Source organism: Nocardia sp. PLKS1-43 (assembly GCF_059510335.1).
Map to the genome: position 1 here is coordinate 565,429 of NZ_JCAJZQ010000004.1, position 56,560 is coordinate 621,988.

53 protein-coding genes and 2 pseudogenes (1 of these 55 cut by a window edge) are annotated in these 56,560 nt (G+C 68.0%); 29 read left to right on the forward strand and 26 right to left on the reverse strand.

The window, feature by feature from the left end:
- Positions 1 to 432: 432 nt before the first annotated feature.
- A complete protein-coding gene (locus tag AC5WS7_RS18270; RefSeq protein ID WP_495955690.1) occupies positions 433 to 1,815 on the reverse strand; it encodes an MFS transporter in 1,383 nt (460 codons plus the stop codon).
- A 40-nt stretch (positions 1,816 to 1,855) separates the two neighbouring features.
- Positions 1,856 to 2,788 (reverse strand): amidohydrolase family protein, encoded by a 933-nt coding sequence (locus tag AC5WS7_RS18275; protein WP_495955691.1) that lies wholly within the window; start codon positions 2,786 to 2,788, stop codon positions 1,856 to 1,858.
- Positions 2,789 to 2,986: 198 nt separating this feature from the next.
- Between AC5WS7_RS18275 and AC5WS7_RS18280 the strand changes: the two genes are divergently transcribed.
- A complete protein-coding gene (locus tag AC5WS7_RS18280; protein WP_495955692.1) occupies positions 2,987 to 3,265 on the forward strand; it encodes a hypothetical protein in 279 nt (92 codons plus the stop codon).
- Between the two features lie 8 nt (positions 3,266 to 3,273).
- Complete coding sequence (locus AC5WS7_RS18285) at positions 3,274 to 3,660, forward strand: type II toxin-antitoxin system VapC family toxin (protein ID WP_495955693.1); 387 nt, start codon at positions 3,274 to 3,276, stop codon at positions 3,658 to 3,660.
- Between the two features lie 4 nt (positions 3,661 to 3,664).
- Here AC5WS7_RS18285 and AC5WS7_RS18290 read toward each other — a convergent pair whose 3' ends face one another.
- From AC5WS7_RS18290 to AC5WS7_RS18310, 5 genes are all read right to left on the reverse strand, one after another.
- Positions 3,665 to 6,124, reverse strand: coding sequence for a CaiB/BaiF CoA-transferase family protein (locus tag AC5WS7_RS18290; protein WP_495955694.1), 2,460 nt, complete (start codon positions 6,122 to 6,124; stop codon positions 3,665 to 3,667).
- A gap of 36 nt (positions 6,125 to 6,160) precedes the next feature.
- A complete protein-coding gene (locus AC5WS7_RS18295) occupies positions 6,161 to 7,135 on the reverse strand; it encodes an enoyl-CoA hydratase/isomerase family protein (protein ID WP_495955695.1) in 975 nt (324 codons plus the stop codon).
- A 63-nt stretch (positions 7,136 to 7,198) separates the two neighbouring features.
- Positions 7,199 to 8,311, reverse strand: coding sequence for a M24 family metallopeptidase (locus AC5WS7_RS18300; protein ID WP_495955696.1), 1,113 nt, complete (start codon positions 8,309 to 8,311; stop codon positions 7,199 to 7,201).
- Positions 8,301 to 9,533 (reverse strand): M24 family metallopeptidase, encoded by a 1,233-nt coding sequence (locus tag AC5WS7_RS18305; protein WP_495955697.1) that lies wholly within the window; start codon positions 9,531 to 9,533, stop codon positions 8,301 to 8,303. Before AC5WS7_RS18305 ends, AC5WS7_RS18300 begins: the two co-directional genes overlap by 11 nt.
- Before the next feature lie 2 nt (positions 9,534 to 9,535).
- A complete protein-coding gene (locus AC5WS7_RS18310; RefSeq protein ID WP_495955698.1) occupies positions 9,536 to 10,705 on the reverse strand; it encodes an amidohydrolase family protein in 1,170 nt (389 codons plus the stop codon).
- Positions 10,706 to 11,121: 416 nt separating this feature from the next.
- On the opposite strand from AC5WS7_RS18310, the gene AC5WS7_RS18315 reads away from it, so the two are divergent.
- Positions 11,122 to 11,730 carry a TetR/AcrR family transcriptional regulator gene (locus AC5WS7_RS18315; protein WP_495955699.1) on the forward strand — a complete coding sequence of 203 codons (609 nt, stop codon included), beginning with the start codon at positions 11,122 to 11,124 and terminating at the stop codon, positions 11,728 to 11,730.
- Positions 11,731 to 11,765: 35 nt separating this feature from the next.
- Entirely contained in the window at positions 11,766 to 12,272 is a 507-nt protein-coding gene (locus AC5WS7_RS18320; RefSeq protein WP_495955700.1) for a hypothetical protein, read from the forward strand.
- A gap of 63 nt (positions 12,273 to 12,335) precedes the next feature.
- Here the strand turns inward: AC5WS7_RS18320 and AC5WS7_RS18325 are convergent, their stop codons facing one another.
- Genes AC5WS7_RS18325 through AC5WS7_RS18335 form a run of 3 tightly spaced genes read right to left on the reverse strand, consistent with a single transcriptional unit; the run spans position 12,336 to position 13,825 of the window.
- Entirely contained in the window at positions 12,336 to 12,581 is a 246-nt protein-coding gene (locus tag AC5WS7_RS18325; RefSeq protein ID WP_495955701.1) for a hypothetical protein, read from the reverse strand.
- A gap of 28 nt (positions 12,582 to 12,609) precedes the next feature.
- Entirely contained in the window at positions 12,610 to 13,302 is a 693-nt protein-coding gene (locus AC5WS7_RS18330; protein WP_495955702.1) for an SRPBCC family protein, read from the reverse strand.
- 19 nt (positions 13,303 to 13,321) lie between these two features.
- Complete coding sequence (locus AC5WS7_RS18335; RefSeq protein WP_495955703.1) at positions 13,322 to 13,825, reverse strand: (2Fe-2S)-binding protein; 504 nt, start codon at positions 13,823 to 13,825, stop codon at positions 13,322 to 13,324.
- 97 nt (positions 13,826 to 13,922) lie between these two features.
- Between AC5WS7_RS18335 and AC5WS7_RS18340 the strand changes: the two genes are divergently transcribed.
- Both AC5WS7_RS18340 and AC5WS7_RS18345 read left to right on the forward strand, forming a co-directional pair.
- The gene (locus AC5WS7_RS18340) at positions 13,923 to 14,120 is read left to right on the forward strand and encodes a hypothetical protein (protein ID WP_495955704.1); all 198 of its coding nucleotides are present in this window, start codon (positions 13,923 to 13,925) and stop codon (positions 14,118 to 14,120) included.
- 379 nt (positions 14,121 to 14,499) lie between these two features.
- Positions 14,500 to 14,568 (forward strand): annotated as a pseudogene (locus tag AC5WS7_RS18345) (hypothetical protein); the annotation flags it as partial.
- 158 nt (positions 14,569 to 14,726) lie between these two features.
- Here AC5WS7_RS18345 and AC5WS7_RS18350 read toward each other — a convergent pair.
- Positions 14,727 to 15,614: an FAD binding domain-containing protein gene (locus tag AC5WS7_RS18350; protein WP_495955705.1), complete on the reverse strand. Its 888-nt coding sequence runs from the start codon at positions 15,612 to 15,614 to the stop codon at positions 14,727 to 14,729.
- Positions 15,611 to 17,965: a xanthine dehydrogenase family protein molybdopterin-binding subunit gene (locus AC5WS7_RS18355; RefSeq protein WP_495955706.1), complete on the reverse strand. Its 2,355-nt coding sequence runs from the start codon at positions 17,963 to 17,965 to the stop codon at positions 15,611 to 15,613. The genes AC5WS7_RS18350 and AC5WS7_RS18355 overlap by 4 nt, the downstream gene beginning before the upstream one ends.
- Positions 17,966 to 18,226: 261 nt before the next feature.
- Here AC5WS7_RS18355 and AC5WS7_RS18360 point away from each other — a divergent pair, with 261 nt between their 5' ends.
- Complete coding sequence (locus AC5WS7_RS18360; protein ID WP_495955707.1) at positions 18,227 to 19,303, forward strand: XdhC family protein; 1,077 nt, start codon at positions 18,227 to 18,229, stop codon at positions 19,301 to 19,303.
- A 54-nt stretch (positions 19,304 to 19,357) separates the two neighbouring features.
- On the opposite strand, the gene AC5WS7_RS18365 is transcribed toward AC5WS7_RS18360, so the two are convergent.
- A complete protein-coding gene (locus AC5WS7_RS18365; protein WP_495955708.1) occupies positions 19,358 to 20,017 on the reverse strand; it encodes a TetR/AcrR family transcriptional regulator in 660 nt (219 codons plus the stop codon).
- A gap of 387 nt (positions 20,018 to 20,404) precedes the next feature.
- Here AC5WS7_RS18365 and AC5WS7_RS18370 point away from each other — a divergent pair, with 387 nt between their 5' ends.
- From AC5WS7_RS18370 to AC5WS7_RS18380, 3 genes are all read left to right on the forward strand, one after another.
- Positions 20,405 to 21,682: a cytochrome P450 gene (locus AC5WS7_RS18370; protein WP_495955709.1), complete on the forward strand. Its 1,278-nt coding sequence runs from the start codon at positions 20,405 to 20,407 to the stop codon at positions 21,680 to 21,682.
- A 74-nt stretch (positions 21,683 to 21,756) separates the two neighbouring features.
- The gene (locus tag AC5WS7_RS18375; protein ID WP_495955710.1) at positions 21,757 to 22,596 is read left to right on the forward strand and encodes a mycofactocin-coupled SDR family oxidoreductase; all 840 of its coding nucleotides are present in this window, start codon (positions 21,757 to 21,759) and stop codon (positions 22,594 to 22,596) included.
- A gap of 246 nt (positions 22,597 to 22,842) precedes the next feature.
- The gene (locus AC5WS7_RS18380) at positions 22,843 to 23,262 is read left to right on the forward strand and encodes a winged helix DNA-binding protein (RefSeq protein WP_495955711.1); all 420 of its coding nucleotides are present in this window, start codon (positions 22,843 to 22,845) and stop codon (positions 23,260 to 23,262) included.
- A gap of 37 nt (positions 23,263 to 23,299) precedes the next feature.
- Here AC5WS7_RS18380 and AC5WS7_RS18385 read toward each other — a convergent pair whose 3' ends face one another.
- From AC5WS7_RS18385 to AC5WS7_RS18400, 4 genes are read right to left on the reverse strand one after another with little or no spacing between them, the layout of a single operon-like run.
- Positions 23,300 to 24,766, reverse strand: coding sequence for an aldehyde dehydrogenase family protein (locus AC5WS7_RS18385; protein WP_495955712.1), 1,467 nt, complete (start codon positions 24,764 to 24,766; stop codon positions 23,300 to 23,302).
- Positions 24,767 to 24,774: 8 nt separating this feature from the next.
- Complete coding sequence (locus tag AC5WS7_RS18390) at positions 24,775 to 25,608, reverse strand: carboxymuconolactone decarboxylase family protein (protein ID WP_495955713.1); 834 nt, start codon at positions 25,606 to 25,608, stop codon at positions 24,775 to 24,777.
- Positions 25,609 to 25,665: 57 nt separating this feature from the next.
- A complete protein-coding gene (locus AC5WS7_RS18395; RefSeq protein WP_495955714.1) occupies positions 25,666 to 26,484 on the reverse strand; it encodes a mycofactocin-coupled SDR family oxidoreductase in 819 nt (272 codons plus the stop codon).
- Positions 26,485 to 26,495: 11 nt separating this feature from the next.
- The gene (locus AC5WS7_RS18400; RefSeq protein ID WP_495955715.1) at positions 26,496 to 27,326 is read right to left on the reverse strand and encodes a mycofactocin-coupled SDR family oxidoreductase; all 831 of its coding nucleotides are present in this window, start codon (positions 27,324 to 27,326) and stop codon (positions 26,496 to 26,498) included.
- A gap of 157 nt (positions 27,327 to 27,483) precedes the next feature.
- Here AC5WS7_RS18400 and AC5WS7_RS18405 point away from each other — a divergent pair, with 157 nt between their 5' ends.
- Positions 27,484 to 28,098, forward strand: coding sequence for a TetR family transcriptional regulator (locus AC5WS7_RS18405; RefSeq protein ID WP_495955716.1), 615 nt, complete (start codon positions 27,484 to 27,486; stop codon positions 28,096 to 28,098).
- A 26-nt stretch (positions 28,099 to 28,124) separates the two neighbouring features.
- Here AC5WS7_RS18405 and AC5WS7_RS18410 read toward each other — a convergent pair whose 3' ends face one another.
- Positions 28,125 to 28,964, reverse strand: a complete 840-nt coding sequence (locus tag AC5WS7_RS18410) for a mycofactocin-coupled SDR family oxidoreductase (protein WP_495955717.1) — start codon at positions 28,962 to 28,964, stop codon at positions 28,125 to 28,127.
- A gap of 124 nt (positions 28,965 to 29,088) precedes the next feature.
- Positions 29,089 to 29,652 carry a TetR/AcrR family transcriptional regulator gene (locus AC5WS7_RS18415; protein WP_495955946.1) on the reverse strand — a complete coding sequence of 188 codons (564 nt, stop codon included), beginning with the start codon at positions 29,650 to 29,652 and terminating at the stop codon, positions 29,089 to 29,091.
- Positions 29,653 to 29,896: 244 nt separating this feature from the next.
- Here AC5WS7_RS18415 and AC5WS7_RS18420 point away from each other — a divergent pair, with 244 nt between their 5' ends.
- The 10 genes and pseudogenes from AC5WS7_RS18420 to AC5WS7_RS18465 all read left to right on the forward strand — a co-directional run bounded on the left by AC5WS7_RS18420 (position 29,897) and on the right by AC5WS7_RS18465 (position 39,749).
- Positions 29,897 to 31,183, forward strand: coding sequence for a cytochrome P450 (locus AC5WS7_RS18420; RefSeq protein WP_495955718.1), 1,287 nt, complete (start codon positions 29,897 to 29,899; stop codon positions 31,181 to 31,183).
- A 550-nt stretch (positions 31,184 to 31,733) separates the two neighbouring features.
- Positions 31,734 to 32,645, forward strand: a complete 912-nt coding sequence (locus AC5WS7_RS18425; protein ID WP_495955719.1) for an SAM-dependent methyltransferase — start codon at positions 31,734 to 31,736, stop codon at positions 32,643 to 32,645.
- Positions 32,646 to 32,744: 99 nt separating this feature from the next.
- Complete coding sequence (locus tag AC5WS7_RS18430) at positions 32,745 to 33,785, forward strand: Lrp/AsnC family transcriptional regulator (protein WP_495955720.1); 1,041 nt, start codon at positions 32,745 to 32,747, stop codon at positions 33,783 to 33,785.
- 173 nt (positions 33,786 to 33,958) lie between these two features.
- Complete coding sequence (gene recA, locus AC5WS7_RS18435; protein WP_067668692.1) at positions 33,959 to 35,002, forward strand: recombinase RecA; 1,044 nt, start codon at positions 33,959 to 33,961, stop codon at positions 35,000 to 35,002.
- A gap of 873 nt (positions 35,003 to 35,875) precedes the next feature.
- A pseudogene (recX, locus tag AC5WS7_RS18440) lies at positions 35,876 to 36,409 on the forward strand (recombination regulator RecX); the annotation flags it as partial.
- Positions 36,392 to 36,805, forward strand: a complete 414-nt coding sequence (locus AC5WS7_RS18445) for a hypothetical protein (RefSeq protein WP_495955947.1) — start codon at positions 36,392 to 36,394, stop codon at positions 36,803 to 36,805. The pseudogene recX and the gene AC5WS7_RS18445, both read left to right, overlap by 18 nt.
- Before the next feature lie 49 nt (positions 36,806 to 36,854).
- Complete coding sequence (locus AC5WS7_RS18450) at positions 36,855 to 37,229, forward strand: hypothetical protein (protein ID WP_495955721.1); 375 nt, start codon at positions 36,855 to 36,857, stop codon at positions 37,227 to 37,229.
- Positions 37,230 to 37,255: 26 nt separating this feature from the next.
- Positions 37,256 to 37,741 carry an OsmC family protein gene (locus AC5WS7_RS18455; protein ID WP_495955722.1) on the forward strand — a complete coding sequence of 162 codons (486 nt, stop codon included), beginning with the start codon at positions 37,256 to 37,258 and terminating at the stop codon, positions 37,739 to 37,741.
- Positions 37,742 to 38,181: 440 nt separating this feature from the next.
- Positions 38,182 to 38,343, forward strand: coding sequence for a hypothetical protein (locus AC5WS7_RS18460; protein ID WP_495955723.1), 162 nt, complete (start codon positions 38,182 to 38,184; stop codon positions 38,341 to 38,343).
- Positions 38,344 to 38,351: 8 nt separating this feature from the next.
- On the forward strand, positions 38,352 to 39,749 hold the full coding sequence (locus AC5WS7_RS18465) for an MFS transporter (protein ID WP_495955724.1): 1,398 nt from the start codon (positions 38,352 to 38,354) through the stop codon (positions 39,747 to 39,749).
- Positions 39,750 to 39,985: 236 nt separating this feature from the next.
- Here AC5WS7_RS18465 and AC5WS7_RS18470 read toward each other — a convergent pair whose 3' ends face one another.
- A complete protein-coding gene (locus AC5WS7_RS18470; RefSeq protein ID WP_495955725.1) occupies positions 39,986 to 40,957 on the reverse strand; it encodes an MBL fold metallo-hydrolase in 972 nt (323 codons plus the stop codon).
- 42 nt (positions 40,958 to 40,999) lie between these two features.
- Positions 41,000 to 41,923, reverse strand: coding sequence for a class A beta-lactamase (gene bla / locus AC5WS7_RS18475; RefSeq protein ID WP_495955726.1), 924 nt, complete (start codon positions 41,921 to 41,923; stop codon positions 41,000 to 41,002).
- A 136-nt stretch (positions 41,924 to 42,059) separates the two neighbouring features.
- On the opposite strand from bla, the gene AC5WS7_RS18480 reads away from it, so the two are divergent.
- Both AC5WS7_RS18480 and AC5WS7_RS18485 read left to right on the forward strand, forming a co-directional pair.
- Entirely contained in the window at positions 42,060 to 42,953 is an 894-nt protein-coding gene (locus tag AC5WS7_RS18480; protein WP_495955948.1) for a LysR family transcriptional regulator, read from the forward strand.
- Between the two features lie 388 nt (positions 42,954 to 43,341).
- Positions 43,342 to 44,247 (forward strand): serine hydrolase, encoded by a 906-nt coding sequence (locus AC5WS7_RS18485; RefSeq protein WP_495955727.1) that lies wholly within the window; start codon positions 43,342 to 43,344, stop codon positions 44,245 to 44,247.
- On the opposite strand, the gene AC5WS7_RS18490 is transcribed toward AC5WS7_RS18485, so the two are convergent.
- The 3 genes from AC5WS7_RS18490 to AC5WS7_RS18500 form a co-directional block, all read right to left on the reverse strand.
- Complete coding sequence (locus AC5WS7_RS18490) at positions 44,244 to 45,500, reverse strand: serine hydrolase (RefSeq protein ID WP_495955728.1); 1,257 nt, start codon at positions 45,498 to 45,500, stop codon at positions 44,244 to 44,246. The two genes, AC5WS7_RS18485 and AC5WS7_RS18490, sit on opposite strands and share 4 nt — an antisense overlap.
- Before the next feature lie 91 nt (positions 45,501 to 45,591).
- Positions 45,592 to 46,935, reverse strand: coding sequence for a bifunctional o-acetylhomoserine/o-acetylserine sulfhydrylase (locus AC5WS7_RS18495; protein WP_495955729.1), 1,344 nt, complete (start codon positions 46,933 to 46,935; stop codon positions 45,592 to 45,594).
- A 114-nt stretch (positions 46,936 to 47,049) separates the two neighbouring features.
- Positions 47,050 to 47,904 (reverse strand): glutamate ABC transporter substrate-binding protein, encoded by an 855-nt coding sequence (locus AC5WS7_RS18500; protein WP_495955730.1) that lies wholly within the window; start codon positions 47,902 to 47,904, stop codon positions 47,050 to 47,052.
- A 153-nt stretch (positions 47,905 to 48,057) separates the two neighbouring features.
- Here AC5WS7_RS18500 and miaB point away from each other — a divergent pair, with 153 nt between their 5' ends.
- Positions 48,058 to 49,608, forward strand: coding sequence for a tRNA (N6-isopentenyl adenosine(37)-C2)-methylthiotransferase MiaB (gene miaB / locus AC5WS7_RS18505; RefSeq protein ID WP_495955949.1), 1,551 nt, complete (start codon positions 48,058 to 48,060; stop codon positions 49,606 to 49,608).
- A 326-nt stretch (positions 49,609 to 49,934) separates the two neighbouring features.
- Positions 49,935 to 50,528: an Rv2732c family membrane protein gene (locus AC5WS7_RS18510; protein ID WP_495955950.1), complete on the forward strand. Its 594-nt coding sequence runs from the start codon at positions 49,935 to 49,937 to the stop codon at positions 50,526 to 50,528.
- 12 nt (positions 50,529 to 50,540) lie between these two features.
- On the opposite strand, the gene AC5WS7_RS18515 is transcribed toward AC5WS7_RS18510, so the two are convergent.
- Positions 50,541 to 51,164, reverse strand: a complete 624-nt coding sequence (locus AC5WS7_RS18515) for a flavin reductase family protein (protein ID WP_495955731.1) — start codon at positions 51,162 to 51,164, stop codon at positions 50,541 to 50,543.
- A gap of 89 nt (positions 51,165 to 51,253) precedes the next feature.
- A complete protein-coding gene (locus tag AC5WS7_RS18520; protein WP_495955732.1) occupies positions 51,254 to 52,759 on the reverse strand; it encodes a DUF349 domain-containing protein in 1,506 nt (501 codons plus the stop codon).
- Between the two features lie 269 nt (positions 52,760 to 53,028).
- Here AC5WS7_RS18520 and AC5WS7_RS18525 point away from each other — a divergent pair, with 269 nt between their 5' ends.
- From AC5WS7_RS18525 to hflX, 4 genes are all read left to right on the forward strand, one after another.
- On the forward strand, positions 53,029 to 53,874 hold the full coding sequence (locus AC5WS7_RS18525) for a class III extradiol ring-cleavage dioxygenase family protein (protein ID WP_495955733.1): 846 nt from the start codon (positions 53,029 to 53,031) through the stop codon (positions 53,872 to 53,874).
- The gene (miaA, locus tag AC5WS7_RS18530; RefSeq protein ID WP_495955734.1) at positions 53,871 to 54,809 is read left to right on the forward strand and encodes a tRNA (adenosine(37)-N6)-dimethylallyltransferase MiaA; all 939 of its coding nucleotides are present in this window, start codon (positions 53,871 to 53,873) and stop codon (positions 54,807 to 54,809) included. The genes AC5WS7_RS18525 and miaA overlap by 4 nt, the downstream gene beginning before the upstream one ends.
- A gap of 428 nt (positions 54,810 to 55,237) precedes the next feature.
- On the forward strand, positions 55,238 to 56,131 hold the full coding sequence (gene dapF, locus AC5WS7_RS18535; protein WP_495955951.1) for a diaminopimelate epimerase: 894 nt from the start codon (positions 55,238 to 55,240) through the stop codon (positions 56,129 to 56,131).
- A 102-nt stretch (positions 56,132 to 56,233) separates the two neighbouring features.
- Positions 56,234 to 56,560, forward strand: partial view of a GTPase HflX gene (gene hflX, locus AC5WS7_RS18540; RefSeq protein WP_495955735.1) — the 5' end (the start) only. Its footprint extends 1,194 nt past the window's final position; only the first 327 of its 1,521 coding nucleotides appear in the window; its start codon is at positions 56,234 to 56,236; its stop codon lies beyond the right edge, outside the window.

Consider the following 56,560-nt stretch of genomic DNA (forward strand, 5'->3'; position numbering starts at 1 on the left):
CCGGCGTCAGAAGCTGCCCCAGCCACCCCATCCGGGTATGTTCCACCAGCCGGGATTCCATCCCCAGCCGCCGCCGTGACCCCAGCCACCCCCGTGACCCCAGCCGCCGCCGTGGCCCCAGCCGCCGTGCCCCCAGCCTCCGCCGTGACCCCAGCCTCCGCCGTGCCCCCAACCGGGGCCGCTGACGAATTGGCTTGCGGAAGCAGGTGTCGCCGCCTGTGCGCTGGACGCTTGCCCTGCGGCTGCGACAACCGGAACAGCTGCGATTGCGGCGATACCGGCGGCTGCCGCGAACCTGATGAACTTCCTGTGTGAATTCTTTCTCTCGATCATGATAGGGCTCCAGATACTGTCCCGACCTGCCCGAATTCTACGCGGATCCGCCAAGAGCCCGGAAATTTTCGCGTTAAGCCCGCTATAATGCGCGCCGCCTCAGATGGGCTGCGGACGGCGCCGACCTTGCCCCGTGTCCTCGGCACTCGCGGGTGCGCTGGAGTCGGTGCGGCCTCGGGTGCGGGGGCCGAACGCGGCGAGCACGATCGCGCCGACCATCCAGGTGGCGGCGATGAAGAAGAACACCGACCGGTAACCGCTCCAGGTGTAGAGGTGGGCGATGATCAGCGGCCCGGCGGCGTTGGACAATCGGCCCAGTCCGTAGGAGACGCCGGTGCCCAGCGAGCGGGTGCGCGTGTCGAACAGTTCCGGGGAGTAGGCGTAACCCAGTGCGGTGTAACCACGTTCGAACAGGTTCACCAGGAAGCCGAAGGTGACGATCATCAAGGGGGTGAAGGTGAGCCCGTACAGCAGGCCGCAGACGGCGATGACGGTGCCGAAGGCCACCAGGCACCACTTGCGTTCGAACCGGTCGGTGACCAGCGCGGCGAGATACGACCCGAGCGGCGCGCCGACCGTGGACAGCGCCACGTACAGCGTGGAACTCTGCACGCTGAACCCCTCCTTCGCCAGCAGCGAAGGCGCCCAGGTGGAATAGCCGAAGAAGCCGATCGACTGGGTCACCCACAGCACGGTCAGCAACAGGGTGGGCAGCAGATACTTCCGCCGCAGCAGCAGCGACAGCGGGGCCCGCGTGGCCGGCACCGCATCGACGGGCGGCGCGGGTTCGGGAAGCGGACCGTGCTGTGCGCTCACCCGAGCCTCGATATCGCGCAGCACCGCGTCCGCGGCGGCGTGGTCGCCCCGATTCTCCTGCCACACCGGCGATTCGGTGAGATACCGGGCGAGGAACAGCACGACCAGCCCGAGCGCCCCCCACAAATACACCAGCCGCCACGACCAGTGCGTGAGGCCGACCACCCCGCTGGCGATGAAATTGGTGACCGGTGTGCCGCAGATGCCGATAACGATGGCGTACGCCTGGTACTTGCCGCGCACGGCGGCCGGGAAGATCTCGCTGACGTAGATGACCGCGACCACGGTCATCGCCGAGAGTCCCGCCGAGGTCAGCACTCGAAATACGCCGAGCGACACGATATCCCACGAGAATACCGCGGCCAGGGAGAACACCGAGAAGGCCAGTGTCGTCCACAGCAGCGCTTTCTTGCGGCCCCAGCGGTCGGCGATCCAGCCGGCTGCCAGCGACCCGATGAACATGCCCACGAAGGACAGCGAGGTGACGTAGGCGATCTCGTTGACGCTCACCTTCCACAGTTTGATCAGCCGCGGTGCGGTGATCGAGAAGCTGTTGATGTCAGCGAATTCGAAGAAGTAGGCGATCGCGACCGCGGCCAGGGTGAGGTAGTGGAACCGGGAGATCGGAAGCCGGTCCAGCCGGTTGGACGCATTGCAGCGCTGCATGGTCGATCCTTGTCGGGCAGGTGATGAAATCGGTTGTGATTCAGGGCTTTTCGTCGGGCCAGTACAACCGCATCGGATTGCCGACGAGCAGCTTGCGCTGCAGTTCGGCCGTGGTGGCGATATGCGGGATGTGATCCACCAGCAACCCGTCGTCGGGCATGTGATCGGTGAGGTTCGGATGCGGCCAGTCGGTGCCCCACAGCACCTGGTCGCCGAATTCCTCGACGACCCGGCGCGCGAACGGCACCACGTCGGCGTACGCGTTGCGCTCGCCGTCGAGGGCGACCGGGCCGGTCACCGAAAGCCGTTCGGGGCAGCTGACTTTCACCCACGCTCCGGTGCGCTCGGTGAAGCGCAGGAAGCGCGAGAACTCCGGTCCGCCCACCGGCCGGCCGACATCCGGGCGGCCCATGTGATCGACCACCAGCGTGGTGGGCAGCGTGGCGAAGAAGTCCTCCAGCTCGGGCAGATCCGCGGCCTCGAAGTAGATCACGATGTGCCAGCCCAGCGGGGCGATCTTCGCGGCGATCGCGGCGAGATCGTCCTTGGGGGCCGCGTCGGCGAGGCGTTTGAGGAAGTTGAACCGCACTCCGCGCACCCCGGCCTCGTGCAGCGCTCGCAGTTCGGCATCGGTCACGTCGGGACGTACGGTGGCGATGCCGCGCGCCCGGCCGCCGGCGGCGCGCACCGCATGGACCATCGCCCGGTTGTCGGCGCCGTGGCAGGTCGCCTGAACGATGACGTTGCGAGCCACGCCGAGGTGGTCACGCAGTGCGAACAGCTGTTCCTCGGACGCGTCGCACGGGGTGTACTTGCGTTCCGGGGCGTACGGGAAGCGGTCACCGGGCCCGAAGACGTGGCAGTGCGCGTCGACCGAGCCCTCCGGCAGCCGGAAGGTCGGTGCGGTGGGGTTCGGATACCAGTCCAGCCAGCCCGGGGACTTGGTGAATCGGGTGTGTGTGTCAGCAGTCACCAAGCAAACATAATCGTTGACAAGATTGTTGACAATAATTTCGGAGATCTTTGTCTTCGCGCCATCACCGAGCATCAAGCGGCGCTGTCGCGTTTCGAGTGGTCGACAGGGAAGGGTGCCTTCGTTCGTGGTCTCCTACGGACCTGCCCCTGATGCTTACCGATTTTCTAATGCTATTTGATATGCTATAAGTGGTTCATGGCAGATTCGGCTGAGTACGCACTCGGTGCAGGGCCGACGAGTGGCATTTCCGTCAGTCTCTCGGCCGGAACTTTGCAGGCGATCAGGGACAGGGTCGGTAAGCGGGGTGTGTCCGCTTACCTGGAGATGGCGGCCCAGCGACAGATCGAGCGGGACAACCTTGCCGAACTACTCGCAGAATTCGCGGCCGCCAATGGCAAGCCCGACCCTGAAGCGGTGGCGGAGAAGGTTTCCCGTCTCACCCGCGGTAAGCCTAACGCGGGGCACGCTGCGTGAGTGGGGCTTTGGTTCTCGACAGCGAAGGACTGGCCAAAGCGGTTCAGCGCGACTCTGAGGTTCAGGAGTGGCTCGCCGCGGCTTTGCGGTCGGACCTTCCAGTCGTTACTTCTGCCGCCATTCTGGTCGAGGTCGTTCACCCCAGGATCAACCGCGCAGCGCTGAAATGGACATTGTCTCGGCTGCGGATCGAACCGGTGACTCGCGTTGTGGCCGAGGCGGCGGCGGATCTGTTGCAGCGAGCCGGCCTGCACGGTCACGAGTACGCGATCGACGCCATGCTCTGCGCCACCGCCATCCAATACTCGGGTGACGTTACGATCCTCACCTCTGATGTCGACGATATCGGCATGCTCACCTCGGAGTCTGCGCGCGTCGTGGCCGAGAAGATCTGACGGGTCAGTCGGATTTCGCCGGTGCGCGGACGACTGCCGGCGAGCCGCCGGTGATGCCCTCGGCTTCGAGTTCACTGATCTCTGTGTCGGTGAGGCCCAGGGCGGTGAAGACCTCGGCGGTGTGCTGGCCCAGCAGCGGCGCGGGGGAGCGGTGGAATCGGCCGGGTCCGGCGGAGAAGCGGACGGGGACGGTGCTGTGCCGGGCCGTGCGGGCGACCGGGTGCGAAACCGGCTCGAAGAACTGCCGTGCTTGCAGCTGAGGCAGTTCGGCCTGACGGTGCGGCTGCATCACCTTGGCGACGGGAACGCCCGCGTCCCAGAGGGTTCGGACTATCTCGTCGCTGTCGCGGGTCGCGCACCACTCGGCGAGGTGGGCATCGATCGCATCGTGTTCGCGTCGTCGTCCGGCGGCCGAGGACAGCTCGGGGGATCGGGTCCAGGACGGATCGCCGAGCGCCTTGGACAGGGCGCGCCACTGGTCGTCGGTGCCGACGGCGATGGCGACCCAGCAGTCCTGGCGGCCGAATTCGTCCGCGCCCGAGGCCTTGTAGAGGTTCTGCGGGGCGGCTTCGGGGCCTCGGTTGCCGTCGCGTTCCAGAAGTGTGCCGTAGGCGGAGTATTCGATGACCTGTTCGGCGGCGACGTTGAGCGCGGCGTCCACCATGGCGGCCTCCACGAGCATGCCGTTTCCGGTGCGGCGGCGATGTTCCAGCGCCAGCAGCAGGGCGTTGAGGGCGTGCACCCCGGCATTTGGGTCGCCGATCGAATAGGGCTCCAACGGATTTCGGTCCGGGTGGCCGGTGAGCCAGGTCAGCCCGGAGGTGTCCTCGATGACGTACGCGAAGGCGGGATTGTCACGCCATGGGCCGTCCAGGCCGAAGCCGGGCATGCGCACCATGATCGTGTCCGGTCGAAGTTGTCGTACCGCAGGGTAATCCAGCCCGATCTGGTCCAGCACCCGCGGCGTGTAGTTCTCCACGATCACATCGCAGGTGGCGGCCAGGCGGGATAGCAGCGCACGCCCGCGGTCGGAGCGGAAATCCAGGGTGATGCTCTTCTTGTTGGTGTTCAGCCCGGAGAAGATCGGCGAGTACTCCCACCATTGATCCTGTGTCGCAGGAACTCCCGCGATCAAACGCGTGCCGTCGGGGCGGGTGGCGGATTCGACGTGGATCACCTCCGCGCCGAGCATGGCCAGATAGTGGGTGCAGGACGGGCCCGCCCAGTAGGTGGTCAGGTCCAGCACTCGAAGTTCCTGGAAGGGAAGGGGATTCAGAGTCGCAGCGGGACGCGCGTCGTGACGTTCCGGGCGGGCCGCGCGATATCGGGCGGTGTGCTCACCCAGTCGCGGCGCGGGCAGCGGGTCGCCCAACCAGGTCGGCTGCGGCCGATACGGCGGACGCGGCTGAACGAACCCGTCGCGCGGATTCACCGTGAAACTCGCCCGGGCGATGTGATGATCCATCGCGGTGGCGTTGGCCCCGTTGACCACCGGCCCGTTCGGAATTCGGAACGCGGAGGCCAGATCTCGGATCACCTCGGTCGGCTGCTCGGCCAGCCAGGCGAAGATCTCCGGTGCGTTCTTACCGGCCCGTTCGGTGATCGACAGGTCCGTGTCCTCGTCGATCCACTCCGGATGCCCGACCATCGCACACAGATCGAACCACTGCTGCGAGGTGCCGCACCCCAGGGCGACCATCCCGTCGGCCGCGGTCGCCACACCGGGCACACTCAACCGGCGCTGCGTGCGGAACGGCCGGTCCAAAGCCTCGTAGAAGGACACCGGGAAGTAGGTGAGTCCGAGGATCTGCGTCTCGAGGATGGACAGATCGACCAGCTCACCCGTCCCGGATCCCAGGGTGCGCAGCCGGGAGGTCATGGTGGCGGCTGAGGCGTACGCCCCGGCGAACCATTCGCCCACCCGGCCGCCGACGTGCACCGGGGCCTGTTCGGGTGCGCCGCGTCCCAGCCCGACGATGCCCCCGGACCACGCCTGCAACGTGAATTCCGTTGCCGCGCGGTTACTCCAGGGCCCTTCGAGCCCGAACGGGGTGATCGCGGTGACCACCAGATGCCGGTGCGCGCGACGTATCGCGGAGATGCTCAGCCGGGGGTGCTCGGTCAGCCGCGAACCCCAGGACCAGACCACGATGTCGGCCGAGTCCAGCAGGGTGTCGACCAGATCCAGATCCCCGGTGCGATCCGGATCCGCGCTCACGCTCTCCTTGCCGCCGGCCAGGAAGCTGAACAGCGCCCCGTCGCAACCTTTTTCGATGACAGCGCCCGAAGCCGACCAGGAGCGCAGCCAATCACCCTCGGGCGGTTCGACCTTGATCACCTGGGCGCCGCCGTCGCGGAGCATTTTCGTGCAGTACCCGCCCGCGATCCCGCTGGACAGATCGACCACCATACAGCCGCGCAGCGGCGGCTCGACCGACGCGCGGGTGGATTGCCTGGATGACATTCTCGCTCACCGACTTTCGCCGCGCGCTGGCCGCGGCTACGCCTTCTTGTTCCGGCCCGACCTGCTCAGCCGGAAATCCGGCGGGAACTGCGCGTCGTTGTCCTTGACCGAGTTGTTCAGCCCGTTGTCGAACGCGTTGTCCAGCATGAGTTCGTCGTCGTCGGCGCGGATGTGCCCGCCCATCGATTCGAAGAATCCGCTCAGCAGGCTGCCCATGTACTCGCCCTGCTGCTGCTTCATGATCTCGAAGAACACCTTCTGCATGAAGACGGTGTCGGTGGGGCGGTTGCGCGAGCAGGCCAGCGCGTACTTCTCGGTCTCGGCCTCGAGCCCGGCGCGGGGGACCACCTTGTTCAGGAAGTTGCACTCGTACATCTCCTGCGCGGTGAAGGCGCGCCCGGTGAACACCATTTCCTGAAAACGCCGCAGCCCCATGGTCTGCGCCCAGGTCCACATCCGCGGTCCCCAGCCGTAGTAGCGGAACGACGGGTGCCCGAACAGCGCGTCGTCCGACGAGATCACCAGATCGGCGTCCGCGGCCTGGTAGAAGTGCCAGCCGTAGCAGTAGCCCTTGGTCTCCACGATGCTGATCTTCTTGAATTCCTGCAGGCTGCGGCATCCGGCCGAGGCGTTGGCGTACCACTGGCTGATGGTCGCGCCGTGCCGGAAGGAATCCTTCGGCGGATACCGCACCTCGTCCTCGCCGATCCGGTACTCGGCAAGTCGCCGCTTCTGGGACGGGTCGTTCTGGATGTCCATGAACTCCGGCAGATCCGCGCCGGTGCCGAAATCATCGCCCGCGCCACGGACGACGAGCACCTTGACCTCGTCGTCCACGCTGGCCCGATGCAGCAGATCCGCATAGCGCAGCCGCGCGGCGACGGTGGGCGCGTTGAGCTGATCGGGCCGGTCGAAGGTGATCGTCGCGATCCTGGTCTTCGTATCCTTCTCGTAGCGGATGATCTCCTCGGCCGAGGGCTGGTCCGTCGAGGGGTGCCCGGATTCGGACATGCTCGCCTCCGTTCATGAAAGTAGTTGGGGAACAACAGGACCCGGAATGCCGTCCCGGACCGCTCAGTGTTCCCGATGGGGTGCGGAGGTGAGCACCTCGCAGCTGTCGTCGGTGATCAGCACCGCGTCCCGGCCGAACACCGCGCCCAGGCCGGGTTCCCAGACGTAGCCGGTGACCGACAACACCATGCCCGGTTCGAGCCGTTCGGCCTCGGCCGTGGCGCGCAGATGCGGTGAGACGACGGGCGGATCGAACCCCATCCCGAGCCCTCGCGCGACCGGCATCGCGGGCAGCGGCTCGCTCGCGAGGTCGTACGCGGCGAGCAGGCCCGAGGCCGACGCGCCCGGTCGGCAGGCCTCGAACAGCCTGGCCTGCAACGCATCCCAGCGCCGGTACAGCTTGCTCGCCCGGTCGCCGACCGGATAGGTCCGGCCGACCTCGCCGATGTATCCGTCACCCAGGACACCGGCCGAGAACGCCACCAGATCGCCCTCGTGTGCCCGCCGGTCCGCACCGGCCCGCCGCCACGGATGCTCCTTGGAGGTGACCCAGACCGAATCCTGCGAGGCGGGGGTACTGATCCCGCCCGCCGTCATCGCCTCGAGCAGCACACCGGTGAGGTTCTGCTCACCGCTGCCGGGCGCGAGTTCGGCTGCGGCCGCGGCCAGTCCCGCCTCGGCGACCCGCAACGTGCCGCGCAGTACCTCGATTTCCTCGGCGGTCTTGATCCGCCGGGCCGTACGCATCGCCAGTTCGCCATCGACGAACTCGGCCTTCGGAAACGCCAGCGGCAGCAGCTTCGCGAAATTCGGTGAGATCGCATCGGTCCCGACCCGCAGCGCGGTCGATGCGCCTGGGATATCTCGCAGTGCCGCAATGGTATTCATCGGATTCCACATCATCCCGTACAGATGATCGTGCGGAATGTCCTCCGGCACGCCCTCGTCCCAGGTACTCAGCAGATGGACCGCGCCGGTCTCGCGCACCACCGTGGCCACCGGCCCGAACGGGCGGGTTCCGGCGACCCACAGCTGTGGTGCGCCCGCGACGTAGCGGGCGTTGGCCTGCCGACCGAGTACGAGGACGTCCAGGTCATGGGCTTTCATCTGTGCCAGTGCGCGATCGCGCCGCCCGTGCCGCAGGGCGCGATCGTCCGGCATCACCTCAGTGCCCATAGGGCGCATACGGGTAGTCGGTCAGGGCGATCGAGCCCTCTTCGGTGATCACGATGATTTCCTCGCTTCGGTAGCCGCCGGTGCCGTCCTCCCAGACGACCGGTTCCAGGACCAGCACCATGTTCGGTTCGAAGATGAAGTTCTCGTCGAACTCCGCGCCGAGATCCGTTCCGATCATGGGTGTTTCGGCCGCGCTGACCCCGATCCCGTGACCGAGGTAGAAATGCGGCAGCCAAGGTTCGACTCCGTCGTTGGCGGCCGTGGCCGCGCGCGCGAGATCCGCGGCGCTCGCCCCGGCTTTCGTGACCTCGAGTACCGCGGTCAAGATCTCGTGCCAGCGCTCGAACTGCTTGTGCTGCCGCGCATTCGGCTCCGTGCCGACGGTCCAGGTCCGGCCGAAATCGGAGCAGTAGCCGCCGTAGGTGATGCTCACGTCGGTCCACAGCACGTCACCGGCGGCGAGTTCGCGTTCGGTGGTGAGCAGCGGCAGCGCCAGATCGCCGTGTGTGGTCCACACGCCCTGGGCCTTGGTGTCCGGCATGACCTGCCAGATCGCGTCGAGCATGGTGGCGGTCGCGCCTAATTCGAAGGCCCGGCGCACGAAGCGCGCGGACAGATCGATCTGGCGGCGTCCGGGGGCCAGCGCCGCCTGCACGTCGACCATGGCCTGATCGGTGATGCGTGCCGCGGTGCGGATGCAGGCGATCTCGTCGGGGGTCTTGATCAGTTTGGCCGGGCCGACGACCAATGATGCGTCGGTCGGCGCCCCGCCGGGGAACAGCTCTGTGTGCGCCCGCAGCATCGCCCCGGTGGACTCGTCGACCGCGACGGCCGACCCGGACGGGATCAGGTCCGCGAGGATCTTCGCGAATTCCGTGACGCCCTCGTCGAATTCGAGATAGACCGGACCGTGCAGATGGTCCGCGGGCAGGTCGGCCTCGGCCGAGGTTCCCTCCCGGAACGGCAGGAACAGGTGCGGCCACGGATCACCCGCGACCACGACCGCGACCGGTCGCTCGACATGCGACAGACCCGCATCGCCCAGGGGCCAGTTGGCCCCGGTGGCGTAGACGACATTGCTGTTGTTCAGCAGAACCAGCGCGTCGACTCCCTGAGCGGCCATGGCCGAGCGCAGCCGCGCGCCGGTCTCGCGGCGCATCCGCGCGCGGTCGGGCACCTCGGGGATCACGAGCGCCGGCGTGCCGGTGGTGGACGATGTCATGGCTACAGGCCCAGGAATTCGGTGATGTTGCCACTGACGATCTTGGCCGCGTCCTGCGGCCCGACCGCCTGGACCACGCCGGCCAGCGACTTTTCCGAGTAGCCCCAGGTGCTCTCGTTGTGCGGGTAGTCCGAGGACCACATCACCCGGTCGCGCCCGATGTGATCGATCAGCGACAGGCCCAGCGGATCCACCATGAACGACGCCCGCATGTGGTTGTCCCAGTAGTAGCGCACCTCGTGGTCGATCGGCCGGTTGTACATGTGCTTGTAGGAGGCGTTCATGTGCTCGGCGTCCTGGATGGCCGAGGGCACCCAGTTGATGCCGCCTTCGAACCAGCCGATGCTCAGGCCCGGATGCCGGTCGATGATGCCGCTGAACACGTACTTGGAGAACAACTCCCGGAACGGCGCGACATTGTGCATCATGCCGACCACCACGCTGTTGACCTCGCACGGCGCGGACAGCGGGGATTCGCCGATGTGATGGGAGACCGGCACGCCGGACTCCTCGATCGCGTCCCACACCGGGATCATCGCGGTGCTGCCGTAGTCGATGACGTTGCCGTCGTCGTCCTTGCCGGCCGACAGCGGCAGCAGGAATGTCTTGAGTCCCAACGATTTCAGCTCGTCGAGGGTGCGCCGGGCGCCAGCCGGATCCCACCAGTTGATCAGTCCGACGCCGTAGAAGCTGCCGCCCGAGCGTTCCTGCAGATCGGCGATGTACTCGTTGTACACCCGGAACGCCAGCTCCCGGACCTCCTTGTCCGGGTAGAACAGCAAGGCCAGCAACGCGTTCGGGAAGGCGAGCTCCTTGGCGATGCCGTCCGCGCGCAGATCCGCGGCGCGCGCCTCGAAATTCGCGCTGCCCGAACCGTCCAGCGGGTCGTACTGCATCAGCACACTGCTGAAATCACCGGGCAGGAAGGACTTCCCCTTGCGGCCGATCTGGAATGCGCCGTCCTCATACCAGATCCGCGGCGCGCGGTCCTTCATGTTCTCCGGGAACCGCTCGTAGAAGATGTCGTCGGCCAGGGAGATGTGGTTGTCGGCCGAGAAGACCTCGGTGCCCTCGGGGAGGCCCACCGAACCGCGCGCGTGGCCGCGACGATCCTTCGGTGGCCCGAATCCGCCGGGCGGGTACAACGAAGCACTGCTGGTGGGAACCGACATCTTGACCCTCCAAGGGAGTTCTCGTTTCGCGGGATCGGTGCCTGGTCGACGGTCGGCCGGGGCTGGTTCGGGCGCGGCCCCGTGGTGCTCGCGCGGCTCTCCGGCGGCGCCGTGCACGCGCGGGCCGCGGGTGCCGTCCCGATGACCGTGAATCCCGGTGGGAATGAAGTTATCACAAAGTGAGAGGCTGACGCAGCATACTCGACTGTCCATGGCTATGTTTACGCAGCTCAGCAGGCGAGAATGAGATTATCGTCAACTGTCGCCGCTCGAACGGCTGAAAGGAAATCGGCGGGGCCCGGGGGCAAGTGGGCTGGTCGCGGCGGGTGCGCCGGACTTGCTCGGCTGAGACCCTTGTCACATCGCGTCAACCAACCTACTGTGTGTTCACTAGGTTTCATGGAAGAGAGCTTCTCGTGACCGATCCTCGTCCCTATGCCTCGCTGCGTGCCAAGGGCGAAGACCGCCGCCAGCGCATCCTCGAGGTCGCCCAGCGACTTCTCACCCGGAACGGTTGGCGCAGTACGACTTTGGCGCAGATCGCCGGTGAGGCCGGCGTGAGTCCGGCCGGGCTGCTGCATCACTTCCAGTCCAAGGACCAGCTGCTGCACGCGGTGCTGGACGCCCGCGACGCCGACGACGCCGCCGATACCGACCTCAGCGGTGATCTGGTCGTGGAGATCCGCAAGGTCGCCGACCGCATGGAACGCTCACCCGATCTGGTGGGCACCTTCGTCGTGCTGCTCGTGGAGAACCTGGTGCCCGAGGCTCCGCTGCACGACCGCATGCTCGACCGATGGAAAGTGGCGGTCGGCATCGTCGCCGACATCATCCGTCGCAATCAGGAGACCGGACGGTATCGGGCCGACGTCGATCCCGACATCCGAGCTATGGAAATCGTCGCTTTCATCAATGGAATGGAGATGTCATGGCTGCTCGATCACTCGATCCCGCTGCCCGAAGTGTTCGCCGAGTACACGAAATCACTGGCTCGCGATCTGGCTCCGGACGTTCCGGTGAACTGACCGACGCCGATCGGTCCGGTGACCAGCGGGGCACCATGCGATACCGGCTCGACGTCGTGGCGACCAGTGTCGCCGATGTCGTCGAACACGCCGGAGGCTGGCTGTTCGACCGCTCGATCGCGGGCTGGGAGGTCACCGTTCTGGTGGCCGATCCCTCGGACCCGCGTCCGTTGCGCATACTCGGCGCGGACGCGATCGCGCTGGAGGAGGTGCTCGCCTCGCACGGGCAGGGCCGTAGGCCGCATGCGCTGGCGGTGGCTTGCGATGTGTGCCAAGGGGATCCGCGTGCGCGCCGCGGTCTGCTCAAGGCGCTGGGGGACGGCGGGATCGAGGTCGTGGTCTGGGGCGAGGGCTGGCCGGCGCCGCCCGAGCACCGGGTCGACCCGGTACTGCACCGGTTGAGTGTCGCCGCACAGGCGTTCAAGGCTCAGGCCCTGACCGCGGCCGCGCGGCCGGTGGCCTCGGTCGGTACCACCGAGGTTTTCCGCAGCGGGCTGTCGTCCTTCCCGCCGGTGGGTGCGGATCTCAGTCCGGTCGGCTGAGCGAGAGTTCGCCGGACCGCGTGCCGCGCCCGGACCGGACGCGGCGACTGGGCATGGACGAGGTCAGTCCCACAGGCCCGCACAGGGCAGGGAGGGCAGCTCCGGCCGGACGTCGTCGTCGACCGTGACGGTGATCCCGGCGTTCGTGCGTAATTCCGCGACTATGTCCGCGATCTGCTCGGCACATGCCTGGTAGTCCGCCGAGACCGCACCGGCCTCGATCCGGATGTGCCTGATGCGACGGGGCGGCGTCTGCACCGCCGTACCGCCGAGGGGCCCTTGGAGCGTGACGTCATCGTCACGTGACAACACTTTCTTCCCTCCGGATGAGGCGGTCTCAATCGGCCGCGCGCGTAGATCGCCTGCGTTTGAGCAGGGCGAATAGCAAACCGGCGACCACCAGTAGTGCGATCCCGCCATATCGCGCCGTCGAACTCGCGCCCGCGGTGGCGAGTAGATCGATCGGCTCGGCGGGCGGACGGGCCGACGGGGTCGCCGCCGCGGCGGGTGCGGGAGTGTGCTCCGATGCGTTCGGTGCGGTGCCCACGGCGGACGGGGATGGGGCGTCCGCCGCGGGTTCCTGCGCCGCGGCGGTGATCTCCGCGGCGAGATTGGTGGCGAACTGGCCGATCAGGGTGCCCGCCACATCAGCGAGCGCGCCGCGCCCGAACTGGGCCGGCTTCCCGGTGATCGACAGTTCGGTATCGACGAAAACGTCTGTGGCGCCGTCGGATTCGACCAGACGGCAGGTGATGGTCGCCTTGGCCGTGCCGTTGCCGCGCACTTCCCGCCCGCGTCCCTCGAGCACGGCGATACCGGCGGACTCGTCCTGCGAGACCACGGTGATGACGCCGCTGTAGCTCAGCCCCACCGGACCCAGTTTGACCTTGATCCGTCCGTGGAAATCGTCGCCGTCGCGCGAGGTGATGGTCGCGCCCGGAACGCAGGGGGCGATTCGTTCCAGATCCAGCAGGACGGGCCAGGCCTGCGCGGCCGGAACCGGGATACTGAAGGTGTTGTCGAGTTTCATCGCCAGATCCTTTACGTGCTCACGCCTGCTGCGCGGTGGGCGCGGCGGCGGTGTGGTTCGAGTCGGCGGCGGCGCGGACCGCGCGGACGATGCCCTGATATCCGGTGCAGCGGCACAGGTTTCCGGATATCGCCTCGCGAATCTCGGCGTCGGTCGGGTTCGGGTTCTCGGCCAGGAAGGCAGTGACCGTGACGATGAAGCCGGGAGTGCAGAAGCCGCACTGCAGACCGTGCTCGTCCCGGAAGGCCGCCTGCACCGGCGACAGCTCACCGTCCGGTTCGGCGACACCCTCGACGGTGGTGACCTCCGAACCATCGGCCTGCACGGCGAACATCAGGCACGAGCGCACGGCGGCGCCGTCCACCAGCACCGTGCACGCGCCGCAGACGCCGTGTTCACAGCCCAGATGAGTACCGGTCAGCCCGCACCGCTCACGCAGGTAGTCGGCGAGGGTCAGCCGCGCCGGCACCCGATCGCGGTGCCGCGCGCCGTTGACGCGGACCTCGATATCCAGCTCAGTCATCAGGGCTCCACCCTGGAGACGCCGTGATGCGTGGCGGAGAGGAAGAGGTGGGAGTGTCGGATTGGTCGCATGACAATCTTTTCGATAGTATGTTCGAATGGATGAGGTGGTGCGGTCCACCTACCGGCTGCGGCCCGGGCGCACCGCCGAGACGGCGCTGCTGGCTGAGTGGGGCCGCTGCCGGTGGTTGTGGAATGAGGCGGTGCACCAGCAGAAAACCGGGCAGAAACCGACGTTCGCGCGGGCTCGGGAAGCTGCTCACCGGAGCGCGCGCGAGATTGCGGTGGTTGCGTGAGGGGTCTCAGGTCGCTCAACAGCAGATGCTTCGCAATTATGCCCAAGCGTTGGACCACTCGTTCAACGTGACCAAGCACGGTCGCCCGAAGGTGAAGTCTCGCAAGACTTCCTTGCCGTCGTTGGAGTACACGACGCGTGGGTTCTCGGTCCGTGATGGGCACTTGGTGTTGCCGAAGGGCGTCACGGTCCCGGTGGTGTGGTCGCGAGATCTGCCGTCGCCGCCGACGTCGGTTCGCGTCTATCGCGACAGCCTCGGATACTGGTATGCCTCGTTCGTCGTGCGCCGAGAAGTCGAGTCCTATCCGCGTGGTCGAGGCGGTATTGGCATCGACTGGGGTGTGTCCACCACAGCGGCCACTACCGATCCTTATACGACCATGACGTGCAGTCGGTGTTTCGCGAGAACCAAGCAACTCGAACTGCACGAGAGAGACTTCCGGTGCACAGACTGCGGCCACGCCGACAGTCGAGACCGGAACGCCGCCAGAGTGATTCTGGCCGTGGCAGAACGGGGTCACGTCAGTGTCGATGATGTAAGACAATCGGATCACCTCCTCCGGGCGGGTGGTTCGGTTGCGGTCCGAGCTGGAAAATCTCCCGTCTTTCAGACGGGAGAACCGTTAACGCTCGCCTCCTGTACGGCGCGTGGCCACGCCCGCGCCACCATGGCCGCTCCGAGTCGGCGGCGATACCCGGCCGAACCGTGCACATCGGCCGGAATGGCATTCAGCCCCGCCGTCGCGCTCGCGCCGACCTCCTCGGCTGCCACCTCGGCGACCGGCCGGCCGAGTAGTTCGGCCTCGGTCGCGCGCGCCCGGACCGGGGTCGGGGCCAAGCCGAACAATCCGATGGCGCAGTGCGAGATTCGCGAGTCCGCGTCCAGCTGGACCGCCAGGGTCGCGCCCGCCATCGCGAAATCGCCGGTGCGGCGGGCGAACTCGTCGATGGCGAAACCGGATCGGCCGTGCCGCACCGGGAACCGGATCGCGGTGACGATCTCGTCCGGTTCCAGCGCGGTACTCCACATCCCGGTGAAGAACTCCGCGGCGGCGATCGTGCGCGGCCCGCGCGGAGACAGCGCCTCGATATCGGCATCGAGAGTCGCTGCGACAGCGGGATATTCGCCCGCCGCGTCGGCGTGGGCGATCGCGCCGCCGATCGTGCCGCGATTGCGGATCTGGAAATGCCCGATCAGCGGGGTGGCCCGGGACAACAGCGGCACCGTCCGGCGGATGTCGGCCGATGCGCCGACGGCCGCGTGCGTCGTGCCCGCGCCGATCCGCACCGAATCCGGCCCGATCTCGATCCCGCGCAGCTCGCCCGGACGGCGCAGATCCACCAGATGGTCGAACACGGCCAGTCGCAACGCGAGCATCGGCACCAGGCTCTGCCCGCCCGCGATGATCTTGGCGTCCTCACCGAGTTCGGCCAGCAGCGTGACGGCCTCGGCGGCAGTGGCGGGCGAATGATATTCGAAGGCAGCCGGTTTCATCGTTCCGCCTCCTGGCCGCCGCGTGCCCGGTCGAGCAGTTCGACGATCCGGCCGGGGGACAGCGGCAGATCGCGGATCTGGACGCCGAACGGGGAGAGCGCGTCGGCGACCGCATTGAGCACCGCGGGGGCCGAACCGATCGCGCCGCCCTCGCCGACGCCCTTGAAACTGCCGGGTCCCGGACTGGGCGTCAGCACGTGCCCGACCTCGATCGTGGGCACCTCGGTCGCGGTCGGCAGCAGATAGTCCAGGAAGGTCGTGGCGATGGGATTGCCGTCCTCGTCGTAGGGCAGATGTTCGTACAGCGCGCCGCCGATGCCCTGCACGGTTCCGCCGTAGATCTGGCCCTCGACCACATTGGGATTGATCATCGGGCCGCAGTCCTCACTGACGATGTAGCGCAGCAGCGTGACCTCACCGGTCTCGATATCGACCTCGCAGGTGCACGCGTGCGTCGCGTTGGCCCAGATCGCGATCTGTGGTGTCTTGTGCCGCCCGCTGGCCTCGAGTCCCGGCGTCGTGCCCGGCGGCAGGGTGTCCGGTTGGAAGTAGGCGATATCGGCGATCTCGCGCAGGCTCAGGCCGGCGTCGGGATTCCCCCGCACGGTGGCGCGGCTGGCGGCGAGGTCGATCTGTTCGGGCGTGGTGTTCAGCCGATGCGCCGCGATCGCCCGGATCTTCTCCCGCAGCACCGCCGCGGTCTGTTCGATCGCGCCCGCGGTCATCGAACCCGAGCGGCTGCCGCCGGTGCCGCCGCCGAACGGGGTGATCGCGGTGTCGCCCTGAATGGTTCGCACATCGGCCAGCGTCGCGCCCAGGGCGTCGGCGGTGAGCTGGACCACGGTCGTCTCCAGGCTGTTGCCGGCCGACCCGCCCGCGACGTAGACGTTGACCTTTCCGCTGGGTTCGATCCGGATGGTCGCGCCCTCGGTGGCCAGGAACGGGGTGGCGCCCGTGGTCGGCTCCACATAGGTGCAGGTGCCGACGCCGAGGTAGCGGCCCCGGGCGCGAGCCTGGCGCTGGTCGCGGCGGAAGCCCTCGTAGTCCAGCATCTCCACGGCCTGCTCCAGCGTTTCCAGCGGGGAGATGTTGTCGTAGGTCATGCCGTTCGGATTCGCCCACGGTAATTCGTCGCGGCGCAGCATATTTCGCCGGCGCAGCTCGATCGGATCGATACCGATCCGGCGCGCCGCGTGATCGAGCAGCACCTCGCGCGCGACCGATTCGAACTGCCAGGGCCCGCGATAGGCCACGCGGCCAACGGTATTGGAATACCGGAACTTCGCGCTGAAGGAGGCGTCGGTGATTCGATACGGGCCGGGGAACAGGATGCCGACGGGAATGCCGCCGGTGATCGGCGAGGGCGTCGGATACGCCCCGACGTTCTGCACATGCGCTATCGATGCCGCCAGGATCCGGCCCTCGGCATCGAAAGCCATTGCGGCTTCGGCATGTTCGTGCCGCGACATGCCCGAGGCCATCAGATTCTCCTGGCGGTCCTCGATCCATTTCACCGCGCGGCCCAGATCCCGCGCGGCGAGCAGGACGCAGGTCTCCTCGCGCAGCGGCAGCTGCTTGAGTCCGAAACCGCCGCCGGTGTCGCGGGCGATCACCCGGACCTGGTGTTCGTCCGCGCCGACCAGTCGCGCGCAGAAGGCGCGCACCTCGTGCGGGGACTGGGTGGAGATCCACACCGTCATCTCCGCCATCGGTGCGGACCATTCCGCGACCAACCCTCGGGTCTCCATCGGGACCGGCAGATACGCCTGCTGAAAGATGCTCTGGCGCACCACATGTGCGGCCGAGTCGAAGATCGGCTCCAGGTCGGCGGCGGGCCGCCCGCCCATCTCCCCGGCGGAATTGCCCGCGAATCCGGCGTGCACCAGATTCGGGGACGTGTCGGCGGTGACGTAGTCGACCACCGGGTCCAGCGGGTCGTAGTCGACGATCACCAGTTCGGCGGCGTCCTCGGCGATGTATCGATCCACCGCGATCACCAGGGCGACCGGATCCCCGACGAACCGCACCTCCTCCTCGGCCAGCGGCGGGCGCGGCACCGGCGGCATACCGACCATGTCCAGGTCGTAGGAGATCTCGTGTGCGGTGGGGTTGAGATCCGCGGCGGTGTAGACGGCCAGGACGCCGTCGAGTCGCCGCGCCGCGGAGACGTCGACCTCGCCGATGCGGGCGCGGGCGAGCGGGCTGCGCACGAAGCAGGCGTGCACCATGCCGGGACGGGTGACGTCATCGACGAAGGTGCCCGCACCGGTGACCAGTCGCGCGTCCTCGAGGCGCGGTATCCGGGCGCCGACGGCCCTGGTGATCCCGGTGGCGGTTTGCGCGCCGGTCATCGCCGGGCTCGATCCGGGGGCCGCGTCGCGCGGCGGAACCGCCTGGTAGCGATCATCGGGCCGCTCCTTCGCTCACGGCGGGTCCCGAGCAGCTGTCTGCCATGACGGTGCACGCCCCTCCGATGTCGTATATGCCAATAATGAGTATGACATTATAGTGCTACGAGAATGACAGTCTCGTCCACTTGTGAAGCGCCGCCGATTCGGTGGCGGGCGCGGCGGGCCGGCTCGGCCCGCAGCCGACGATCGCCGGAGGTCAACGTGCGCGAACTCGGCACGCAACTGCTGCGATGGCACGCCGCGGACACCGTTTACGCCCTCGCGACCGTGGTCGGCGTGCGCGGCAGCGCGCCGCTGCCGCTGGGAGCCACCATGGCGGTGGACGAGTCGGGAATCGTGCGGGGGAGCGTGTCGGGTGGTTGTGTCGAGGGCGCGGTTCACGACCTGTGCCGGGAGGTGATCGCGACCGGTGCGCCGGTGCGCCGCCGATTCGGCTTCAGCGATTCCGACGCCTTCGCGGCCGGCCTGACCTGCGGCGGTGAACTGGACATCTTCGTGCACCGGATCGGCGCGGCCGAGCGTGCGGCGGTCGAGGCCGCACTGGATCCGGCCGCGGCGGTCGCGGTGGTGCGAGATCTGGAGTCGGGTGCGATGGCGACGGTCGGTTCCGATGAGGTGGCGGGGCCGGAATTGGATCCGGCGATCGTTCGCCTGGCGCGGGCGATGCTCGATACCGGGGCCAGTGGGGTGCGCGTGGTCGGCTGCGCCGACCGCGAGCGGACGGTGTTCGTGACCTCTTTCACCACGCCGCCGCGCATGATCATCTGTGGCGCAACGGATTTCAGTGCCGCGCTGGCGCGGCTCGGCCGGTTGCTCGGCTATCGGGTGACCGTCGTCGAGGCGCGTCCGGCCTTCGCGGACTCGGCCCGGATTCCCGATGCGCAGGAGGTGGTGCGGGCATGGCCGGATCGTTATCTGCGCTCGACGCCGGTCGACGCGCGCACGGTGATCTGCGTGCTGACCCACGACCCGAAGTTCGACATCCCGGTGCTCGTGACGGCGTTGCGGCTCCCGGTGGCCTATGTCGGCGCGATGGGCTCGCGGCGCGCGGACCGCGATCGGCGTCGCCGGTTGCGGGAGGCCGGGCTCACCGAGACCGAAATGCGTTGTCTGCGTTCACCGATCGGCCTGGAACTGGGCGGGCAGACGCCCGAGGAGACGGCGGTGGCGATCGGTGCGGAGATCGTCGCGGTCCGGCGCGGCGGCTCCGCGCTCGCGCTCTCGGCGACCGACCGGCCGATCCACCCCGCGACGACCGACCGGCGCGCCGCCGGGTGAGCACCGATGCCGCGAGCGAATCCGCGAAACCGTGAAGAGTGCTGCCGCGGAAAGTTATTCGTCCCGGCGGACGAATCCGCGGGCGCAGAAGTCCCACGCCTCGTCGGCGGTGATCGGCTGCTGGCCCTCGTCCCCGGACGTTCCGGCGGCCTGTGCGATGAACATCAGGGTCTGCATGAGCATGGCCGCGGTCCGCCGCGAGGTGACCTCCGAACGCAACTGCCCGGCCTCCCGGGCCACATCCATCAGTTCGGTGAACAGCGTGAGCATCGGCTCGTGCGCGGTCTTCACGTGACCGGGATGCGAGATCAGCAGCTGGGGTGCGAAATCGGTGAACAGCGGACGCGCGGTGTCCGGATCGGGCCGGCACAGTTCGAACAGCAACACCGCTGCGGTGCGCAACTTGTCCAGCGGCTGTGTGCGGCCGTCGGCCGCGGCGCGCAACTGATCGGCGGTGCGGCTGAGCGCATCCTCGAACAGGGCGAGCAGAAGTTCGTGCTTACCGTCGAACTGCATGTAGAAGCTGCGCAGTGACTGGCGGGAGCGGTCGACGACCTCCTGAACGGTGAAGTCCGTCGTGCCCTTCTCGGTGATGATCACTTGGGCGGCGTCCAGGAACCGCTGTACCCGCTGCTCGGCACGCAGTTTGGCGGTGTGCAGCGACCGTTCGACGGCGCGCTGCTTCCAGGCTGGTTTCTCGCTCGGGCTGGTCACCGGCGCCTCGTTCCCTGGTCATCTGATGAGAACATGGATGTACTATATAGGAGAATGAGATATTATTCTGACGATGACAGCATTCTCCTATCATCTGACCGCCAATAGGCTCCCGGGTAGTGAGAATGTCATTCTCGAATCTGTCATGCGCGAGCTGAAGCCGGGGGTCCTCCGGGCAGTGTGAGCGTTCCCGGGCGGCCGCGCCCGACGAACTCGCCGATCTCGCGTCGCCCCGCTCGCCGAAGTGCGGAACCTCTGATTTCGCGATCATTTCGCCGAGGCGACCCACTCGTCCAGGCCGGTTGGACCGTGCGAGAATGCCATTCGCAGCAGAGAGTAACTGTGTTACCATCCGTATGTTGCCCAGCTCACTCAGGAGTTCTCCGGATGGTTGATTTCGATTCGGTCGATTACTTCACCGACCCGTCACTGGTGCCCGACCCGCACCCGTACTTCGATCACATGCGGGCCAAATGCCCGGTGTCGCAGGAGTCGCATCACGGCGTGTACGCGGTCACCGGATACGAGGAAGCGGCCGAGGTGTTCAAGGATCCGGACCTGTTCTCCTCGGTGATCTCGGTCGGTGGCCCCTTCCCGCCGCTGCCGTTCGAGATCGAGGGCGATGACATCGGCGCGCTGATCGAGCAGCACCGCGCCGGGATGCCGATGTCCGAGCACATGGTCACGATGGATCCGCCGCAGCACACGTACGCGCGCTCCCTGCTCAACCGCCTGCTCACCCCGGCGCGGTTGAAGGAGAACGAGGACTTCATGTGGCGGCTGGCGGACCGCCAGCTGGACGAGTTCGTGCGCAACGGCAGTTGTGAATTCCTCGCCGAGTACTCCAAACCCTTTGCGCTGCTTGTGGTTGCCGATGTGCTGGGTGTGCCGGAGGAGGATCACCAGCAGTTCCGCATCGTGCTCGGCGCCGAGCGTCCGGGTACCCGGGTCGGCGCGCTGGACGACGACATCGTCGTCGGCAATCCGCTCGAATGGCTGGACGAGAAGTTCAGCGCCTACATCAGCGAGCGGCGCGAGAATCCGCGCGACGACGTGCTGACCCAGCTGGCACAGGCGAAGTATCCGGACGGGTCAACCCCCGAGGTGATCGACGTCGTGCGGTCCGCGACCTTCCTGTTCGGCGCGGGTCAGGAGACCACGGCCAAACTGCTCGGCTCCGCGCTGCGAATCCTGGGCGAGCGGCCCGACATCCAGGACGCGCTGCGCGCGGACCGCAGCAGGATCCCGGTGTTCATCGAGGAGTCGCTGCGGTTGGATGCGCCGGTCAAGAGCGGATTCCGGCTGGCCAAGCGGGCCACGACCGTGGGCGGTGTCGAGTTGCCCGTCGGCGCCACGGTGATGGTCTGCCCCGGTGCGGCCAACCGCGACCCGCGCCGCTTCGAGAACCCGCACGAATTCCGATTGGACCGCAAGAACTTTCGCGAGCACATGGCGTTCGGCCGAGGTAATCACACCTGCCCGGGCTCACCGCTGGCGCGCGCCGAGGGGCGCATCTCCATCGAGCGGATCCTCGACCGGATGCTGGACATCCGCATCGATCCCGAATACCACGGCCCCGAGGGTGATCGGCACTTCGACTACGAGCCGACCTACATCCTGCGCGGCCTGTCCAACCTGCACATCACCTTCACTCCGAATCTCTGAAGCGCGGATTCCCCTGCACGCCAGGCCCTTCCCTGGGACGGGCCAGTTCGACAGCACAACGAATCGAGGAAGAAATGACCGGACGGGTCGAGGGCAAGGTCGCCTTCATCACGGGTGCGGCACGAGGTCAGGGCCGCAGTCACGCGGTGCGGCTGGCCCAGGAGGGCGCGGACATCATCGCCGTGGATGTCTGCAAGCCGGTGAGCGGCAGCGATGCCATCGCGGCGTCCACGCCGGCCGATCTGGCCGAAACCGCCGACCTGGTCAAGGGTTTGGGGCGCCGGATCGTCACGGCCGAGGTCGACGTGCGTGACTTCGACGCGTTGCAGGCCGCGGTCGACAGCGGCGTCGAGCAACTGGGCCGGCTGGACATCATCGTCGCGAACGCCGGTATCGGCAACGGCGGCGACACGCTGGACAAGACCAGCGAGCAGGACTGGGACACCATGATCGGGATCAACCTCTCGGGTGTCTGGAAGACGGCGAAAGCCGGTATCCCGCATGTGCTTTCGGGCGGTCGTGGCGGCTCGATCATTCTGACCAGCTCGGTGGGCGGGCTCAAGGCGTACCCGAACACCGGTCACTACATCGCCGCCAAGCACGGCGTGGTCGGCCTGATGCGGGCCTTCGCGGTGGAGCTGGGCCAGCATTCGATCCGGGTGAACTCGGTGCATCCGACCAACGTCAACACTCCGATGTTCATGAACGACGCCACCATGAAGCTGTTCCGCCCGGACCTGGAGAACCCGACCAAGGAGGATTTCGCTCCGGTCGCGCAGTTCATGCACGTCCTCCCGGTCGGCTGGGTCGAACCGGTGGACATCAGCAACGCGGTGCTGTTCCTGGCCTCCGACGAGTCGCGGTACATCACCGGCCTGCCGATGACGGTCGACGCGGGCAGCACGCTGAAGTAACTCCCGCCGAAACCCGTTGTCCGCGTGGGCACCTGTTCGCCCACGCGGACAACGGGTCTGTTCTCACACGTCGTTCGCGGGCTGGGTGAACACGGTCCAGCCGCGGGACTCGCCCGATCATCCCGGCCGGCGGGCTCGAATCACGTCGCCCATGGAACACCTATCTTACGTAATAATATCGGTGCCGATGTATTCGGCCAATTACATCGATACCAATGCATGTGCTCTGCTCTAACCTGTGTCGGTATGGATGGAAGACGGCTGCACCGGCTGGGCAGGCATCTGATCGAGCTGGCTCGGAAGCTGAGTCTCGAGTCCGGTGTGGAGCGGCCCCCGGAGGGGGAGATCGCGGTGCTCACCGATGTGCTGGACAATCCCGGCAGCTCCGTCCGGGAGATCACCCAGCGGACCGGCTTCTCCCAGCCACACATCTCCGAATGCATCACCCGGCTGGTCGAGGACGCGATGCTGGCCACCGACGCCGATCCGCGAGACCGCCGCCGCACCCTCGTCTACCCGACCGACGCCCTCTTCCGGGCCATCGCCCGCCGCACCACCCCGCACCTGGACGACACCTTGACCGCCGCCCTCGGCGACCCCGCCAAGGCGCGGCGCGCCCGGGAACTGCTCACCGAGCTGGCGGATCTGCTGCTCCCGGACCAGTGAGCCAGCCACCGCGAAACATGCTGTTACCGTGGGTATCTCAGCTCATCCCGATGCGGATGTTCTTCACCTGGAGGAATTCGTACAGTCCGTCGAGTCCGCCGGTCCGGCCGAATCCGCTCTGCTTGTAGCCGCCGTACGGGCCCTGCGGTGAGATGTCGCTGATCTGGTTGACCCACACCGAACCGGCCTGCAACTGTCGCGAAACCCGGTGTGCCCGAGTCAGATCCCTCGTCTGAACGAAGGCGTTCAAGCCGTACTCGGTGTCGTTCGCCAGAGTGATCGCGTGCGCCTCGTCGCGGAAGGGGATCACCGAGACCACTGGGCCGAAGGTTTCGGTCCGCGCCAGTTCCGATCGGTTGTCCACACCGCCGAATACCGTGGGCTGTAGATAATATCCGTCGGCCAGCGCACCGCCGATCCGGCGGCCGCCGGTGAGCAGCTCCCCGGATCCGTCGGCGATCGTCCGCTCGATCACCCCGAGGATGCGCTCGGCAGCGCTCTCGCTGACGACCGGACCGAACACGACCGTGGGATCGAACGGATCGCCCACGGTCGCGGCCTCTATAGCCGCGACGAACTTCTCCGTGAACGCGCCGTGGACGGATTCGTGCACCAGCACCCGGCTCGCACTCGCACAGCTCTGTCCGGATTGCATGATCGGTCCCTGGTGGGCGGCGAGTTGCGCGGCCGCGTCGAGATCGGCGTCGGGGAACACGAGATTGGCCGATTTACCACCCAATTCGGCGACCACCGGGGTGAGGTTCACCGCCGCACCGGTCAGCACCCGGCGTGCGGTGTCCGCCCCGCCGGTGAAGTGGATCTTGCGGATTCCCGGATTCCGCACCAGCGCTTCACTACCGTGTGTGGCCGCCGGCACGACATTGACCAGCCCGGCGGGAAGCCCTGCCTCGGTGCATAATTCGCCGAGCCGCAGCGCCGCGAACGGGGCCAGCAGCGAGGGCTTCAGGACGACCGCGTTCCCCGCGGCCAGCGCCGGTGCGACACAGGAACCGGCCACCACCATCGAACCGTTCCACGGTGCGATCACGCCGACGACGCCGTAGGGCTCCCGCTCGACGAGATTCACGTCCGACGATCCGGTGACCGGCGTGCTCAGGCCGTGCGGCTTGTCGGCGTATCCCGCGAAGTACCGCAGAAAGCGTTCCAGCAGAATGGCATTGACCGCGAGTGATACCGGCACCGCGTAGTCGTGCACGTTGAGCCGGGTGAATTCGGGCATGGCTTCGTGCACGGCATCGGCCAGGTCGATCAGCAGGTCGCGGCGGCGGTCGGTCGGGTAGGCCGCCCACTCCCGCTGCGCGTCCCGGGCCGAGGCGACCGCCTGATCGATCTCGGCAGGTCCGGCCACGTGGACCGTGCCGTTGGTCCGGCCGGTCGCGGGATAGATGTGCTCATACGTCCCCTCGGACGTCCGGGTGACCCGATCCCCGCCGATCAGTGGTCCGCCCAGCAATGGCGGTGCGTTGTCGATATCGGTGGACATGCGTGCTCCTACGACGTCTCTGCCTCGTCCGCGCGCCACTCGTCGAGGACGCGGACCTTCTGCTCGGCGATCACCCGGTCCAGGTACGAGGCCTTCGGCCAGCCGGAATACGCGGCGAAATGCAGTGCGAATTCATCCATTTCGGTGAAGGACAGATCTCGGCTCTTCAGTGCCGCGTAGACGTGCGACATGATCGGGTAGGGCGCGTCCTGGAATGCCACGCACGCCACCGTGATCAACCGCCGCTCCTTCATGCCCAGGCCCGGCCGCGGCCACATCTCGCCGAAGACGAAGTTGAGGATGCCCGCGCCCTGGTACGGGTTGTCCCGGTCCGGGACATAGGGCAGGCAGTTGACCTCGCGGAAGGACTGCTCGCCACGGGCCAGCCGGGCCTGCGGATCGCTCGGCGTGACCAGCGGAAGCAGCGGTTCCGGCGGCGGAAGTTGCTGCCCGCGTTCGTGATTGACGCGTTCCCACTGCTGATCGACGATCATGTTGAGTCGCGAGGCCTTGGGCCAGCCCGCGTAGACCGCGAAATGCAGTACGGCTTCGCGGATCTCGGTGATGGTGATGTCGCCGCTGTTGAGCGCCGCGTACACGTGCTCCACGATCGGCGCCTCGGCATCGGCGTCCGCGACACAGGCCAGGGTGATGAAACGGCGCTCCCGCCGGGTCAATCCCGGCCGGGTCCAGATTTCGGCGAAGACGAAATCGATCAGGCCGCGGGCGATCACGGGACTCGAATCGTCCGGGGCCGCAACGGTCATCACCTCCCCGAACGTGCGCCTGCCGCGTTCGGCACGCGCGGGATCAATCGTCCCGGCGGTGTCGATCGTCGTCATGAGTTGTGCCTTCCGTGTGGTTGATCCGTTGGCGCGGTGGCCGATTCGCGAACCCGGTCATCTGACCGTGACGCCCGCATCGACCTTGAACTCCATGCCGGTGACGTATCGCGACTCGTCCGAGACCAGGTACAGCACGGCATTGCTGACATCCACGGCGTCGATCATCGGAACCGGCATCGCATTGCCGAACAGCGGCGCCAGATCCGGTCGCTGCTCGGACAGCAGCCCGAACAGCGATTCCGGATTCATCCCCGTCTGCACGCCGGTGGGATGCACGGTGTTCACCCGAATACTCTGTGCCGCAAGTTCGTTCGCCAAAGCCTTACTCATTCCGACAACCGCGTGTTTCGACGCGGTGTAGGGAGTGTGCAGCGGAGTTCCCTTGATCCCGGCGGCCGAGCTGATGTTGACCAGGCTGCCGCCCCGATCGACCAGATGCGGCAGGGCCGCGGCGCAGGTGTTCCAGGCTCCGATGAGGTTCACGTCGATCACCGTCCGCCAATGCTCGGAGGTGGTCGCATCCCAGGTCGCGGCGGTCAGAACGCCCGCGTTCGCCACTGCCGCGTCCAAGCCGCCCAGTTCGGTCACGCCGTCCTCGACAGCCGACGCCAGTGCCGCGGCGTCACGCACGTCCACGATCGCGGTGACGGCGCGACGCCCGAATTCGTCGACCAGTCGTGCGGTTTCGGCCAGATCCTCCGGCGTGGACAGCGGGTATTCCAGCTCCGGGAGCGATCGGCAGATGTCCACCAGGATCAGGTCCGCGCCCTCCTCGGCCAGGCGCACCGCGTGGCTACGGCCCATACCGCGCGCCGCGCCGGTGACCAGAACTCGTTTACCGGCCACCCGGCCGGCCGGATCGGTGTGCGTCATCTTCGCCTCGCTCAGAGTTTGTTGCAGAAGCCGGCGTCGACCGGGAGGGTCACGCCGGTGATGTACTTGGCCGCATCGGAGGCCAGGAATGCCACGGCATCGCTGATGTCCCGCGGTTCGAGCAGAGAGACCGGCATGGGGTTCATCAGATGCGGCCCGCCGTCGGGATTGTTCGCCGCCCACTCCATCATCTGCGGGTTGACCGCCATCATCGTGTTCACCGCGGTCGGATGCACCGTATTCACCCGAATGCTCTGGGCGGCAAGGTTGTTGGCCAGACAGCGCATGATGCCGACCATGGCGTGTTTGGAGGCGGCATAGCCCAGTCCGCCGCCGTCGAGCCCGCCCATGCCGACCAGACCCGCGGTCGAGCTGGTCAGGATGATGCTGCCGCCGCGACCGCCCGCGATCAGGTGCGGGATCGCGGCGCGGACCGTGTGGAACGTGCCGGACAGGTTCACCCCGATCACATCGGTCCACTGCGCGAGTTCGGTCTCGATCGGCACCTGCTCCAGTGACAGCGGCGCGATGCCCGCATTGGCGCAGACGATGTCCAATCGGCCGAATTCCGCGACACCGGCATCCAATGCCGCACGTACCGTGGCGAATTCGCGCACGTCGGCGATCGATCCGACCATCCGGCGCCCCTGATCCCGGACGAGCGCGATGGTCTCGTCGAGCTCGGCGCGGGTCGCGAGCGGGTACTTGTTGCTGGGGATGTCGGCACAGATGTCCACGCCGATGATGTCCGCGCCCTCGGCGGCCAATCGGACCGCGTGACTGCGGCCCTGCCCGCGCGCTACGCCGGTGATGAAGGCGACTCTGCCATCCAGTGAACCCATCGATCCTCGCTTCGAAGCCGAGTAGAACCCGCGCCGCCGGGCGATGTCACGGCGGAAGCACGGTTACCGTCAAACGCAAGTTATGCGCCTGTACTGCGGTAATCTGATTACCGTTTGGAGAGTAGCACGCTCTTTCGGGTGCGGGAAGGGATCTGTGTTGGGCGCGGAACATGTCGAGGCCGAACGGGACGAGACCGACGAGCAGGCGGCCGAACAGGCACACGACCGGATTCACCGAGCCGTGGTGGATCTGCTCGAAGCGGAAGGTTACGACGCGCTACAGGTGCGCGAGGTCGCCCGGCGCGCCCGGGTGTCCCTGACGAAGATCTACAAACTCTACGGCACCCGTGACGAATTGATCTGTGCCGCACTGGAAGTCTGGATGCGCGAGAACCGGTACGCGGGGCTGGAAGTGCGTGCGCACGGTGAGGAGTCGCTGTACGGCGGTCTGATGCGGGTGCTGCGCCGGATATTCGAACCGTGGGAGCGACATCCGGCGCTGCTCGCGGCCTATTCCCGGGCGCGTTCGGCGCCCGGCGGGGATACCCTCGTCCGCCGGGGATTCGAGGCGGTCGTTCCCGCCGCGATGGCCGTATTGGACGGTGTGGACAGCGATTTCGTCGACGACCTCGACACCATCGTGTCGAGTCTGGTCCACGGACTGCTCGGGCGCTTCGCCCGCGGCGAGATCGAGGTATCGCAGATCGTGCCCGCGCTCGACCGGACCGTGTACTGGCTCACCACAGGGTATCTCGCCGAGCGCGGACGTTGATCATCCGGAAACTGTTGTGCGAACCCCTATTTCAGGGTGCTGCCCGCATCGATGGTAACGGGCAGGCCGGTGATGTACCGGGACTCGTCCGAGGCCAGGAACAGTACCGCGTTGCTGATGTCCACCGGCTCGACCCAGCCGATCGGCAGCACGTGCATGAACTGCGCGACCGGGGCGAAATCCTCCTTGGTCGGGTTCTCCAGGTCCGGGCGGAACAGTTTCATCGTGCCCGCGTTCATGAACATGGGAGTGTTCACGTTCGTGGGGCAGACGGCGTTGACGCGAATGGAATGTTCGCCCAGTTCCACGGCGAAGCTGCGCATCATGCCGATGACGCCGTGCTTGGCGGCGATGTAGTGGCCGGTGTTCGGGTACGCCTTGAGCCCGCCCACCGAGCTGGTCAGTACGATCGAGCCACCCGCGCCCCCCGAGAGCAGGTGGGGCACACCGGCTTTCACGGTTTTCCAGACGCCGGACAGGTTGATTCCGATCATGGTGTCCCAGTCCCGCTCGCTGGTCTTGTCCAGCGTCGCGCCGCCGTTGCCGATACCGGCGTTGGCCACGATGACGTCCAGCCGGCCCAGTTGTTCGACGCCGCTGTCGACCGCCGCCTGTAGCGCGTCGAAGTCGCGCACGTCGACCTCCGCGGTGACGATGCGACGTCCGAGGCCCTTGATCAGATCGGCCGTCTCGGCCAGGTCCTCCGGGGTGGACGCCGGAATGACGTCACTGCCGCTGACCGGTTTGCAGACGTCCACCGCGATGATGTCCGCGCCCTCCTGGGCCAGCCGTACCGCGTGACTGCGGCCCTGACCTCGTGCCGCACCCGTGATGAAGGCGACCTTGCCCTCGACCCGCCCAGCCATGAAACCACCTCGTCGGTCTCGGATCGAGCGGTCGACGCTCGACCTCGTGTGTCGATCGGACTTTCCTGATCGATCGATCAAACTGTGACACCGGCGGGGTGTGCTGTCAACGGTTCCGGCGGAACTACGAGGCGGGGTCGCGGCGCGAATTGCGTACCGGCAGTGGGCTGGCGAACCGATTCATGTAGCCCTCGACGAAGGCGCGCAGCTCGGCGTGCCCCTGTTCGACCCCCACCGCGCCCTCGTTGCACAGGATGCGCGCCGCGCCGGTGAGCAGCATCGACATCACCACCGGCGGGAACTCCTCGAGGTCGACGCCGTACGCGCGCAGCACCAGGGTCACCGCCGCGGTCTCGATGTCGCGGACTCGCTCGGCGTAGATCCGCAGCTCGGTCCCGATCGCCTTGCGGTGGTTCGCCAGCGCCATGAATTCCATGTTGAGCTGCGTGAACCTGGTGTCGGTGTTGATCGTCCACAGCGCGCGCAGCGGGTCGTCCTCGGTGATCGCCTGACGCATCCGCTCCAGCGCGCCCTCCGCGCCGGTGCGCAATACCGCCAGGAACAGGTCGTCCATCGTGGGAAAGTAGTAGTAGACCAGCGCCGAGCGCACCCCGGCCGCCGCGGCCACCCGGCGCGAGGTCGCCGCCGCGTAGCCTTCCTCGCGCATGATCTGGGCGGTCGCCTCCATCAGCCGTTCGCGCGCACCCGCGTCCCCGCCCTTGCTCACGCGCGAGCCCGTCGCGCGGCGGGAATACCGAAAACTCCTGCGATGTGCGGGCTTCGGATCGGATGCGCTGTCCTTGACCGCCCGGCGCGCTTCGTGATAAGCATGGGCCATTCTAACAGTTTGATCGATCGATCAGCATTTGCCCGAGGCGCGGAAACCGTGCGGGGCGGATGCGGCCGACGACTCCGATCCACGGCGGTGTGCAATGACCGATCCGGCAACACTCGACTACTTCTCCGATCCGCAGCTCGCGCAGGACCCCTACGACTACCTGGCCACACTGCGCAGCCGGAACCCGGTGTTCCGCGAACCGCACTACGGCGTCCTGGCCGTCACCGGATATCAGGAGGCGGTGCAGGCGTTCCGCGATACGGATTCCTTCTCGGCGTGCGTCTCGATCGGCGGGCCGTTCCCGCCGCTGCCGTTCCAGCCCGCCGGCGACGACATCACCGCGCAGATCGGCGAAAACCGCCATCTGTTCCCGATTTTCGAGCATATGGTCACCATGGACCCGCCGGAACACACCCGGGCCCGCTCGCTGCTGAGCCGGTTGTTGACGCCCAAGCGCCTGAAGGAGAACGAGGAGTACATGTGGCGGCTGGCCGACCGCCAGCTCGACGAATTCCTCGCCGCGGGCCGGTGCGAATTCCTCGCCGATTACGCCAAACCGTTCGCCACCCTGGTCATCGCGGACCTGCTGGGCGTGCCCGAGGCGGATCGCGAGACGTTCCGGGAAACCCTTGCCGGACATGCGACTCCGGGCAGCCGGGTAGGTGCGCTCGACCACGAACCGGTGGGCAGGAATCCCCTGGAATGGCTGGAGGACACCTTCGGCGAGTACATCGCCGACCGCCGCCGCACACCGCGCGGGGACATCCTGAGTGCGCTGGCGTCCACGACCTATCCCGACGGCGTCACACCCGAGATCATCGAGGTGGTCCGCCCCGCGACCTTCCTGTTCGCCGCCGGGCAGGAGACGGTCACCAAACTGCTCAGCGCCGCGGTGCGCGTGCTGGCCGAGCGGCCCGAACTGCAACGGGCCCTGCGCGAGGATCGTCGGCTGGTCGGCCCCTTCATGGAGGAGTCGCTGCGCACCGAGAGTCCGACCAAGGTGGATTTCCGGTTGGCGCGCAAGACGACTCGGCTCGGTGACGTCGACGTCCCGGCCGGCACCGTACTGATGCTGTGCATCGGCGCGGCCAACCGCGATCCGCGCAAGTTCGAGGACCCGGACGAATTCCGGCTCGATCGGCACAACGCCCGAGAGCACATCGCGTTCGGCCGCGGCATCCACACCTGCGCGGGCGCACCGCTGGCCCGCGCGGAAGGTCAGGTGACCCTGAACCGGATGCTGGATCGCCTGCGGGACATCACGATCGACGACGCCGTGCACGGCCCGGCGGAACAGCGCAGCTATCGATACGAGCCGACCTTCCTGTTGCGCGGACTGCGCGAGCTGAACATCGAATTCGAACTCGCGGACGCCGGGTGATTCACGGGGCTCGCACCGGCACGTGGGCTGACTCCGGCAGTCCGTATCACCGGATCTGCGGTACGAACCGATAACGGGGCCCGCACCGGCACGGGCGGGCCGGCTCCGGAGGTCTGTATCACCGGGTCCGCGGTACGAACCGATACCTGATGGGCAGCGGCGCGGCGCGGGGCGTTCGGATGTCGCGTCGCGCGGATCGGGTCGGCAGCGTGCCGGATTCGTGCTCGAGGGGGGATCCGGGTCCGGACGCGGCTACCGCGCCACCGGATGTGCCGACGATCCGGCTCCGCGATGAGATGCGCGAGATCGATTGCGGGGCAGGCCGTTCGGTGCGTTCTCGGGCAGTCCGGCAGACGGCCCGAGCTGCCGGTCGAACAGCGTGAGGCGTGGCCGGGCGGATCTTCCGCCGATTCGGCCCGGACCGCACGATACGACCGCGTGACGACTGTCTGCGGCGGAATCGGTCAGGGAGACCGCTCGGCATGGAGGAAACTCGCCGAGCTGTCCGTGCCGGCTGCTGATTCGGCCGGCTCGCCGATAGCGTGACCGCATGCGAAGCGATAGTGACGACTGGGACATCACTACGAGTGTGGGGTCGACAGCGCTGTTCGTGGCGGCCGCGCGAACCCTGGCCGGGCGGGAGGATGATCCGCTCGCGGTAGATCCGCTGGCCGAGCTGTTCCTGCGGGCCGCGGGCGGGGAGTGGGCGCTGCTGGCCGATCCCGATCCCGAACCCACCCGCGACCACATTCTGCGGTCGCAGGATTTCGGGATCTCCTTCCGCGCCCATATCGCCGGGCGGACAAGGTATTTCGACGACTACCTGCGCCTGGCCAGGGAGGCGGGCATCGCGCAGGTGGTGATCCTGGCGGCGGGCCTCGACGCCCGCGCCTACCGGCTGCCGTATCTCGCGGGTGCGGTGGTCTACGAACTCGATCGGCCGCAGGTGCTGGAATTCAAACACGAGACACTGGCCGAGGCCGGAATCCAACCGGTCGCCGACCGTCGCGAGGTCGCGGTGGACCTGCGGGAGAATTGGCTCGATGCGTTGCGCGACAACGGTTTCGACCCCGCGGCGCCGACCGCCTGGCTGGTGGAGGGACTGCTGATCTACATCACCCCCGAGGCGCAGGACCAACTGTTCGCGACGCTCGATTCGGCCAGTGCGGCGGGCAGTCGCGCCGCCATCGAGCAGATGACGCCGCTGCCGCAGGAGCAGTACGCCGAGATGGTCGAATCCGAGCAGGCCGATGACGAGGCGAAGAGCGATTGGGCCCGGCTGATCTACAACGACCCGAGATCCGATGCGGCACAGTGGTTCTCCGAACGCGGCTGGGATACCGAGCGCACCGGGCTCGCCGAGTATCTGCGTGCGGCCGGGCGTTCGCTGCCGCCGGTCGAGATGGGCCGGGGACATGTCGGCGCGCCGCTGGTCGATCTGGTGACCGTCATCCGCCGGTGACGGGCGCGGCCGGTGCCGGGACGGGAACGGTACCGGGGTGAGCGTGCGGCATACTGGGATATCCGCCCGGCAACCGACCAGCAGCATGGGAATCCCCGCATGACCGTCGATGGAGCGCACGAATCCTCCGTACTCGACCCGCTGGACCGGCAGGTCGTGCACGGCCTGGTCACCGACCCGCGCATTCCGTTCGCGAAACTCGGTGCGGTGCTGGGTGTTTCGGAGCAGACCGTGGCGCGTCGCTATCGTTCGCTGCGCGGGCGCGGCATCCTGCACATCTCCGGTCTGGTGAACGCGGTGCCGCTGGGCAGCACGCGGTGGATGCTGCGGCTGGGCTCGACTCCGGACAAGGCGCTACGGCTGGCCGAATCGCTGGCGCGGCTGCCGGATGTCAGTTGGGTGGCGCTGCTGTCGACCGGTTCGGAGGTGACCTGCGTGAGCCGCCCGCGCACGGCCGAGCAGCGAGACGCGTTACTGCTCAACATCCTTCCGCGCGCCAGTCAGGTGACGCGGTTGAACGCGTACGAGATCATCCACCGCTTCCCGCTCGAGGAGGAGTGGCCGCGTTTCGGCAGCCTGCTGACCGCGGAACAGCGTGCGGCGCTGGGCTCCTCGACTCGATCGGCCGCCGATCCGGCGGGGCCGGACGAGCCGATGGACCTGTCGGCGGCCGACGAGGCGATGCTGGCGCTGCTGAGCCGTGACGGGCGCGCCTCGTACGCCCGGATCGCCGCCGAGACCGGATGGAGTGCGACCCGGGCCGCGCGCCGGATGGCCGAGCTGGTGCAGGCCGGCGTGCTGTATTTCGATCTGGACTTCGCGATCGAGCGGATGGGATACGCGGTGCGCGCCTCGCTGTGGATGCGGACCCGCCCGGCCGACCTGCACGCGGTTGGCACCGCCGTCGCCGCCTTTCCCGAGACGGCGTTCGTCGCCGCCACCACCGGCGCGACCAACCTGATCGCCTCGATCGTCTGCCGCGACACCGCGCATCTGTACCGGTACGTCACCGAGCGGCTGGGTCCCCTCGACGGCATCACCGACGTCGAGGTCACCCCGTCGCTGCGGGTGTTCAAGCAGGCCCAGGCGCTGATGGGCGCGGACCGGATCACGGTGGTGCCGCCGGACCGGAGGTCCTGAACCGGTCGGCGAGCGGGGCGTGCGACCGCCCGGCGAAGCGGGGGAGGGGAGGTCAGGCGTGTCGCTTGCCTCGAACACGTGTTCGTCTAAGCTGGTCGGCAGAACTTGTCGGTGCCGCCCTCTACTGTGGGCGCCAACCACACAACGATCACCCGTGAGAAGGGGAACAGACGATGGCACCACAGGCCTACGACCGCGACAAGGCTCTCGAACTCGCTCTGGCTCAGGTGGAGAAGAGCTTCGGCAAGGGTGCGGTGATGCGCCTCGGGGAGGAGGCGCGCCAGCCCATCTCGGTCATTCCGACAGGTTCCATCGCGCTGGACGTCGCCCTGGGCCTGGGCGGTCTGCCGCGGGGCCGCATCATCGAGATCTACGGTCCGGAATCCTCCGGTAAGACCACGCTCGCCATGCACGCCATCGCCAATGCCCAGGCCAACGGCGGTGTCGCGGCCATGATCGACGCCGAGCACGCCATGGACCCGGACTACGCCCGCAAGTTGGGCGTGGACACCGACGCCCTGCTGGTCTCCCAGCCCGACACCGGTGAGCAGGCGCTCGAAATCGCCGACATGCTCGTGCGTTCCGGCGCGCTGGACATCATCGTCATCGACTCGGTGGCCGCGCTGGTGCCCCGCGCCGAGATCGAGGGCGAGATGGGCGACAGCCACGTCGGTCTGCAGGCCCGCCTGATGAGCCAGGCGCTGCGCAAGATGACCAGCGCGCTCAACAACTCCGGCACCACCGCCATCTTCATCAACCAGCTGCGCGAGAAGATCGGCGTCATGTTCGGCTCGCCCGAGACCACCACCGGCGGTAAGGCGCTGAAGTTCTACGCCTCGGTGCGCCTGGACATCCGCCGGATCGAGACGCTGAAGGACGGCACCGACGCGGTCGGCAACCGCACCCGCGTCAAGGTCGTCAAGAACAAGGTGGCCCCGCCGTTCAAGCAGGCCGAGTTCGACATTCTCTACGGTGTGGGCATCTCCAAGGAGGGCTCGATCATCGATATGGGTGTCGAGCACGGATTCATCCGCAAGTCCGGGTCCTGGTACACCTACGAGGGCGATCAGCTCGGTCAGGGCAAGGAGAACGCGCGCAAGTTCCTGCTGGAGAACGTCGATGTGCGCAACGAGATCGAGAAGAAGATCAAGGAGAAGCTCGGCATCGGTGCCGATGTCACCGCAGACGCGGGCGCCGAGGCGCCCGTCGACTTCTAACCGATGCCGCACCGAGAAACGCCGGGGTCCGGGCCCGCCCGCGACCCCGGCGCGACTCGGCTCGAAGCGGTGGAACGCCTGCGCCGCCAACTCGAACGACTCGAGTCCGGCGGGCGTGCACGCGCGGACGAGTCCGCCGAGTCCGTTCGGCCGTATCGCCGCCCGGCCCGCAGGAAATCGTCCGGAGCGGGGGAGAACGGCAGCGGCCTGTGGCGTTCCGATGACGGTCCGATAGGCGCGGATGCCGGCGAACATCACTCGGGCAACTCCCGCACCGCCGCCCCGGACGACCGTGGTGGTACGTCCGATACCGGCCCGCGACTTCGGGGCCCCGATTCCGAGTCCGGCGGAAGTGAGTGGATCGGCCCGGAACTGCGGCACGACGGTCCTGCGTCCAGGGGGCTCGACGGCGAATTCGGCAAATCCGCTCGGCAGGACTCGGACTTCGGCCGCTACTGGCCTCCGGGGCGAGGGGAAGGCACACCACGCACACAGCGTCCCGGCGGTGATGCGGCCGTCGTCGCCGAGGGAGCGCCGCACTCTTCGAGGCCGGACGATGCGACATCCCCGGCGTCGTTCGCGCGTTCTGAGCCTGGACGGACGCCCCGTGCACCCGGCCGCGGGCAGCAGTATGAATCCCGTTCCGGCCGAACGGGTTCCGATTCGCTTCCCCGCACACGGCGATCGGGCGATGATTCGTTCGCAGAGGGAACCTGGCCGGGCACCAGCGCCGGAGGTTCCTCTGCCCGACGGCGATCGGGTGAAGGATCGGTCGGGGATGCGGCGGCACGGCTCGGAGACCGGGCGAACGAGCACGGTGCCGGACGGCGATTCGGGGATGGACTGCCGCAGAAGGGGATTGGTTCGGACGCTGTGCCGGACGAATCCGGGCGTCGTGCTCGGCGAGGGGCACGGCGGCCGGGGGAGGATGGGCAGAGGGAGGCTGCGGCGGGAACCGAGGCGCAGGCCAAGGATCTGTGTCTGCGGCTGCTGACCGATCGGGCTCGTAGCCGGGCAGAATTGGCGGACAAGTTGGCGGACAAGGGATTCGCGTCCGATGTCGCCGAGCGGGCGCTTGATCGGCTCGCCGCTGTCGGTCTGATCGACGATGCGGCATTCGCCGAGCAGTGGGTGCATTCCCGGCACACGTACTCCGGGAAGGGGAAGAAGGTGCTCGCCCAGGAGTTGCGGCGTAAAGGCGTCGCGCCCGAGGTCGCGGCTCCGGCGTTGGAATCCGTCAGCGCCGACGACGAACACGCCCGCGCCACGGAGTTGGTACACCGCAAGTTGCGTACTCTCCCCGCGGACCTGGACCGCGACAAGGCGACTCGCCGACTCGTGGGAATGCTGGCTCGCAAGGGCTACGACCCTTCCACCGCCTATACGGTCGTGAAGGCAGCGATCGCCGAGGCCGACCTCCCGGCCCCGCCCCGCCTCGAGCGCCCCGGATCGACCCTGCGTCGCACCGAACCATCCGAGCACACGACAGCGGATGATCTCGCCGCCCTCGACCACGCGGCGCCGAGCGGCATTCGACGCGATGACGTCGGCGACCACGCCGCCGAGGATGGCGATATCGCTGATCACCACATCGCCATTGCCGACCTCGCCGCCGATCGCGACGCCCTCTCCGAGGATGCGGCCATCGCCCTCATCCAGCGCAAACTGCGCACCAGTCCCCGGAACCTGGACCGCGACAAACTGATCCAACGCATGGTAGGCATGCTCGCCCGACGCGGCTACAACCAATCCCGAGCCTATGCACTCGTCAAAGCCGAGCTGGCGGCCGCAGGCATCGGATGATCCGGCACTGTCGGCCGGAATCGTCCAAGCGGATGTGGAAGATCCCGCCGTGGCCGAGGTGCTGTTCGCCGCGATCGGCGGTGATCGTTCCCGGCTCACCGCAGCATGTGATTACTACCGGAATGATTGCACCGCAACACTACTCGCGCTGATCGTGCACGGTCGACCGGTCGGTGTAGCGGGATACGAGGTGGGGCGCTCCGATGCCGCAGCTCTCGGTTTCTATCTCGCCGCAGGGTTCGCCGCCACCGCACCCGGTGAGAAATATTCTGGTGTCGAACGTTTCCGGGTGGATCTGCCCGGACTCTCGCCGGAACGGCCTGCCGGGCCACCTGCCCGAGGCGGATTGCGGGATAAATTCGATGGCAGGGTTCGCTACCCGTGCGAGACGATCGACGAACATCTGCTCGCGGGTGTGCGGTGAACAGTTCGAATACGACTCGGGAAAGAGTGTCTGTGGCGTCGAAGACTCATCACTATGCAGTGGACGTGATCTGGACCGGCAATACCGGAACGGGCACCAGCGGTTATCGGGAATACGAACGCGCGCACGACATCACGGCGGCGGGTAAGCCGGTGATCGCGGGCACCGCCGATCCCGCTTTCCGCGGTGTGCCGGAGCGATGGAATCCGGAAGAGTTGCTGGTCGCCAGCTTGTCGCAGTGCCACATGCTGTGGTTTCTCGCGCTCTGCGCGCAGGAGCGGATAGTCGTCACGGATTACACCGATCATCCGTCCGGGACGATGGTCGAGTCAGCCGAGGGCGGCGGGAAGTTCTCGGAAGTGGTGTTGCGCCCGCAGGTGCGCATAGCCGACGCCGCACACGCCGACCGCACCCGGACCCTGCACGAGCGCGCGCACGAACTCTGCTACATCGCAAACTCCGTCAATTTCGACGTCCGCTGCGAGCCGGTCGTATCGGTGGCAAGCGAATAGACCGAAGAGGTCCGAGCGCGAAATCCGACCGGTGTAAAGCCATGGTGATGGTTGCGCCGGCCGTGAGCCGGTCTGCTCCTGGGCGGTGGTCGAATGCCGTGCGGACTATCCGGCTCGCAACCCGAAGTGGGTGATGCCGTGCGCGGTGAACGAGGCGTAGGCGGGTGCCGGGACCCGTTCACCGCGGCGGCATTCCGCGTGTACAACCGCCGACTGCTCAGCGATGTAGTGGCTGGCTGATGGAGCAGCGTGGGGCTCCGACGGGTGGAGTCACGGTCGTGGGGCAGCGGTCACCCCAGCATGTCTACGAAAGCCCCCTCCCGACGTCTTGGGCGGTCAACGCGCCGACGGTGACGAGCCGCTGTCGATCCCAGCGCATCAACATCGCATTGAGATGTATCACATTTATTTAGTAGTTAGTAACTAGTAACTTAGCGCTCATGGCTGTACGGATGAGCAGAACCGAACGAGGTGGCCGGGGCGGCACGGGACTCGATCCGATGAACGTGCAGAGCCTCGCCCAGGACATGCCGCTGAACCTCTGTGCCGCAACGGCTGTCGGGCAGGTCGACGCGCCGGCCGAAAGCGTGCGCCCGCGATGAGCATCCCCATGAACGACCGCGGCGAGGCCTCTGCCCAGCAAGGCCGACATCTGAGTGCGGCACTGGTGTGCACGGCGTTGGCGGGTGCGGTGGTCGGCAGTGTCGGAGCGCCGCTGATCACCCCGGTCGCCACGGGAATGCGGGTGTCACTGGACGCCGCGCAGTGGACCTTGACGGTGACGTTGTTCAGTGGCGCGATCGCGGGCCCGGTCCTGGGCAGGCTCGGCAGCGGCCCGTACCGTCGTGTCACGATTCTGGTCACACTCGCCCTGGTCATGGTGGGCGGGCTGTTGACCGTGCTGCCACTTCCGTTCGCGGCGTTGCTGATCGGGCGCGGATTGCAGGGGCTCGCGGTCGCCGTCGGTGCGCTGTTGATGAGTGTTGCCCGCGCACATCTGCCAGCGGAGCGTTCGGCCTCGACGATCGCCGCGCTATCGGTCGCGTCGACCGTGGGCATCGGGGTCGGCTACCCGGCGATCAGCCTGGTCGACCAACTCGCGGGCCTGCGCGCCGCATACGGACTCGGACTCCTGCTGTCGGCGGCCGCGCTCGTCATCGCTTGGCGGACACTGCCTTTCGATGAGCCGGGGGAGGTGTCCCGGATCGATGTCGCCGGCGCACTGCTGTTGGCTCTGGGCACCCTCGGACTCCTGCTCGTGGTCGCGGAACCGTCGATATGGGCGACCGCATGGCAGGCGGGCGGCATCCTCGGCGGTTCGGTCGCGGTCCTGGCGGTGTGGGCGCTCGTCGAACTGCGCACCACGGCTCCGCTGGTGGACCTGCGGTTGCTCGGTCGTGGTCCCGTCCTGCGCGCGAACCTGGCGATACTCGTCGCCGGGGCAGGTTTGTATCTGCTGTTCAGTCTGTTCACTCGCTATGTGCAGACGCCCGCCGGTGCTCATTACGGGTTCGCACTCCCCGGCGTCGCCGCAGGCGCGGCCCTGATCCCGTTCTCGTTACTCGGATTCGTCGCGGGAAAAGCGGTGCCGCGCATGATCGCGCGCAGTACCGAACGCCGGACGTATGCGCTGTCGGTGATGATCGCCATCGTCAGCGCGCTGCTGTTCGCCGCCGATCGCTCGCTCCCGGCAGTCCTCGCCGCGATCGCCCTGCTCGGCTTCGCGGTCGGAGGCGTCTTCGCGGTGATGCCCGAACTCGTCCTTTCCGGCGTACCTCGGGCGGAGACGGCCAGCGTGCTGTCGATCAACCAGATCGCCCGCAGCATCGGAATGAGTATCGGCAGCGCACTCGCGGGCTTCCTGCTCGCCGCCACCACTGCGAGCGGTGCGATGCTCCCCACCCGCAGCGGCTACATCACCGCTGCACTGTGGGCACTGCCTCCGCTCGCCGCCAGCGCACTCGTCATCGGCATCCACCGATCGCCGCGTCGAGCGTCGGCGTCCTGACCCGCGACAGCCGGTCGGCCGACCAGGCCGAGTGCGGCCCGCACCCGTGCGAGCCTTCGCGACACCGGAATCGTTCTGCCGGAACAGGATTCCGTCGATGCGTGCCGCTGGCTGGACGAAGAAGATGCCCGATCGGCAGCGCGGCCTGCCCGAGGCCGCGTCGGGCCGATGCTGCGGCGATGCCGTCGGTGGTCGCGCGATCCGTGTCGTACGGACAGCCGAACACGCTGTGCCGATCAGGCGGGGTAGGTCTGGAGATGGTCCAGGACGACGAAGGCGCTGGATGGGCTGGCGGCGGTGACGGCCTTGCGGAGCGGGGCGAGTCCGCCGGTATCCTTCGCGGGCAGGCTCAGCGGGAGGTCGAAATCGTCCCAGTGTGTGGGGAGGATGTGGGGCGGATTCTCGAGGGTGCGCAGCAGGCGTGGGACGTAGTCGTGGACGTTCGAGCCGCCGACGGGCAGGAGCAGGACGTCGGGGCGCAGGCCGGCCAGCTCGGATTCGATGTAGTTCGAGCCGCCGAAGTTCAGCACCGAACCTCCGGGGGTGTCGATCTGGTAGGCGAGGGTGCCGCCCTCGACGAGGTCGGCGATGGTTCGTGGGCGTGGCGGCGGGGCCGACGGACGCGTTCCGGGAAACGGTATGCGGGCGCGCGGGCCGAGCTGGGAATGCAGGGAGCGCAGAACCCGGATCTGGTGACTGCCGCAATCGATGTACTCGCCGCCGGACGCCGTCGACAGCTGATCCGGTGGCGCGCCGAGCGCGATCAGGAGGTTCAGGTGGGATTCGGTGCCGATCACGGTGGCGCCGGTGCGGTGGGCCAGATATGGGACGTCGGTGAGGTGGTCGTAGTGCCCGTGCGTGACCAGGATGTGGTCCGCGCGTAGTTCGCCGCTGTCGACGTAGTGGTCGATCAGGGCGGTGTCCACCGAGAGCGGCGTCGCCGGATCGGCGCCGGACGGGGTGTAGGTGCCGGTCCGGAATCTCGTCAGCCACGGGTCGATCAGCACCGTCCGGTCGCCGCCGGGAGCGGAGATCCGGATCTCCCAGCCGTTGTTGCCCCACCAGCGCAGCCGGATCCCGGTCAGTGCCCGTGCGGGGAGGGTGTTCTCCTCGGCGGTTCCGCAGGCCACGCCACCCACTGCCGCCGCGACACCCGCGCCGACGCCGAACAGCCCGCGGCGCGTGAGTGGCAAAATTTTCCCGTTCATCTGATCCTGCTTCGATTCTGTTGTGCTGGTAGGGAATTGATATCAGTTCAACGCCGTGACCGCGACGTTCGCGGCCTGGGCGATGAGGGCGTTGTCATAGCTGTCGTCGCGACCGCCGCGAGTGGACATGACCGCGAGGACGAGTGGCGCGCGACGCGGCGGCCACAGCACGGCGATGTCGTTGCGTGTGCCGTACTCGCCGTTGCCGGTCTTGTCACCGACCACCCAATCGGCCGGGACTCCGGCCCGAATCAGCCCCGCACCGGTCGTATTGGCGCGCAGCATCGCGGTCAGCAAGGCGCGACCGTCCGGAGGCAGTGCACTGCCCAGCGTGTAGGCCCGCAGGTCGGTGGCGAAGGTGCGGGGAGTGCTGGTGTCTCGCGCGTCGCCCGGGACCGCCTCGCTCAGCGCCGGTTCGAGACGGTCGTTCCTGGTCACCTGATCGCCCAGATTCCGCAGGTCGCGCTGTAGTCCGGGCGGGCCGCCCAGCAGTCCGAACAGGAGATTCGCCGCGGTGTTGTCGCTGTAGCGCACCGCGGCGTCCAGCAGATCCCGCACCGTCATTCCCTCGGCCACGTGCTGACGGGTGATCGGTGCGTAGGCCGTGAGATCCGTTGCGGTATAGGTGATCCGGCGTTCCAGTTCGGCGGGACTCGCGGTGGTCAGGATCGCCCCCGCCTCCAGCGCCTTGAATGTGGAGCAGAACGCGAACCGCTCGTCGGCGCGGTATTCCACGGTGCGCCCGGACCCGGTGTCCAACGCGAAAACGCCGAGGCGCGCGCCGAATCGGCCTTCCAGCGCGCCGAATCGGCCCGCCAGTGCGCTGCCGCCGACCGACGTCGTCGCCGGGGCGGTGGTGTGTGCGACGGATTCGGAACGGTCCGAGCCGCATGCGCACAGCCCCAGCAGGGCCACGCCGACCACGACGGTGGCAGCGACGCGGCGCACCCGCGCGGAATGGAACATCGACGGCACCTCCGATCGACCGCCGCACCGGTGCGGGCGGCGTGGTGACGACGAGCCTGGCACCGATCGGTGATGCCGTCCAAGACAGAAATCGGCGAAACCATGCCGAATCGGCATAGACTGCCCGATCGTGGATATGGTCGCCGCCTGCCGAGCCTTCGTCTCGGTCAGCAGTCACGGCAGTTTCACCGCGGGGGCCGCCGCGGCGCGAATCCCGCAGTCGGTGGCCAGCCGCCGGATCGCCGCGCTCGAACAGCATTTCGGCGCCCGGCTGCTGGACCGCACCTCGCGCACCGCGACGCTCACCGCCTTCGGCCGCGACATGCTGCCCTCGGCGCGCCGGTTGGTGGAACTCGCCGAGGCGATGCAGGACGAGGCCGAACGCGCCCGCGCCCGGCCCTTCCGGATGGCGGTGCCCGCCGTTTGCGGACCGCTCCCGCTGGCCCGTCTGGTCGCCGACGGTGCGGCCCAGGGGCTCACGCTCGATCCGCATCCGGCCGATCCGCGCGAACGCGTCGAACTGGCCCGCACCCAGGAGGTGCGCGCGGCCCTCGTCGCGGTTCCCGCCGATCGCGCGATCTGGCGAATCCCGTTGGGACTGGCCGAGTTCGGCGATCCGGACAGTACGCCGATCTACCTGGAGACCCTGCGCGCCGGACGCGCCGACCGAGACAGCCGGCGCCGCCGAGTCTGGATCCAACCCGAGGACGATGTGCCGCACATCCGCGATCGCGTCATCCGGCTGCGCGATTCGCTGGGGCTGCAACCGATTCAAGTCGTCGTGGGTCCAGCTCTGGTCACCGCCGCGGCCGCGGTCCTGGCCTCCCGCGACCTGCTGCTGTGCACCCCGGCCCAGGCGGCCGAATTCGGCCTGAACTGGCGGCCCATCGGTGAACTGGACCCGGCTCGCGGCTACGACATCACCGCCGCGTATCCCGAGGACGCCGACCGCATCGCCACCCTGTCCCACCGCGCGATCGCCCACTGCCTGGGCGCGCCCGGATACCGGGACCATGATGGGCCTCGGTAGTGCGCGGTCGTGAAAGCCGTTGTGCAGCAGTGGGTGTCGGCCGGTTTAGTTCTGCTCGGTGGCCTGACTGGTCGGCCGGGCACGGTGTGCTGGATGCCGGGATATCGTGTGCGGTGGTGATTGTGGTTGGGCGGCAGTTGGTGCGGGCTGTTGTGGTTCTGCGCGGTGGCGTGAGTGGGCGGTGGGCACGGCGTGCTGGATGCCGGGGACTGTCGGTGCCCGGCAGTGCGGTGTATCGGATCGGGGCTGGGCCGACTGCCGCAGTGCCTGGCCGTCGGGGTTCCGGCGTGCGTTCTCGAGGAGTCCAGCGGTGTGCTCCGGCAGGGCGCACCGGAAGTATCGAGAGTTGTGCGATCGGTGGTGTGCTCGTGAGAGAGGTTGTGCGGCAATGGGTATGACCACTGCGGTACGGGTGGCGCGACAGGAGCTGGACGACGCCGGGCTGCGCGGGTCGATTCTGGTGCGGGATCTGGACAGCGGGGACGAACTCGGCATCGATGCGGAATTGGAGTGGCCGATTGCGTCGCTGGTGAAAGTGCCGCTCGTGGTGGCCACGCTGGAGCGGATCGGGCGAGGTGAGCTGGATCCGGCGACGGCGATCACGGTGCGGCCGGGCGCGACCACCACGCCGGGCCCGCTCGGAGTGGCGAAATTCCGGCATCCCGCCACGATCGCGCTGGACGATCTGCTGTATCTGAGCATCGCCATCAGCGACAGCGCCGCCGCCGACGCGCTGTTCGCCCTCACACCGCCCGCCGAGGTGGCCGCCGAGCTGCGGCGGCTCGGCTACGACGGAATCGCCGTGCGGCATCTCATGGACGATCTGACGCACACCCCGGCCGAGGCGTTCGAGCAGGCCCAGGCGTATCTGGCGCACACCCTCGCCATCGAGGCGGCCACCGCCGGACACGGCCACGCGGTGCCGCAACTGGACGTCGGCAGTGCCAACACCGGCTCGGCCCGCGCCTTCGCGGATCTGCTGCAGGGACTGTGGCGCCCCACGACGATCACCGATCCGGCCGCCGTTCGAACTCGGGAACTGATGGCGGACAACGTACTGCGGCATCGCCTCGCACCGGACTTCAGCTCCGATGCCTCGCGCTGGTCCTCGAAAACCGGTTCACTGCTGAACTTCCGGCACGAGGTCGGCGTCGTCGAACACGCCGACGGTCAGACCCTCGCCGTGGCGGTGCTGACCCAGTCCAGGGTCCCGGCGGTGGTCCAGCCCGGCGCGGAGGCGATCATGGCCAAGGCCGCCCGAATCATCCACAACGAGTTGCGAATTCGCCCCTAGCGAGGGATTCGGAGATCGAAGAAGCCCGCGTCGGAAGGTCCGACGACCCGGGCGATCTGCGCACACAGCTGGACCGGCCGCTGCACATCGGTCGAGGCCTTCCCGCTGGTCAGAATCGCCCCGGACAGTCCGCGAGCCGGATCGGCCCAGCCGTACTGCGTGGTCAAACCGCTACGGCCGAAATGGGATTCGGTGTGCGGCCCGAATTTCGACCGCCGGCCGCCGAGCTCGAATCCGGCCCTGCTGACCCGTCCGGCCGCGCCGGGAATCCACTTCGCCGGTGCGGCCGCGGTCCGGACGGTGTCCGGTTTCATGATCCGCACGCCATCCAATTCGCCTCCGCGCGTGAGGATCTCGTAGAAGCGCGACAGCTCCGACGCGGTGGTGACGAGATTGCCCGACGGCAGTTCGGCGGTGAGGAAATCGCGATTCTTCTGCTCGGACGTCGGCCCGTTCAACGCGCCGCCGAGCGCCTTGTGTGCGAGGAACTTCATCATCCGGGTAGGTTCGGGGCCGGTCCTGACGCTGGGTACGACCCGGTCGATATCGTCGGCCCGCACGCCGAAACTGGTCCACCGGAAACCCAGCGGGTCCAGAATCTGCTCCGCCAGGTGATCGCGCATCCGCTTACCCGTGACCCGCTGCACCAGCAGCCGCTGGATCAGTCCGCCGGTCATCGCGTGATAGACCCGGAATCGCCCGCGCGGCCAGGTCGGGGTCAGATCGGCCAGCGCCCGCGCGGCCAGCTCGTCGTCCACCACCAGCTCGAAACCGCGGTACGGCCCCGTCACGAACGGCACGCCCGCGGCATGGGACAGCACGTCGCCGATGGTGATCGACTCCTTGCCGTGCGCCGCGAATTCGGGAATGTGCCGGGCGACGGGGTCCTCGTACCGGAAGTGTCCCTGCTCGATGAGCATCGCCATGACCGCCGCGGCGACGCCCTTCGCGGTGGAGAATCCGCAGAACGGCATATCCGGGGTCAGCAGGATCTTCTCGGCGGCGGGATCGTCGCCGGGGGCGTTACCCCAACCGTGCCCGATCGCACGGTTGAGCACGATGCGGCCGTTGCGCCGCAGGCAGACCTGGATCGCGGGGGTGGTGCCCAGCCGGTACCACTGCCGGACCGAATCCCACACCGCCTCGACCTGCGCCCTGCTCAGACCGGCGGCGGCCGGATCGTCCTCGGCTCCGATCGTGGTCACCGCGTCTACGTCCTCGGCGATGGTCACCAGCGTTGCGGGTGTGCTCATCCGGCCAGCATAGGTCGGGCCGGGACGGCGTCCCACCTCGCGGCGAGAGGTGCGCCGGGCTCCCCGCGCGGTAACCCGGCGCACCGTACCGTCAGACCGCGGCGAATCCGGTGCGCAGATCGGCGAGGATGTCCTCGATTCCCTCGATGCCGACCGCCAGGCGCACCAGGCCCGGCGTGACGCCCGCGGCGAGCTGCTCCTCCGGCGTCAGCTGCGAATGGGTGGTCGAGGCCGGGTGGATCACCAGCGAGCGGACGTCACCGATATTGGCGACGTGGCTGTGCAGGGTCAGCGCCTCCACGAAGCGCTTTCCGGCGTCCACGCCACCGGCCAGCTCGAATCCGATGATCGCACTGGTCCCCTTGGGCGCCAATTGCTTTCCGCGCTCGTACCACGGCGAGGACGGCAGACCGGCATAGGCGACGGAGGTGACCTCCGAACGCTCGGAAAGGAATTCGGCAACCGCCTGGGCGTTCTGCACGTGCCGCTCCACCCGCAGGCTCAGCGTCTCGAGGCCCTGGCTGATCAGGAACGCGTTGAACGGCGCGATGGCCGAGCCCAGGTCGCGCAGCAGCTGTACACGGGCCTTGAGCGCGTACGCCGGAGCGCCCAGATCCGCGTACACCACGCCGTGGTAGCTCGCATCGGGCTCGACGAAACCGGGGAAGCGCGGCGTGCCGTCGGCATCCTGCACGGTCCAGTCGAAAGTGCCGCCGTCGACGATCACCCCGGCGATGGCCGCACCGTGGCCGCCGAGATACTTCGTCGCCGAGTGCACCACGATGTCGGCGCCGTGCCGCAGCGGCTGGATCAAATACGGTGTGGGAACGGTGTTGTCGACGATCAGCGGCACACCCGCGGCATGCGCGACCTCGGCGATACCGGGGATGTCCAGGATGTGGTTCTGCGGGTTGGACACCGTCTCGCCGTAGAGCGCCTTGGTGTTCGGGCGGATCGCCGCGCGCCACTGCTCCAGATCGTCCGGGTCCTCGACGAATTCGACGGTGATGCCGAGTTTGGGCAGCGTGTAGTGGAACAGGTTGTAGGTGCCGCCGTACAGCCGCGGGCTGGACACGATGTGGTCACCGGCACCGGCGACGTTCAGCAGCGCGAAGGTCTCCGCGGCCTGTCCGGAGGACAGCAGCAGCGCCGCGACGCCGCCCTCGAGCGCGGCGATCCGCTGCTCCACCGCGTCCTGGGTGGGGTTGGCGATGCGGGTGTAGATGTTGCCGGGCTCGGCGAGGCCGAACAGCGCCGCCGCGTGCGCGGTATCGCGGAAGGTGTAGGAGGTGGTCTGGTAGATCGGTAGCGCGCGGGCGTTGGTGGTGTCGTCGGGCACCTGGCCCACGTGGATCTGCTTCGTCTCGAAACTCCAAGCCGCGCTTGGATCTTCGGGCGTCGTCGAATCGGGCTGAGAGGACTCGTTGGCGGTCATTCGGCAACGGTAGAAATGATGCTCTCGCCAGGAAATATTTTCACGCGGCCCGATTCCAACACCGGCCGCGAACTGCGGGCTTCCGCTCCCCGGATCCGGCCGTCGAGCGGGCCCTCAGTACCGGTCGACGGTGGGCGGTGCGGGGATCTGGAAGTCCGCGCCGAGGTTCTCGGCCAGTGCGGTCTGCCACGGCTTGGCCGGGTCGGTGAGCATCGCGGTGATCGCGTCGCCGATTTTGTCGCGAGATTCCTTGTCGCCCTTGCGCAATCCGATTCCGTAGAACTCCTGCACCGGATTGCCGTCCACGGTGATCGGACCCAGCAGCTTCAGCAGCCGGGGCGAGCGCGCCTGATAACCCGCCAGGATGATGTCGTCGGTGGTGACCGCGTCGACCATCCTGCTCTCCAGTGCCTCCACGCACAGCGAATAGGTGTCGTACTCGGTCAGTTTCACGCCGCCCTGGGGGAATTCCCGCCGCACCTGTTCGGCGGATGTGGACCCGGCGACCGTGCACACTCTGCTGCCCGGCGGCAGGGCGTTCGGATCGTGGATGGCGGTGTTGTCCGCACGGATCAGCAAGCCCTGATGCGCGACGAAGTAGGGCCCGGCGAAATCGACCTTCTGCTTACGTTGATCGGTGATCGAGTAGGAGGCCACGACCATGTCGACCTGCCCGCTCTGGATCAGCCGCTCGCGCTGGGCCGAGGGCGCCTCCTTGAACGTGATGCCGCCCGGCGCGACACCCAGTTTCCCCGCGACGTAGGTCGCGACGGCCACGTCGAATCCGGAGAACGAGCCGTCCCGGTTCTGCAACCCCATCCCGGGCTGATCGAATTTGATGCCGACGGTGAGCTTTCCGGCGGCGGCATCCTGGACCGCGGTTCTGGGACTGCCCGCGCCGCATCCGCTCGCCGCGACCGTGAGCGCCAGAACGCCGATGCCGAGGCGCAGTGCCCGGGTGAACCTCATCGAATGCCCTCTCTGCTGAACGGACCGTGCTGCGTGCGGATCGCTGGCATTCCCAGTGTGCGGCAAGGCCGGTCGATGATTCCGGATCTTGCCCGCAAAGCCCCCGGCGCGCCGGGAACGCGTTACCGATACCCTGGACGGGTGAATTCGTCGATGCAGGTGGCAGCAGGTGCCGCGGAAGGAGCGGTGGCCGCCGCGGACACGACCCGTACCTACGAGGTGCGCACGTACGGGTGCCAGATGAACGTGCACGACTCCGAACGGCTCTCGGGCCTGCTCGAGGACGCCGGATATCACCGGGCCGAACCCGGCGCGACCGCGGATCTGGTGGTGTTCAACACCTGCGCGGTCCGCGAGAACGCGGACAACAAGCTCTACGGAACCCTCGGACACCTGGCCCCGATCAAGGCCGGTCGGCCCGGTATGCAGATCGCGGTCGGCGGCTGCCTGGCCCAGAAGGATCGCGACACCGTGCTGCGCCGCGCCCCCTGGGTGGACGTGGTGTTCGGCACGCACAACATCGGCTCGCTGCCGGTGCTGCTCGAGCGGGCCCGGCACAACGAGCAGGCCCAGGTCGAGATTCTCGAATCACTCGAGGCGTTCCCCTCGACGCTGCCCGCCAAGCGTGAGTCGGCCTACGCCGGATGGGTGTCCATCTCGGTGGGCTGCAACAACACCTGCACCTTCTGCATCGTGCCGTCGCTGCGCGGCAAGGAGGTCGACCGCCGTCCCGGCGATGTGCTCGCCGAGGTGCAGGCGCTGGTCGATCAGGGGGTGCTGGAGGTCACCCTGCTCGGCCAGAACGTCAATTCCTACGGGGTGAACTTCGCGGACCCCGGCCAGGCGCGCGACCGTGGTGCGTTCGCCCAGCTGTTGCGGGCCTGCGGGAATATCGAGGGACTCGAGCGGGTCCGGTTCACCTCACCGCATCCGGCCGAATTCACCGACGACGTGATCGAGGCGATGGCGCAGACCCCGAACGTGTGCCCGCAGCTGCACATGCCGCTGCAATCGGGCTCGGACCGGGTGCTCAAGGCCATGCGCCGGTCGTACCGTGCGGCGCGTTATCTGGGCATCATCGAGAAGGTGCGTGCGGCGATGCCGCACGCCGCGATCACCACCGACATCATCGTGGGCTTCCCCGGGGAGACCGAGGAGGACTTCCAGCAGACCCTGGACGTGGTGCGTCAGGCGCGTTTCACCAGCGCGTTCACCTTCCAGTACTCGATTCGTCCGGGCACGCCCGCGGCCACCATGGCCGATCAGGTGCCCAAGGCGGTGGTGCAGGAGCGGTACGACCGGCTCATCGCGCTGCAGGAGGAGATCTCGCTGGCGGCGAACCGGGCGTTGCTCGGAACCGAGGTCGAATTGCTGGTCGCCGAGGGCGCGGGCAAGAAGAACGCCGCCACCGCCCGGATGAGCGGGCGGGCGCGTGATGGCCGGCTGGTGCACTTCCGGCCGCCGGAGCACAACACCATCCGCCCCGGTGACATCGTCGACGTCGTGCTGACCGAGGCCGCGCCGCACCACCTGATCGCCGACGGCGAGATTCGCGGGCACCGCCGCACTCGCGCGGGCGATTCGCACGAGCGCGGCATCACGCCCAAGACCGCTCCGATCGGCGTCGGGCTCGGTCTGCCGCGGATCGGCGCACCGGAACCGCTGCCGGCCGCCGCGGGTTGCGCGTCCGGATGCGAGGTGTGATCGTCCGGCGCCGGGTGCGAATACGACGTCGGGTCGTAGTGCCCTGACGTCGAGTCGTAGGGTGGGAGCATGACCCGGTGGCGAGGCCGGGCCGACCCAGCGCCAGAACCGCGACCAGTGGTGGAGAACTGATGCCCGAACGTCCCGAAGACGAATCCCGGCCGGGGCGGTCTGCCTCGGCCGGTGCGCGCGGTGCTCCCGGTGCGTCCGGATCGGATAGTGAAGCCGTTGTGCCGCAAGATGATTCGGCCTGGAACGACACCGCGCCGGACACCGCCGCCGCATCCGGGAGCGCGAGCAGCGATCACCCGTCGAACGAGGAGCAGATGAATTCCGAGCAGACTCAGGTCTTCGAGTCCTACCACGACGATCTGGAGGCGGTCGAACGCAAGATCGCCGGTGAGATCGATCCCGGCTACCGCGCGATGGTGGTCGCGGGCGCGGTGTTCGTGCTGCTGCTGACCCTGGTGCTGCCGCATACCGGGCACACCCGCGGAATGGACATCCTGCTGTTCGACCACACCGCCGTCGCCGACCACATCGGGCTGCCCTCGCGGGTGTTCCAATGGTTCGTGCTGATCTTCGGGATCGGCTTCTCCTCGCTTGCCCTGCTGACCCGGCGCTGGACCCTGGCCTGGCTCGCGGTCGCCGGTTCGGCCGTGGGCAGCGTCTTCGGCGTGTTGTCCATCTGGCACCGCCAGACTCCGGAACTGGGCAATTATCACGGCGCGGGACCGTCGATCGGGCTGATCCTCGGCGCGATCGCGATGATCGTGCTCACCTTCCACTGGCTCAAGGTGGTCTGGAGCCGCACGGCGGTCCAGCTCGAGGCCGAGGAACAGCGTCGCGTGGCCGCGGCGGCCGAAGAGGAGCGCCACCGTCGTTGGCTGCTGGGCGAGGACGATCCGACCGAGAAGTGATCCGGCGCGGGCTCAGCGGCTCGGCGCTGGCTGCGGTATCTCCCATGCCGTGGCCAGCCGTGACGGCCGCAACCGCGTGCCGCCGCCGAAGAACTCGCAGAACTTCATGATCAGCGGATCCCAGCGGTCCGGGTCGACGTGTTCGGTGTCCGGTACGACCAGATCGTTCTCGACGTGGGCGCGCACCACCCGCACGGTATGTGCGGTGACCTGGCCGCCGAACGGCTCGGCGGAGACGAGTTCGCATTCGAGCTGAATCGGGCACTGCGCCACTCTCGGGGCCGCGACGAGGTCGGCCGGGAGCGGTGTCAGCCCGGCCGCGCCGAACTTGTCCGGCTCGTAGCGGTAGCCCTTCTCGATCTTGTGCGGGGTCAATTCCGGCGCTCCGGTCAGCAATGCCAGCCGATCCACCGCCTCGGCCAGATCCGGGCCGGGCAGGTTCAGCACGCATTCGCGTTCGCGCAGGAGGTTGCTCGTGGTCTGGGATCCGGTGTTCATCCCGAGCATGCACTGATCACCCAGCCACCATGCCGAGGACATCGGCGCCAGATTGGGAGTGTGGTCGGGATTGCGGGTGCCGATCAGCACCACCGGCGTCCCGAAGTAGAGAACTTTCAGATCAACGACTCGATGCATACCGCCCACGATGCGCGATCCGCGCGGACCGGCGCTGGCGGTAATCGGACGCGGCGTTGATGCCGGGTCCGATTACCGCGCAACGTGTTTCAGCGGCGGGTGACCGCGCCCTCGGCGGCCTCGGCCCATTCGCGCCACTGCTGGGCCTGTTCCATGGCCTTGTCCGCGTCGCGGGTGCGACCGGCCGCCTGAGCCTTGGCCGCCTGCTCCTCGAACTGCGCGACGCGCTCGCGGAACTGCGCGGCGCGCGCGACGGCCTCGGGGTCGGTGCGCCGCCACTGGGTGTCGACCGCGTCGCGGACCTGCTTCTCGAGCGCGCGCAACCGGCCCTCGAGTTCCTGCATGCGCTCGCGCGGGACCTTGCCGATCTCGTCCCACCGGTCCTGCAGATGCCGCAGCTCGGTGCGCGCCGCGTCCAGATCGGATTCCAGATGGGTCGCGATGCGGTGCTCGAATGCGGACAGCAGTTCCAGCTTGGCGGTCGCGTTCTGCTCGAATTCGGCGTCGCGCTCCGAGGCCGCGGCATTGCGCGCGCCGAAGAAGACGTCCTGGGCGGCCTTGAAACGCCGCCACAGCTGGTCGTCGGCCTCGCGCGGCGCCCGGCCCGCGGCTTTCCACTCGGACAGCAGATCGCGGAAGAGCGAGGCGGTGCCGGCCCAATCGGTCGAGGAGGACAGCTCCTCCGCGCGCACGCACAATTCCTCCTTGCGCGCCTTGGCCGCGGCACGCTCGCGATCGAGTTCGGCGAAATGCGCGCCACGGCGGCGGTTGAACGCCTCCCGCGCCTTGGAGAACCGCCGCCACAGGGCGTCGTCGACCTTGCGGTCAACTCCGCGGATGGTCTTCCACTCGTCCAGGATCTCCCGCAGCCGGTCGCCGGCGGCCTTCCACTGGGTGGAGTCGGCGGCGATCTGCTCGGCCTCGGCGCACAGGCTCTCCTTGCGCTCGGTCTGCTCGTGCCGGGAGCGCTCCTTCTCCTCCTTGGCCTGCGCGGCCGCTTCCTCGGAGTGCTCGGCGATCGCCTGCAGCCGGCGGGCCAGGCCCTCGATATCGCCGATCACCGCCGCTGTCGGCAACGATTCGGCAAGCGCGAGAGCCGCGGTCTTGGTCTTGCGGGCGTCGGTCCCGGCCGCCAAGCGCGCCTCGAGCAGGGCGACCTCGGTGGCCAGATCGTCGAAGCGGCGGCCGAAGTGCGCCAGGCCCTCGGCGGCGTCGCCGGCCTGCCAGGAACCGACCTGGCGCTCGCCCTCCGAGGTTTTGACCCAGGCGGTGCCGTCGTCGTCGACGCGGCCCCAGCGGCTCGGATCGCTGACCGTCGGCACCACGACCGGATGTGGATGCTCCTGCCCCGCGCCCGGGGCGTGCTTGATCGCATGCGGTTTGGGCGGTTCGTGCGCCGCGGGTGCCTGGGGTTTGCGGGCGCCCGGTGCCGGGGTACCCGGTTTCGGTGCGCCCGGCCGCGGTGCGCCGGGTTTGGGCACGGGCCGGGCCGCGGCATCGGCGGGTGTGGATCCCTGTGCGGCGGGGATGCTGGACTGCTGCGCCGTGCCGGTGTCCGGATGGGTGGCCTTCTCGGTTCCGCTGTTCTCGGTCATCACTCCTCGTCCCTGCCGCGCGTCACGGCTGCCTGGTTACGCCCTAGCTTCATCCCCATTCAACCAGCCGAACCACGGATACGCCGCCTCTTATCGCGGGTGGCGCGACGCGAGCGGTGGCAGCGACCGCGAAGACGTGGTAAAGCCACGCGCGAGCGGGTCGATGCGAGCGCCGTCGGACTGCCCCGCGACGGGTCGGTACTCTCCGCGCGCGGTCCGCCCGGACCGGCCGCGCCGCGCTGCCGGACCGGGCCGCTACCGTTGACGGCGTGTTCGGTCTCGCCGCGTTGATCCCCTCACCGCCCGTGTTGGTCCCCGAATTGTGCGGCGGACGTCCCGCGGCCGACGACGCGCATCCCGCGGCCCGGGTACCCGCGTTGCGGGAAGCGGTGCTGACCGCGGTGCGCCGACTGGCCCAGCAGGCGTCGCGGTGGACGATTGTCGGGGTGGACGTGGCGGAGGACGGAAGTCCCGGTGAAGTGAGGACCTTCGTCACCCAGGCGGTCGGCGTGTCGCCGGGTCCGAGCGCGATTCCGGGCGAGGTCCCGAACTTCGACACCGGGACGGTCGGCACATTCCGGGCATATGGGGCCGATATCCGCGTCGCGCTGTCGGACGCCGCGCTGGAAGGGAACGCTCCCGCCGATCCCGATCTGCCGCTGCCGGTGCTGATCGGCGGATGGGTGCGTGGCTGTGCCGGCGGCGGGGTGAGGGCCACGGCGAGGCTGGTGGATCGCGACGCTCCGGTCGCGCGCTGTGTCGAACTGGGCGAGCGGCTGCGTCGCGAGGCGGACACCGAACCCGGGACACACGGTGTGCTGGTGATCGCCGACGGTGCGGCCACCTTGTCGACCAGTGCGCCCGGCTATCTGGATCCGCGCGCGCAGGCGGTGCAGGACGAGATCGACGACGCCCTGTCCGCGGGCGACCGGACCGCTCTGACGGCGCTGGACACCGATCTGTGCGCGGACCTGGGAGTATCGGGCCGCGCGGCCTACCAGGTTCTGGCCGGATTGTTCTCCGCCGATGTCCCCGAGGTCGAAACCCTCTACCGGGCAGCGCCTTTCGGCGTCGGCTACCAGGTGAGCACCTGGCGCTCCGGGGCCGGTTCGTGATCACCCCGATCGCGGTTGTCGGCCCCACCGCCACCGGAAAGTCCGATCTGGCACTGGATTTGGCGCAGCGCCTGAACGGGGAGATCGTCAACATCGATGCCATGCAGCTGTACCGCGGCATGGACATCGGCACCGCGAAACTTCCGATGGCACAGCGTCGCGGCATCGCCCATCATCAGCTCGACGTGCTCGACGTCACCGAAACCGCCACCGTCGCGGCGTATCAGAGCGGCGCCTCGGCCGATGTCGAGGCCATCATGGCGCGCGGGCGCACCCCGGTCATCGTGGGCGGATCGATGATGTACGTGCAGGCGCTGCTGGACCGGTGGGAGTTCCCGGCCACCGATCCGCAGGTCCGCGCGAAATGGGAGGCGCTGCTGGCCGAGGGTGGCGTGGGCGCTGTGCACACCGCGCTTCGGGACGCGGATCCCGTTGCGGCGCAGACGATCCTGCCCACCGACGGCCGCCGGATGGTGCGCGCGCTGGAGGTGGTGGAACTCACCGGCCGCCCGTTCGCCGCCTCGCAGCCGCAGATCGGTGAACCACATTGGGGCACGATAATTCTCGGCGTGGACCGGGAGACCGCGCAACTCGACGCCAGGATCGAGCTGCGCACCGCGACCATGTTCGAGGAGGGGCTCGTGGACGAGGTGCGCGGGCTCGTCGGTCAAGGCCTGCGTGATGGCCAAACTGCTTGCCGCGCAATTGGTTACGCTCAGGTTCTCGCCCATTTCGACGGCGAGTACGATCTCGACCACGCCCGCGAGCGCACCCTCATCGGTACTCGCCGCTACGTCCGCCGGCAACGCTCGTGGTTCCGTCGCGATCCGCGCGTGCACTGGCTCGACGGCGCCGACCCCCGTCTCCCCGAGACCGCCCTCGAATACGTGTTGTCCGTCCTCCCGCGCGATGCCCGCGAACACTTGGAGCGTTGACGCACGGTTCCGAACTCGTGCATCGATCACATTGAACAGAGGTTCACCTGATCCGGCCCCGCGTCGTAGGGTCCTGGTCCCCGTCCACCGGGCCTGCGTTCGGGCCCGTCTGCGGCAACTGCGCTTCACCCGGAGCCGCATCGACCACGATCCGATCGATATCGGGAACCGGTCGCCGCAGTCCGCGCCCCGGACGGGACGGGAACATGCAGCACGTGTACCGCACGGACAGCGAGAACCAGTTCGTTCATACGTTCGCGGGCAGGTCGGCGCTGCGCGGATCGAGGCCGCGCAGTTCCCTCGGGAACGCCTGTTGCCGGTGGTGGAATCCGCGCCGCAGGCTCGGTGTTGGAGACCGCGTGGGGTGCGGGCGGACCCCGGTGACGGGCGGTGTGGTGCGGAACAGGGAGAATGCGAGAGTGTCCGATATCGAATTCACCAAAGGCCACGGCACGCAGAACGATTTCGTGATCCTGTTCGACCCGGAGGCCGAGTTGGATCTCACGGCGAGCCGGGTGGCGGCGCTGTGCGATCGGCAGCGTGGCCTCGGAGCGGACGGTGTGTTGCGGGTGGCGTGGGGTGAGCCGCTGGTCGAAGCCGGTGTGCTGGACGCGCTGCCCGAGGGGGTCGGCCCGGACGACTGGTTCATGGACTACCGCAACGCCGACGGTTCGATCGCGGAGATGTGCGGCAACGGGGTGCGGGTCTTCGCGCATCACCTCGCGGTGATCGGCGCGGAAACCAGCGGCTCGTTCGTGGTCGGGACGCGGGCGGGGGCGCGACCGGTGCTCGTGCACGCCGCGGACCGTGTGCACGGCGAGGTCACCGTGACGATGGGCTCGGTGCGTGAGCTGGGCAAATCCTTCGCGACGCTCGGCGGCCGGGCGCTGCCGGGGATCGGCATCGACGTCGGCAATCCGCACCTGGCCTGCGTGGATCCGGAACTGACGGCGCATGCCCTGGCGCAACTCGATCTGACCGCGGCCCCCGGCTACGAACCGGAGATGTTCCCGCACGGCGTGAACGTCGAGATCCTCACCGCGCTGAGCGGCTCCAGCGACGGCCCGCGCGCGGTCGATATGCGCGTGTACGAACGCGGCGTCGGCGAAACCCGTTCCTGCGGAACGGGAACCGTGGCCGCGGCCGCCGCGGCACTGCTTCGCGAGGGCTTCGTGATCGAGCAGGATTGCGGCGAGGTGCTCGTGCGGGTGCCCGGGGGTGCGGTCACCGTGAGCATCGATCGCGGCGACGCGCGGCTGCGCGGGCCGTCCGAGCTGGTCGCCTCGGGGCGCATCGCCCGGCAGTGGTGGGACGGCATCTGAACTCCGCGCAGCGGATGTGACCGGCCGCACCGGGGCTGATCTGCCCGGCCGGGAAATAACTCGAGTGCGTCTTCGTGTTCTGTCGTGGGAGCATGGAGGTATATGAGGAAATCCGAAACGTATGAGTTCACTCCGGTCGACGAACTGGCTCCGGAGGATACGACCGCCCCGGACGAGGATCGCGCGGGCGGCGGGTGGGCCGCAGAACCGACCGTCGGCGAACTGCAGCTCGAGGAGCGCAGCTCGTTGCGACGCGTCGCGGGGCTGTCCACCGAGCTCACCGACGTCACCGAGGTCGAATACCGGCAGCTGCGCCTGGAGCGGGTCGTGCTGGTCGGTGTATGGACCGAGGGCACCGCGACGCAGGCCGACGCGAGCATGGCCGAACTGGCCGCACTCGCCGAGACCGCGGGTTCGCAGGTGCTCGAG

Coding starts and splice junctions, on each gene's coding strand:
- AC5WS7_RS18270 (WP_495955690.1), bottom strand. CDS start 1,815: ATGCAGCGCTGCAATGCGTCCAACCGGCTGGACCGGCTTCCGATCTCC.
- AC5WS7_RS18280 (WP_495955692.1), top strand. CDS start 2,987: ATGGCAGATTCGGCTGAGTACGCACTCGGTGCAGGGCCGACGAGTGGC.
- AC5WS7_RS18290 (WP_495955694.1), bottom strand. CDS start 6,124: ATGTCATCCAGGCAATCCACCCGCGCGTCGGTCGAGCCGCCGCTGCGC.
- AC5WS7_RS18295 (WP_495955695.1), bottom strand. CDS start 7,135: ATGTCCGAATCCGGGCACCCCTCGACGGACCAGCCCTCGGCCGAGGAG.
- AC5WS7_RS18300 (WP_495955696.1), bottom strand. CDS start 8,311: ATGGGCACTGAGGTGATGCCGGACGATCGCGCCCTGCGGCACGGGCGG.
- AC5WS7_RS18305 (WP_495955697.1), bottom strand. CDS start 9,533: ATGACATCGTCCACCACCGGCACGCCGGCGCTCGTGATCCCCGAGGTG.
- AC5WS7_RS18310 (WP_495955698.1), bottom strand. CDS start 10,705: ATGTCGGTTCCCACCAGCAGTGCTTCGTTGTACCCGCCCGGCGGATTC.
- AC5WS7_RS18320 (WP_495955700.1), top strand. CDS start 11,766: ATGCGATACCGGCTCGACGTCGTGGCGACCAGTGTCGCCGATGTCGTC.
- AC5WS7_RS18330 (WP_495955702.1), bottom strand. CDS start 13,302: ATGAAACTCGACAACACCTTCAGTATCCCGGTTCCGGCCGCGCAGGCC.
- AC5WS7_RS18335 (WP_495955703.1), bottom strand. CDS start 13,825: ATGACTGAGCTGGATATCGAGGTCCGCGTCAACGGCGCGCGGCACCGC.
- AC5WS7_RS18340 (WP_495955704.1), top strand. CDS start 13,923: ATGGATGAGGTGGTGCGGTCCACCTACCGGCTGCGGCCCGGGCGCACC.
- AC5WS7_RS18350 (WP_495955705.1), bottom strand. CDS start 15,614: ATGAAACCGGCTGCCTTCGAATATCATTCGCCCGCCACTGCCGCCGAG.
- AC5WS7_RS18355 (WP_495955706.1), bottom strand. CDS start 17,965: ATGACCGGCGCGCAAACCGCCACCGGGATCACCAGGGCCGTCGGCGCC.
- AC5WS7_RS18370 (WP_495955709.1), top strand. CDS start 20,405: ATGGTTGATTTCGATTCGGTCGATTACTTCACCGACCCGTCACTGGTG.
- AC5WS7_RS18375 (WP_495955710.1), top strand. CDS start 21,757: ATGACCGGACGGGTCGAGGGCAAGGTCGCCTTCATCACGGGTGCGGCA.
- AC5WS7_RS18380 (WP_495955711.1), top strand. CDS start 22,843: ATGGATGGAAGACGGCTGCACCGGCTGGGCAGGCATCTGATCGAGCTG.
- AC5WS7_RS18385 (WP_495955712.1), bottom strand. CDS start 24,766: ATGTCCACCGATATCGACAACGCACCGCCATTGCTGGGCGGACCACTG.
- AC5WS7_RS18390 (WP_495955713.1), bottom strand. CDS start 25,608: ATGACGACGATCGACACCGCCGGGACGATTGATCCCGCGCGTGCCGAA.
- AC5WS7_RS18395 (WP_495955714.1), bottom strand. CDS start 26,484: ATGACGCACACCGATCCGGCCGGCCGGGTGGCCGGTAAACGAGTTCTG.
- AC5WS7_RS18400 (WP_495955715.1), bottom strand. CDS start 27,326: ATGGGTTCACTGGATGGCAGAGTCGCCTTCATCACCGGCGTAGCGCGC.
- AC5WS7_RS18410 (WP_495955717.1), bottom strand. CDS start 28,964: ATGGCTGGGCGGGTCGAGGGCAAGGTCGCCTTCATCACGGGTGCGGCA.
- AC5WS7_RS18415 (WP_495955946.1), bottom strand. CDS start 29,652: ATGGAGGCGACCGCCCAGATCATGCGCGAGGAAGGCTACGCGGCGGCG.
- AC5WS7_RS18420 (WP_495955718.1), top strand. CDS start 29,897: ATGACCGATCCGGCAACACTCGACTACTTCTCCGATCCGCAGCTCGCG.
- AC5WS7_RS18425 (WP_495955719.1), top strand. CDS start 31,734: ATGCGAAGCGATAGTGACGACTGGGACATCACTACGAGTGTGGGGTCG.
- AC5WS7_RS18430 (WP_495955720.1), top strand. CDS start 32,745: ATGACCGTCGATGGAGCGCACGAATCCTCCGTACTCGACCCGCTGGAC.
- recA (WP_067668692.1), top strand. CDS start 33,959: ATGGCACCACAGGCCTACGACCGCGACAAGGCTCTCGAACTCGCTCTG.
- AC5WS7_RS18460 (WP_495955723.1), top strand. CDS start 38,182: ATGGCTGTACGGATGAGCAGAACCGAACGAGGTGGCCGGGGCGGCACG.
- AC5WS7_RS18465 (WP_495955724.1), top strand. CDS start 38,352: ATGAACGACCGCGGCGAGGCCTCTGCCCAGCAAGGCCGACATCTGAGT.
- AC5WS7_RS18470 (WP_495955725.1), bottom strand. CDS start 40,957: ATGAACGGGAAAATTTTGCCACTCACGCGCCGCGGGCTGTTCGGCGTC.
- bla (WP_495955726.1), bottom strand. CDS start 41,923: ATGTTCCATTCCGCGCGGGTGCGCCGCGTCGCTGCCACCGTCGTGGTC.
- AC5WS7_RS18480 (WP_495955948.1), top strand. CDS start 42,060: ATGGTCGCCGCCTGCCGAGCCTTCGTCTCGGTCAGCAGTCACGGCAGT.
- AC5WS7_RS18485 (WP_495955727.1), top strand. CDS start 43,342: ATGGGTATGACCACTGCGGTACGGGTGGCGCGACAGGAGCTGGACGAC.
- AC5WS7_RS18490 (WP_495955728.1), bottom strand. CDS start 45,500: ATGAGCACACCCGCAACGCTGGTGACCATCGCCGAGGACGTAGACGCG.
- AC5WS7_RS18495 (WP_495955729.1), bottom strand. CDS start 46,935: ATGACCGCCAACGAGTCCTCTCAGCCCGATTCGACGACGCCCGAAGAT.
- AC5WS7_RS18500 (WP_495955730.1), bottom strand. CDS start 47,904: ATGAGGTTCACCCGGGCACTGCGCCTCGGCATCGGCGTTCTGGCGCTC.
- miaB (WP_495955949.1), top strand. CDS start 48,058: ATGCAGGTGGCAGCAGGTGCCGCGGAAGGAGCGGTGGCCGCCGCGGAC.
- AC5WS7_RS18510 (WP_495955950.1), top strand. CDS start 49,935: ATGAATTCCGAGCAGACTCAGGTCTTCGAGTCCTACCACGACGATCTG.
- AC5WS7_RS18515 (WP_495955731.1), bottom strand. CDS start 51,164: ATGCATCGAGTCGTTGATCTGAAAGTTCTCTACTTCGGGACGCCGGTG.
- AC5WS7_RS18520 (WP_495955732.1), bottom strand. CDS start 52,759: ATGACCGAGAACAGCGGAACCGAGAAGGCCACCCATCCGGACACCGGC.